The sequence below is a fragment of the Cellulomonas dongxiuzhuiae genome (assembly GCF_018623035.1).
GTDB classification, from domain to species: domain Bacteria; phylum Actinomycetota; class Actinomycetes; order Actinomycetales; family Cellulomonadaceae; genus Cellulomonas; species Cellulomonas dongxiuzhuiae.
Genome location: NZ_CP076023.1, coordinates 622580 through 680250 on the forward strand (window position 1 = coordinate 622580; position 57671 = coordinate 680250).

The 57671-nt window shown below is 75.8% G+C and carries 49 protein-coding genes and 1 tRNA gene (2 of these 50 running past the window's edge); 36 read left to right on the forward strand and 14 right to left on the reverse strand.

Translation table 11 applies throughout. From position 1 onward, the window contains the following. The 8 genes from topA to KKR89_RS02970 form a co-directional block, all read left to right on the forward strand. A protein-coding gene (topA, locus tag KKR89_RS02935) for a type I DNA topoisomerase (protein WP_208197194.1) crosses the window boundary here: on the forward strand, positions 1–2601 show its 3' portion. The gene continues 129 nt to the left of window position 1, outside the view; the window shows 2601 of its 2730 coding nt (coding positions 130–2730); its start codon lies beyond the left edge, outside the window; the stop codon is at positions 2599–2601. A 191-nt stretch (positions 2602–2792) separates the two neighbouring features. After that, complete coding sequence (locus tag KKR89_RS02940; protein WP_208197195.1) at positions 2793–3809, forward strand: Gfo/Idh/MocA family protein; 1017 nt, start codon at positions 2793–2795, stop codon at positions 3807–3809. Positions 3810–3882: 73 nt separating this feature from the next. Beyond that, positions 3883–4578 carry a dTMP kinase gene (gene tmk, locus KKR89_RS02945; protein WP_243883208.1) on the forward strand — a complete coding sequence of 232 codons (696 nt, stop codon included), beginning with the start codon at positions 3883–3885 and terminating at the stop codon, positions 4576–4578. Next, the gene (locus KKR89_RS02950) at positions 4575–5711 is read left to right on the forward strand and encodes a DNA polymerase III subunit delta' (protein ID WP_208197196.1); all 1137 of its coding nucleotides are present in this window, start codon (positions 4575–4577) and stop codon (positions 5709–5711) included. Before tmk ends, KKR89_RS02950 begins: the two co-directional genes overlap by 4 nt. A 114-nt stretch (positions 5712–5825) precedes the next feature. Then, positions 5826–7349, forward strand: a complete 1524-nt coding sequence (locus KKR89_RS02955) for an alpha/beta hydrolase (RefSeq protein WP_208197197.1) — start codon at positions 5826–5828, stop codon at positions 7347–7349. Between the two features lie 78 nt (positions 7350–7427). Next, a tRNA-Thr gene (locus KKR89_RS02960) sits at positions 7428–7500 on the forward strand. A 171-nt stretch (positions 7501–7671) separates the two neighbouring features. Further along, complete coding sequence (locus tag KKR89_RS02965) at positions 7672–7866, forward strand: hypothetical protein (RefSeq protein WP_208197198.1); 195 nt, start codon at positions 7672–7674, stop codon at positions 7864–7866. A gap of 53 nt (positions 7867–7919) precedes the next feature. Next, complete coding sequence (locus tag KKR89_RS02970) at positions 7920–8639, forward strand: LiaI-LiaF-like domain-containing protein (RefSeq protein ID WP_208197199.1); 720 nt, start codon at positions 7920–7922, stop codon at positions 8637–8639. A gap of 17 nt (positions 8640–8656) precedes the next feature. On the opposite strand, the gene KKR89_RS02975 is transcribed toward KKR89_RS02970, so the two are convergent. Together KKR89_RS02975 and KKR89_RS02980 are read right to left on the reverse strand one after the other, a co-directional pair. Further along, positions 8657–9001 (reverse strand): hypothetical protein, encoded by a 345-nt coding sequence (locus KKR89_RS02975; RefSeq protein ID WP_208197200.1) that lies wholly within the window; start codon positions 8999–9001, stop codon positions 8657–8659. A 47-nt stretch (positions 9002–9048) separates the two neighbouring features. Continuing rightward, positions 9049–10632: a hypothetical protein gene (locus KKR89_RS02980; RefSeq protein ID WP_208197201.1), complete on the reverse strand. Its 1584-nt coding sequence runs from the start codon at positions 10630–10632 to the stop codon at positions 9049–9051. Between the two features lie 151 nt (positions 10633–10783). Between KKR89_RS02980 and KKR89_RS02985 the strand changes: the two genes are divergently transcribed. After that, positions 10784–11773, forward strand: a complete 990-nt coding sequence (locus KKR89_RS02985) for a M15 family metallopeptidase (protein ID WP_251140994.1) — start codon at positions 10784–10786, stop codon at positions 11771–11773. Between the two features lie 28 nt (positions 11774–11801). On the opposite strand, the gene ligD is transcribed toward KKR89_RS02985, so the two are convergent. Beyond that, positions 11802–12866, reverse strand: a complete 1065-nt coding sequence (ligD, locus tag KKR89_RS02990; protein ID WP_208197203.1) for a non-homologous end-joining DNA ligase — start codon at positions 12864–12866, stop codon at positions 11802–11804. Positions 12867–13004: 138 nt separating this feature from the next. Here ligD and KKR89_RS02995 point away from each other — a divergent pair, with 138 nt between their 5' ends. The 6 genes from KKR89_RS02995 to KKR89_RS03020 all read left to right on the forward strand — a co-directional run bounded on the left by KKR89_RS02995 (position 13005) and on the right by KKR89_RS03020 (position 19182). Further along, positions 13005–13238, forward strand: a complete 234-nt coding sequence (locus KKR89_RS02995; RefSeq protein WP_208197204.1) for a PspC domain-containing protein — start codon at positions 13005–13007, stop codon at positions 13236–13238. 72 nt (positions 13239–13310) lie between these two features. Then, positions 13311–13745 carry an ATP-binding protein gene (locus tag KKR89_RS03000; protein WP_208197205.1) on the forward strand — a complete coding sequence of 145 codons (435 nt, stop codon included), beginning with the start codon at positions 13311–13313 and terminating at the stop codon, positions 13743–13745. A gap of 221 nt (positions 13746–13966) precedes the next feature. Beyond that, the gene (locus KKR89_RS03005) at positions 13967–15526 is read left to right on the forward strand and encodes a chromosome partitioning protein (protein WP_208197206.1); all 1560 of its coding nucleotides are present in this window, start codon (positions 13967–13969) and stop codon (positions 15524–15526) included. 173 nt (positions 15527–15699) lie between these two features. After that, on the forward strand, positions 15700–16329 hold the full coding sequence (locus KKR89_RS03010; RefSeq protein WP_307802229.1) for an RNA polymerase sigma factor: 630 nt from the start codon (positions 15700–15702) through the stop codon (positions 16327–16329). A 113-nt stretch (positions 16330–16442) separates the two neighbouring features. Further along, positions 16443–18059, forward strand: coding sequence for a hypothetical protein (locus KKR89_RS03015; RefSeq protein WP_243882990.1), 1617 nt, complete (start codon positions 16443–16445; stop codon positions 18057–18059). Between the two features lie 142 nt (positions 18060–18201). Further along, positions 18202–19182: a 5'-3' exonuclease gene (locus KKR89_RS03020; RefSeq protein ID WP_208197207.1), complete on the forward strand. Its 981-nt coding sequence runs from the start codon at positions 18202–18204 to the stop codon at positions 19180–19182. A 28-nt stretch (positions 19183–19210) separates the two neighbouring features. Here KKR89_RS03020 and KKR89_RS03025 read toward each other — a convergent pair whose 3' ends face one another. From KKR89_RS03025 to KKR89_RS03040, 4 genes are all read right to left on the reverse strand, one after another. Continuing rightward, positions 19211–19750 (reverse strand): hypothetical protein, encoded by a 540-nt coding sequence (locus KKR89_RS03025; protein WP_208197208.1) that lies wholly within the window; start codon positions 19748–19750, stop codon positions 19211–19213. A gap of 136 nt (positions 19751–19886) precedes the next feature. Continuing rightward, positions 19887–20630, reverse strand: a complete 744-nt coding sequence (locus KKR89_RS03030) for a DUF3806 domain-containing protein (protein ID WP_208197209.1) — start codon at positions 20628–20630, stop codon at positions 19887–19889. A 139-nt stretch (positions 20631–20769) separates the two neighbouring features. Further along, positions 20770–24903 carry a S8 family serine peptidase gene (locus tag KKR89_RS18545; RefSeq protein WP_208197210.1) on the reverse strand — a complete coding sequence of 1378 codons (4134 nt, stop codon included), beginning with the start codon at positions 24901–24903 and terminating at the stop codon, positions 20770–20772. Between the two features lie 215 nt (positions 24904–25118). Further along, positions 25119–25559, reverse strand: coding sequence for a hypothetical protein (locus KKR89_RS03040; RefSeq protein WP_208197211.1), 441 nt, complete (start codon positions 25557–25559; stop codon positions 25119–25121). 231 nt (positions 25560–25790) lie between these two features. On the opposite strand from KKR89_RS03040, the gene KKR89_RS03045 reads away from it, so the two are divergent. The 4 genes from KKR89_RS03045 (at position 25791) to KKR89_RS03060 (ending at position 31669) form a co-directional block, all read left to right on the forward strand. Further along, positions 25791–26921 (forward strand): M15 family metallopeptidase, encoded by a 1131-nt coding sequence (locus tag KKR89_RS03045; protein WP_208197212.1) that lies wholly within the window; start codon positions 25791–25793, stop codon positions 26919–26921. A 17-nt stretch (positions 26922–26938) separates the two neighbouring features. Next, the gene (locus tag KKR89_RS03050) at positions 26939–28096 is read left to right on the forward strand and encodes an AAA family ATPase (protein WP_208197213.1); all 1158 of its coding nucleotides are present in this window, start codon (positions 26939–26941) and stop codon (positions 28094–28096) included. Positions 28097–28163: 67 nt separating this feature from the next. Beyond that, positions 28164–28604: an OsmC family peroxiredoxin gene (locus KKR89_RS03055; protein WP_208197214.1), complete on the forward strand. Its 441-nt coding sequence runs from the start codon at positions 28164–28166 to the stop codon at positions 28602–28604. Between the two features lie 59 nt (positions 28605–28663). Then, a complete protein-coding gene (locus KKR89_RS03060) occupies positions 28664–31669 on the forward strand; it encodes an FAD-binding and (Fe-S)-binding domain-containing protein (RefSeq protein ID WP_208197215.1) in 3006 nt (1001 codons plus the stop codon). Here KKR89_RS03060 and KKR89_RS03065 read toward each other — a convergent pair. Continuing rightward, entirely contained in the window at positions 31659–31952 is a 294-nt protein-coding gene (locus KKR89_RS03065) for an MTH1187 family thiamine-binding protein (protein ID WP_208197216.1), read from the reverse strand. The two genes, KKR89_RS03060 and KKR89_RS03065, sit on opposite strands and share 11 nt — an antisense overlap. 212 nt (positions 31953–32164) lie before the next feature. Between KKR89_RS03065 and KKR89_RS03070 the strand changes: the two genes are divergently transcribed. Then, positions 32165–33511 carry a restriction system modified-DNA reader domain-containing protein gene (locus tag KKR89_RS03070; protein ID WP_208197217.1) on the forward strand — a complete coding sequence of 449 codons (1347 nt, stop codon included), beginning with the start codon at positions 32165–32167 and terminating at the stop codon, positions 33509–33511. A 10-nt stretch (positions 33512–33521) separates the two neighbouring features. Here KKR89_RS03070 and KKR89_RS03075 read toward each other — a convergent pair whose 3' ends face one another. The 5 genes from KKR89_RS03075 to KKR89_RS03095 form a co-directional block, all read right to left on the reverse strand. Beyond that, positions 33522–34526 (reverse strand): alpha/beta hydrolase, encoded by a 1005-nt coding sequence (locus KKR89_RS03075; protein ID WP_208197218.1) that lies wholly within the window; start codon positions 34524–34526, stop codon positions 33522–33524. 6 nt (positions 34527–34532) lie between these two features. After that, positions 34533–35492 carry a zinc-binding dehydrogenase gene (locus KKR89_RS03080; protein ID WP_208197219.1) on the reverse strand — a complete coding sequence of 320 codons (960 nt, stop codon included), beginning with the start codon at positions 35490–35492 and terminating at the stop codon, positions 34533–34535. Between the two features lie 145 nt (positions 35493–35637). Next, the gene (locus KKR89_RS03085) at positions 35638–36360 is read right to left on the reverse strand and encodes a maleylpyruvate isomerase N-terminal domain-containing protein (protein WP_208197220.1); all 723 of its coding nucleotides are present in this window, start codon (positions 36358–36360) and stop codon (positions 35638–35640) included. 79 nt (positions 36361–36439) lie between these two features. Beyond that, positions 36440–37747 carry a homoserine O-acetyltransferase MetX gene (gene metX, locus KKR89_RS03090; protein ID WP_208197221.1) on the reverse strand — a complete coding sequence of 436 codons (1308 nt, stop codon included), beginning with the start codon at positions 37745–37747 and terminating at the stop codon, positions 36440–36442. Between the two features lie 39 nt (positions 37748–37786). Further along, positions 37787–39106 (reverse strand): bifunctional o-acetylhomoserine/o-acetylserine sulfhydrylase, encoded by a 1320-nt coding sequence (locus KKR89_RS03095; RefSeq protein ID WP_208197222.1) that lies wholly within the window; start codon positions 39104–39106, stop codon positions 37787–37789. A gap of 582 nt (positions 39107–39688) precedes the next feature. Between KKR89_RS03095 and KKR89_RS03100 the strand changes: the two genes are divergently transcribed. Next, a complete protein-coding gene (locus tag KKR89_RS03100) occupies positions 39689–41146 on the forward strand; it encodes a C40 family peptidase (RefSeq protein WP_251140995.1) in 1458 nt (485 codons plus the stop codon). 65 nt (positions 41147–41211) lie between these two features. Here the strand turns inward: KKR89_RS03100 and KKR89_RS03105 are convergent, their stop codons facing one another. Then, positions 41212–41709, reverse strand: coding sequence for an inorganic diphosphatase (locus KKR89_RS03105; protein ID WP_191780394.1), 498 nt, complete (start codon positions 41707–41709; stop codon positions 41212–41214). 177 nt (positions 41710–41886) lie between these two features. Here KKR89_RS03105 and dacB point away from each other — a divergent pair, with 177 nt between their 5' ends. The 15 genes from dacB to KKR89_RS03180 form a co-directional block, all read left to right on the forward strand. Further along, positions 41887–43269, forward strand: a complete 1383-nt coding sequence (dacB, locus tag KKR89_RS03110) for a D-alanyl-D-alanine carboxypeptidase/D-alanyl-D-alanine endopeptidase (RefSeq protein WP_307802230.1) — start codon at positions 41887–41889, stop codon at positions 43267–43269. Positions 43270–43322: 53 nt separating this feature from the next. Then, positions 43323–44411, forward strand: coding sequence for a zinc-dependent metalloprotease (locus KKR89_RS03115; protein ID WP_208197223.1), 1089 nt, complete (start codon positions 43323–43325; stop codon positions 44409–44411). Between the two features lie 24 nt (positions 44412–44435). Beyond that, positions 44436–45578: a tRNA lysidine(34) synthetase TilS gene (gene tilS / locus KKR89_RS03120; protein ID WP_208197224.1), complete on the forward strand. Its 1143-nt coding sequence runs from the start codon at positions 44436–44438 to the stop codon at positions 45576–45578. 3 nt (positions 45579–45581) lie between these two features. After that, on the forward strand, positions 45582–46136 hold the full coding sequence (hpt, locus tag KKR89_RS03125) for a hypoxanthine phosphoribosyltransferase (protein ID WP_208197225.1): 555 nt from the start codon (positions 45582–45584) through the stop codon (positions 46134–46136). A gap of 131 nt (positions 46137–46267) precedes the next feature. Beyond that, entirely contained in the window at positions 46268–48316 is a 2049-nt protein-coding gene (gene ftsH / locus KKR89_RS03130) for an ATP-dependent zinc metalloprotease FtsH (RefSeq protein WP_208197226.1), read from the forward strand. A gap of 46 nt (positions 48317–48362) precedes the next feature. Further along, positions 48363–48965 carry a GTP cyclohydrolase I FolE gene (gene folE / locus KKR89_RS03135; RefSeq protein WP_208197318.1) on the forward strand — a complete coding sequence of 201 codons (603 nt, stop codon included), beginning with the start codon at positions 48363–48365 and terminating at the stop codon, positions 48963–48965. Between the two features lie 106 nt (positions 48966–49071). Beyond that, on the forward strand, positions 49072–49962 hold the full coding sequence (gene folP, locus KKR89_RS03140; RefSeq protein ID WP_208197319.1) for a dihydropteroate synthase: 891 nt from the start codon (positions 49072–49074) through the stop codon (positions 49960–49962). Next, positions 49959–51395 carry a 2-amino-4-hydroxy-6-hydroxymethyldihydropteridine diphosphokinase gene (gene folK, locus KKR89_RS03145; protein ID WP_208197227.1) on the forward strand — a complete coding sequence of 479 codons (1437 nt, stop codon included), beginning with the start codon at positions 49959–49961 and terminating at the stop codon, positions 51393–51395. Before folP ends, folK begins: the two co-directional genes overlap by 4 nt. Then, positions 51392–51886, forward strand: coding sequence for a DUF3180 domain-containing protein (locus KKR89_RS03150; RefSeq protein WP_208197228.1), 495 nt, complete (start codon positions 51392–51394; stop codon positions 51884–51886). The genes folK and KKR89_RS03150 overlap by 4 nt, the downstream gene beginning before the upstream one ends. Positions 51887–51965: 79 nt before the next feature. Further along, on the forward strand, positions 51966–52487 hold the full coding sequence (locus KKR89_RS03155) for a PH domain-containing protein (protein ID WP_208197229.1): 522 nt from the start codon (positions 51966–51968) through the stop codon (positions 52485–52487). Beyond that, the gene (locus KKR89_RS03160) at positions 52484–54118 is read left to right on the forward strand and encodes a PH domain-containing protein (protein ID WP_208197230.1); all 1635 of its coding nucleotides are present in this window, start codon (positions 52484–52486) and stop codon (positions 54116–54118) included. Before KKR89_RS03155 ends, KKR89_RS03160 begins: the two co-directional genes overlap by 4 nt. Then, positions 54115–55161 (forward strand): Rossmann-like and DUF2520 domain-containing protein, encoded by a 1047-nt coding sequence (locus tag KKR89_RS03165; RefSeq protein WP_208197231.1) that lies wholly within the window; start codon positions 54115–54117, stop codon positions 55159–55161. Before KKR89_RS03160 ends, KKR89_RS03165 begins: the two co-directional genes overlap by 4 nt. Then, complete coding sequence (gene panC, locus KKR89_RS03170) at positions 55158–56150, forward strand: pantoate--beta-alanine ligase (protein WP_208197232.1); 993 nt, start codon at positions 55158–55160, stop codon at positions 56148–56150. Before KKR89_RS03165 ends, panC begins: the two co-directional genes overlap by 4 nt. Beyond that, positions 56147–56614: an aspartate 1-decarboxylase gene (gene panD, locus KKR89_RS03175; RefSeq protein WP_251140996.1), complete on the forward strand. Its 468-nt coding sequence runs from the start codon at positions 56147–56149 to the stop codon at positions 56612–56614. Before panC ends, panD begins: the two co-directional genes overlap by 4 nt. Positions 56615–56726: 112 nt before the next feature. Then, positions 56727–57671, forward strand: the 5' portion of a protein-coding gene (locus KKR89_RS03180; protein ID WP_208197233.1) for an L-aspartate oxidase. Its footprint extends 774 nt past the window's final position; only the first 945 of its 1719 coding nucleotides appear in the window; it begins with the start codon at positions 56727–56729; its stop codon lies off the right edge, out of view.

Here is a 57671-nt window from a genome sequence, read left to right on the forward strand (position 1 = left end):
GAGCTGCCCGCGGACATGAAGAAGGGCCCGTACGGCAAGTTCGCCGTCGACGTCGACAACGGGTTCGTCCCGTACTACGTCGTGGACGCGGACAAGAAGAAGAAGGTCGCCGAGCTCAAGAAGCTCCTCAAGGAGTCCGACGAGCTCTACCTCGCCACCGATGAGGACCGCGAGGGCGAGGCCATCGCGTGGCACCTCCTGGCGGAGCTCAAGCCGAAGATCCCCGTCAAGCGCATGGTGTTCCACGAGATCACGCGCGAGGCGATCGCGCGTGCGCTGGAGAACACGCGCGAGCTGGACGAGCGGCTCGTGGACGCGCAGGAGACCCGCCGCATCCTCGACCGGCTCTACGGCTACGAGGTCAGCCCCGTGCTGTGGCGCAAGGTCCGCCAGGGCCTGTCGGCCGGGCGCGTGCAGTCCGTGGCGACGCGGCTCGTCGTCGAGCGCGAGCGCGAGCGCATGGCGTTCGTCGCCGCGGACTACTGGGACGTCACGGGCACCTTCGCCGTCGCCGACGACGGCGAGCCGACGTTCTCGGCGCGCCTGACGGGCGTCGGGGGAGCCCGCGTCGCCAGCGGCCGGGACTTCGACGACCGCGGGACGCTGAAGACGCGCGACACGGTGACGCTCGACGAGGACCGGGCCAACGCCCTGGTCGCCGGGCTCGACGGTGCCGCGTTCGTGGTGCAGTCGCTCGAGACCAAGCCGTACACGCGGCGCCCCGCCGCGCCGTTCACCACCTCGACGCTCCAGCAGGAGGCGTCCCGCAAGCTGCGCATGAGCTCGCGGCAGGCGATGCGCACGGCGCAGTCGCTGTACGAGAACGGCTACATCACCTACATGCGGACCGACTCGCCCGCGCTGTCGACGCAGGCGATCGACGCCGCGCGCCGGCAGGTCGCCGAGCTCTACGGCTCCGAGTACGTGCCCGACAAGCCGCGGCTCTACACGTCGAAGGCGAAGGGTGCGCAGGAGGCCCACGAGGCCATCCGCCCCGCCGGCGACCACTTCCGGACGCCCGCGCAGGTCGCGCGCGAGCTGTCCGGCGACCAGTTCAAGCTGTACGAGCTGGTCTGGAAGCGCACGGTCGCCTCCCAGATGGCCGACGCGCGCGGCCAGACCGCGTCCGTGCGCCTCGCGGCGACGGCGACGACCCCGGACGGCCCGGTCGAGACCGTGTTCTCGGCGTCCGGCACGGTCATCACGTTCCGCGGGTTCCTCGCCGCGTACGAGGAGGGCCGCGACCGCGGGCGCTACGACGAGGCCGAGGCGGCCGCCGCGGCGGGCTCCGACGACGCCCGGCTGCCGCAGATGGCCCAGGGCGACCCGGTGACGGGCGCCGACCTGACGGCCGACGGCCACCGCACGTCCCCGCCGCCGCGCTTCACCGAGGCGTCGCTGGTCAAGGCGCTCGAGGAGCGCGGCATCGGCCGTCCCTCGACGTACGCCGCGACGATCGGCGTGATCCAGGACCGCGGGTACGTCACCAACCGCGGGCAGGCGCTGGTGCCGACGTGGCTCGCGTTCGCGGTGACGCGCCTGCTCGAGGAGAACTTCGACCGGCTCGTCGACTACGGCTTCACCGCCGGCATGGAGGAGGGCCTCGACGCCATCGCCGCAGGTCAGCGCGGTCGCGTCGACTGGTTGACGGAGTTCTACTTCGGCGACGGGTCGCAGTCCCTGGAGACCGGTGGCCTGCGCGGGCTCGTCGACAACCTCGGCGAGATCGACGCGCGCGAGGTCAACTCGATCGACATCGGCGACGGCATCACGCTGCGCGTCGGGCGCTACGGCCCCTACCTCGAGGCGCCGGGCGAGGGCCCGGACGACGACCCGCGCCGCTCGTCGGTGCCCGAGGACATGGCTCCGGACGAGCTGACGGTGGAGAAGGCGCGCGAGCTCCTCGAGACCATGCCCGACGGCGACAAGGTGCTCGGGACGGACCCCGCGACGGGCACGCAGATCGTCGCGCGCAACGGCCGGTACGGGCCGTACGTCACCGAGGTGCTGCCGGAGCCCGAGCTCGAGCCGGGCCTGTCGGCCGCCGCGCGCAAGAAGGCGCTGGCCGCGGCCCCCAAGCCGCGGACGGGGTCGCTCTTCAAGTCGATGACGCTGGCCACGGTCACCCTGGACGACGCGCTGCGCCTGCTCTCGCTGCCGCGGGTGGTCGGCGTCGACCCGGAGTCCGGTGCCGAGATCACCGCGCAGAACGGCCGCTACGGGCCGTACCTGAAGAAGGGCACCGACTCGCGGACGCTCGCGTCCGAGGAGCAGCTGCTCGACATCACGCTCGAGGAGGCGCTGGCGATCTACGCGCAGCCCAAGCGCGGCCGCGGCCAGACCGCGACGCCGCCGCTGCGCGAGCTCGGCGACGACCCGACGAGCGGCAAGCCGATCGTCGTCAAGGAGGGCCGCTTCGGGGCCTACGTGACCGACGGCGAGACGAACCGCACGCTGCCGCGCGACGTGACCCCGGAGTCGATCACCCCCGAGCAGGCCGTCGAGCTGCTGGCGGAGAAGCGCGCCGCCGGGCCGGCCAAGAAGCGCCCGGCCGCCCGCAAGCCGGCGACGACCCGCAAGAAGGCCCCCGCGAAGCGGTGACGGGTCGGCACCGACCCGCCGACGGGTCGGCACCGACCCGCCGACGGGACGGTGCCGCACCGCCGACGGGACCGTCTCGACGGCCCGCGCCGGCGTCGACGGCGTCGGCGACCGGCCGTCGACGCGCCGGCGGGATCGTCCGTGCACCTCACGCTCTGCGCGGTGTCCCCGACGGACGCTAGGTTGGCGCCATGGCTCGCACCGAGGACCCCCGCACCGCCCCGCCGATCCGCTGGGGCATCATCGGCGCCGGCGGGATCGCCAGCCAGTTCGCGAACTCCGTGCGGGAGTTCACGCGCGCCCAGCTCGTGGCCGTGGGGTCGCGCAACCGGGACCGCGCCGAGCGGTTCGCGACGGCGCACGGCATCCCGACGACGCACGTCGGCTACCGCGACCTCGTCGAGGACGCGCAGGTCGACGCGGTGTACGTCGCGACCCCGCACTCGGAGCACCGCGAGCACGCGCTGCTCGCGATCGCGGCGGGCAAGCACGTCCTCGTCGAGAAGGCGTTCACGCGCAACACCGCCGAGGCCCGCGAGGTCTTCGACGCCGCGCGCGCCGCGGGCGTGTTCGTCATGGAGGCGATGTGGACGCGGTTCCTGCCGCACGTCGCCGCCCTGCACCAGGTGATCGACTCGGGTGAGATCGGCGACATCGTCAACATCCGCGCCGACCACGGCCACCACTTCGCGTTCGACCCGACGAGCCGGCTGTACGACCCCGAGCTCGCAGGCGGTGCGCTGCTGGACCTGGGCGTCTACCCGGTGTCGTGGGCCCACGACTTCCTCGGCGTCCCGCAGGGCGTGCACGCGTTCGGGCAGCTCACCGAGACGGGCGTCGACGGGCAGGTCTCGATGATCCTCGACTACGGCAACGGCACGCAGGCGACGCTGAACACGACCCTGTGGTCGAAGACGCCGACGACGTCGTCCATCTCCGGCACCGAGGGGTACATCCGCGTCGCGGGCCCGTTCTACGCGCCGACCTCGTTCCGCCTCGCGCGGCGCGACGGGCGGCAGTGGACGTTCGAGCTGCCCGCCGCGCGCGGGCTGCAGTACGAGGCCGCGGAGGTCGCGCGCCGCGTCGCCGCCGGGGAGACCGAGAGCCCGCTGATGACGTGGCAGGGCACGCTCGACGTCATGACGACCCTGGACGAGATCCGGCGCCAGGTCGGCGTCGTGTACCCGGGCGAGCCGCAGCCGTCCTGACCTGCGACGGTGCGGACGTGTCGGCGGTGGCGGCTAGCCTGACGCCGTGAGCACCGACCCCGCCACCGACGACCTGCCCGTCGCCGAGGTCCCCGGACGGGACGTGCCGAGCGGCGTGTTCGTCTCCTTCGAGGGCGGCGACGGCGTCGGCAAGTCGACGCAGGTCTCCCTGCTCGGGCACCACCTCGCGTCCCTCGGGCACGAGGTCGTCGTGACGCGCGAGCCCGGCGGCACGCCGCTGGGGCTCGAGCTGCGGCGCGCGATCCTGCACGGCGAGGACCTCGACCCGCGCACCGAGGCGCTGCTGTACGCGGCCGACCGCGCGCACCACGTCGCGTCGCTCGTGCGGCCGGCCCTGGCACGGGGGGCCGTGGTGCTCACGGACCGCTACCTCGACTCCTCCGTCGCCTACCAGGGCACGGGTCGCGGCCTGGGTGCCGCCGAGGTCGAGCGTCTCTCGCTGTGGGCCGTGCAGGGGCTCCTGCCGCACGTCACGGTGCTGCTGGACCTCGACCCCGCGGTCGGTCTGGCGCGGCTCACGGGGGACCCCGACCGGCTCGAGTCGGCGGGCGACGAGTTCCACCGGCGTACGCGCCAGGCGTTCCTCGAGCGCGCTGCGGCCGACCCGGGCCGGTGGCTGGTGGTCGACGCGTCCCAGCCGGCGGAGGTCGTCGCGGCCCAGGTGCGGGAGCGTCTCGCCCCGCTGCTCCGGCCTCGCGCCGACGCGTCCGCGGGGGCGTCCGCCGTGGCCGCGGGCGGCGCGTCATGAGCGTCTGGGACGACCTCGTCGGGCAGGAGCCGGCCGTCGCGGTGCTGCGCCGGGCCGTCGAGGACCCGTCGGCGATGACCCATGCGTGGCTGCTCACCGGGCCGCCCGGGTCGGGCCGATCCAACGCGGCGCGCGCGTTCGCGGCCGCGCTGCAGTGCGAGGCGGGTGGCTGCGGGACCTGCCACGCGTGCACGACCGTGCTGTCGGGTGCGCACCCGGACGTCACGCTGGTCGCGACCGAGGGCGTCTTCATCCGCGTCGACACGACGCGTCCCCTCGTCGAGCTCGCGCAGCGCTCGCCCTCGCAGGGCCGGTGGCGCGTCATCGTCGTCGAGGACGCCGACCGTTTCAACGACCAGAGCGCCAACGTGCTGCTCAAGGCGATCGAGGAGCCGCCGCCGCGCACCGTGTGGCTGCTCTGCGCCCCCAGCCCCGAGGACGTCCTGGTGACGATCCGGTCGCGCAGCAGGTCGGTCGCGCTGCGCGTGCCGCCGGTCGACGCGGTCGTCGAGCTGCTGGTGCGGCGCGACGGCGTGGACGCGCGGACCGCGCACGTCGCGGCGCGGGCGGCGCAGAGCCACATCGGCATCGCGCGGCGCCTCGCGCGCGACCCGCAGGCGCGCGAGCGCCGGTCGGCGGTCCTGTCGCTGGCGTCCCGCGTGCGGGGCGTCGGGGACGCGGTGCTGGCGGCGGGTGAGCTGGTCGAGACCGCACAGGCCGACGCGAAGGCGGCCACCGAGGAGCGGGACGCCGCCGAGCGGAACGAGCTCCTGCGCGGCATGGGTGCCGAGGGCGCCCACACCCTGCCGCCGTCGCTGCGTGCGCAGGTGCGCCAGCTCGAGGAGGAGCAGAAGCGCCGTGCGACGCGCGCGCAGCGCGACGTGCTGGACCGGGCCATGGTCGACCTGCTGTCGCTGTACCGCGACGTGCTCGTCGTGCAGCTCGGTGCGGGCGTCGACCTGGTCAACGTCGAGCAGGAGGACGAGGTCCGCACGCTCGCCGCCGGCAGCACGCCGGAGCAGACGCTGCGCCGGATGGACGCCGTCGGCCAGGCGCGCACGCGGCTGGCCGGCAACGTCGCGCCGCTGCTGGCCGTCGAGGCCATGGCGATCGCGCTGCGGCCGCAGGGCTGACGCGGCCTCCTGTCCCCGGCCCGAGGGCTCCCGCGGGCCGTCGTGCCACGATCGGTGCGCCCCCGCGGCCCCGGACTGCCCGAACCCGGCGCTCGGGACGGATACCGTAGACGCATGCCGACGCGTCCTGCCCTGCGCCGGTGCGCCCTCGTCGCCCTCGTCGCGCTCGGTCTGACCGGATGCGTCGCGCCGAAGCACCAGGCCTCGTCCCCGACCGCGGGCGCGTCGTCGTCCGCGACGTCCGACCCCGCGCTCGCCCGCTACTACGACCAGGTCCTGGAGTGGACGACCTGCGGTGACGAGCAGTGCGCCGACGCCACGGTGCCGCTCGACTGGGAGGACCCCGGCGGCGACACGATCACGATCGCGCTGCGCCGCGCCCCCGCGTCGGGCGGGTCGCCGGTCGGCTCCCTGCTGGTCAACCCCGGTGGCCCGGGGCGTTCCGCGATCGACACGATCGGCTTCTTCCGCCAGATCGTCTCGCGCGACGTGCTCGCGACCTACGACCTGGTCGCGTTCGACCCGCGCGGCGTGCAGCACTCGTCACCCGTCACGTGCGTGGACCCCGCCGGGCTCGACGAGCTCACGGCGTGGGTGCCGGACTGGTCGACCGACGAGGGCATCGCCGAGGCGGTCGACCGCAACGGCGAGTTCGGCCGCGCGTGCCTGGACCGCACGGGTCCGCTGCTGGGCCACGTCGACACGGCCAGCGCGGCACGCGACATGGACGTGCTGCGCGCAGCGCTCGGGGACGAGGCGCTGACGTTCCTCGGCTTCTCGTACGGCACCGAGCTGGGTGCGACGTACGCGGCGCTGTTCCCCGAGCGCGTCGGCCGGTTCGTCCTGGACGGTGCGCTCGACCCCACCCTCGACTCGGGCCAGGTGGCCGCGGGGCAGGCCGCCGGTTTCGAGAGCGCCCTGCGCGCCTACGTGACGGACTGCCAGGCGGCCGCGTCGTGCCCGCTGGACGGTGACGTCGACGCCGGTCTCACGCAGATCGCGCGCATGTTCGACCGCGTCCGGGCCAACCCGCTGCCGACGGGGACGGAACGCGAGCTGACGTCGTCCCTCGCGTTCAGCGGGGTCGCTGCGGCCCTGTACGCGCAGTCGAGCTGGCCGCTGCTGACCCAGGCGCTGACCAAGGCGATCGACGCCGGTGACGGCTCGGTCCTGCTGCAGCTTGCGGACAGCTACTACGGGCGCGGGCCCGACGGCACGTACGCGACGAACCAGAACGAGGCGTTCTCCGCGATCCTGTGCCTCGACGACCGGCCGTCGGCCGACCCGGCGGACATGCGGGCCGACGCCGCCGAGGTGGCGGCCGTCGCGCCGACGGTCGGTCAGTTCTTCTCCTACGGCGGCGTCTCGTGCGCACAGTGGCCGGTGCCGGCCGTGGGGTCGCTGGAGTCCTACGAGGCGCAGGGCGCCGCGCCGATCCTCGTCGTGGGCACCACCAACGACCCGGCGACGCCGTACGCGTGGGCGCAGTCGCTGTCGAAGCTGCTGTCGTCCGCCGTGCTGCTCACGTTCGAGGGTGAGGGGCACACCGCGTACGGGCGGTCGAACGCGTGCGTGAAGGACGCGGTGGACACCTACCTCCTGACGGGCGAGGCCCCGGCCGACGGGACGACCTGCTGACTTTGGAGTCGGGGCGTGCGCCGGGTACAGTGGGCGCGCTCGCCGATCCACCGCGGTCCTCCGCGCCTCGACGGCGATGCCGCCTTAGCTCAGTCGGCAGAGCGTCTCACTCGTAATGAGAAGGTCTGGGGTTCGATTCCCCAAGGCGGCTCAGCATGTGACCTGCGGCTTCACCCCTCGGGGTGGGGCCGCAGAGTCGTCTCCGGGCCCGGTGGCGCGTGCCGACCCCCGGACCGAGGTCCCTGGTCCCTGCTCGGCGTCCTCCATAGCCTGCGGAGACGGCCCCGACGGCGGGGCATGGCGTCTCGGCAAGGAGGCCGACATGCGAGTTCGTCCGTACCACTCCGCGCGCAGCACGGCGGTGCACGTCTACCACGAGGACGACGACTGCCCGGCAGGTCGGGCGGTCCCGTGGTTCGACAAGGTCGAGGGTCGGCGGGACTGCGAGCCCTGCCCGCAGTGCGTGGGGGCGGTGACGTCCTGCCTCGACCGCTCGGCGGCTGCGGAGGTGTCCTGACGGGGCACCGTCGACCGGCGACGGCGCGACGGTGCGCCCGCTAGGTTGACCGTATGGAGGCTCGCCGCTCGCTCGGTCAGGTGCTCGTCGGGGTGCTCGTGGTCCTCGCCGGGGTCGTGCTGCTGCTCGAGCGCAGCGGTGTCGTCGAGGTGGACCTCGGGACCCTCGCAGGCACGCTGTGGCCGCTGCTCGTGGTGCTCGTAGGCGTGACGTCGCTGCTGCTGGTGCCGCGGGCGTGGTTCGGGCCCGTGGTCATCACGGCCGCGGGCGTGGTGCTGCTGCTCGACCGGCTCGACGTGCTGGACGTGAGCGTCTGGGACTACCTGTGGCCGGTCTCGATCATCCTCATCGGGCTGGGCATCACGTTCGGCGCGGCCGGGCGCGGCGGCCAGGAGGACCGCATCACGGCGATCGCCTTCTGGTGGGGCTCGGAGCGACGCAGCCGCTCGCGCCGGTTCCGCTCCGCGAGCCTCACCGCGATCATGGGCGGCATCGACCTCGACCTGCGGGACGCGGACATCGAGGGGAGCGCCCGCATCGACGTCTTCACGTTCTGGGGCGGTGTCGACATCAAGGTGCCGCGCACGTGGGAGGTCCGGACCACCGGGCTGCCGCTGCTCGGCGGCTGGGAGAACAAGACCGAGCCGCCCGTGGGCGGCGGGCCGGTGCTCGACGTGCGGATCGTCAGCATCATGGCGGGTGCGGAGGTCAGGTACGGCAAGCAGAAGGCCGACGCGACCGCCGACGTGAGGGTCGAGGACGCGCCCGTCTGAACCCCGTCCGCGGCGCGTCAGCGGCCGACGTACGCAAGGGACTCCGCGAGCCGGTCGTGCCAGACCCGGGTGTCGTCCGACACGATCGCGACCCACTCGCGCATCGGCGGGCGGTCCGACGGGAACGCGAGGCCGTCACCCGACGCGAGGAGCGCTGCGACGCGCGCGGCCGGCAGCTTGACGACCAGACGGTCCTCCGGCGTGAAGGCCGCGATCCGACCGTGCACGCGCAGCGTCGCGGTACCGAAGTGCCGCGGACCGGCGGCCGGCATCACGACCCCGGGCAGGTCCGCGAACGCTGCGGACACCGCGTGCAGGCGCGCCTCGGCGGCCGCGTGCGCGGGTGTGCTCCGCTCGGTCATGCGCCGAGCGTAGGACCGGCCGGCCGACACCGCCCGGCCGACGCCGGCTACAGGACGGGCGCCGACTGCCCGACGACCTGCGGCCCACCGACCTCGTGACCACCGAGCTCGTCGTGCACGAACGAGTGCGCGACGCGGATGCCCGGGCGTCCGGCGGAGGACGCGTCGACGACGACCCGGGGGTACGGGCGCGACCCGTCGGCGGGGCTCGTCCAGGCGATGGCCGCGGCCGTGTAACCGCCGCTGCGTGCGGCGTCGCGCGCCTGCGTGGCGCCCGCGTCGGTGTGGACGAAGTCGATGACCTCGACGTCATTGCCCTCCCGCACCAGCACGAACGGCGCGCAGCCGGCGGCGTCGCGGACGGCACGGTCGAGGGCCAGCTCCAGGGCGCGCAGCGCCAGGTCCTGCACCCGCTCCGACGGGCGGTGCGGCAGGTCCTCCGGGGTGAGCGCCTGCTGCGACGTCACGGGCATGCCGCGACCCGGCGTGGGGTAGGCGCTGGTCGCGGGCGTGGGCTCCCACGGTTCCGGCGCCGCCGTCTCGGTCTCGGGCTCCGGAGCGGCGTCCTCGACGAACGTGGGGGTCCAGGCCTCGGTCTCGGGCTCCGGTGCGGTGTCCTCGACGAACGTCGGGGTCCAGGCCTCGGTCTCGGCCTCCGACGTGGTGTTCTCGACGAGCGTGGGGGTCCACGCGGCCGTCTCGGTGTCGGGCTCCGGCGTGGTGTCTTCGACGAACGTCGGGGTCCAGGCCTCGGTCTCGGGCTCCGGCGTGGTGTTCTCGACGAGCGTGGGGGTCCACGCGGCCGTCTCGGTGTCGGGCTCCGGCGTGGTGTCTTCGACGAACGTCGGGGTCCAGGCCTCGGTCCCGGCCTCCGGCGTGGTGTTCTCGACGAGCGTCGGGGTCCACGCGGCCGTCTCGGCCTCGGGCTCCGGAGCGGCGTCCTCGACGAACGTCGGGGTCCACGCGGCGGTCTCGGGCTCGGTCCGGACCTCCGCCTCGCGGGTGGGCGGCTCGTCGTCGACAGCCGGGTCAGTGCTCTGGGTGTCCGCGACGAATGTCGGGGCCCACACCGCCCCTGACGTCGGTGTGACGCCGGGCTCGGGCTGCGCGGTGGCGTCCGCCACGGCAGCCTCGGGCGCGTCGGGCGCGTCGGGGGACGCGTGCGGCGTCGGGACCTGCGGGCGCCCGGCCTGGAGGTGGGCCGCCGCGCGCTGGACGTAGTCGACGGTCCACCCGGACGAGCGCACCCGCCAGCGGGCGTGCGCGTCGAGCACCGGCAGGACGGGCATGTGCGGGCGGTCGAGCAGCAGGACGCCGGGGGTCGCGCCGTCCGGGCCCGGGCACATCCGCCAGACGGCGTCGGCGACCGACGCCACGAGCAGGTCGCCCACGGCGATGCCGATCGCGGCGACCACGCCCGCCGGGGTCGGGACCTGCGGCGGGTGGGTCTGGAGCAGGCGCTCCCACCGGGCGTCGAGGGCTGCGGCGTCGCTCGCGTCGGTGCCGTCGCCGCGCAGCCAGTCACGCAACCGGTCGAGGTGGGCGGACTCGCCGTCCGTCAGCGGTCGGGCGAGCGCGGAGGCGGCGGGTACGGCGGACCTCGCCGCGAGCGCGGGCGAGAGTCTGTCCATGCCGGGATCATCGGCGTGCACGGCCGTCCGCTTGAGCCCCCGGACGTGTGACGTCACCAGGTGCGGGTTAGCGTGGTCGTCCATCCCCGGGGAGGTCGTCATCCGTCGCGTCGCCGTCGCCGCCGTCGTCGCCGTCTCGATCGCCGTCGGCGTGGGAGGCGGGGCCACCGCGTGGACCGCCGCCGAGCGCCGGGAGGCCGTGGGGCTGCGGGAGGCCGCGCAGGCGCGGGTCGAGCGCGCGCTCGGCGCGGTGCACGACGACTCCACGGCCCGGGTCGCGTGGACGACGACCTCGGACGTGGCCGGTGCGCAGGCGCTGCAGACCGGCGCTCGCGCCGCCCTGGCCGCAGCGGTCGCGCAGGGGCGGCTCACCGTCGAGGAGTCCGTGGGTGGGGTCGGTGAGGACGACACTCCCCGGGCGGCGCTCGTCGCCCGGCTGGACGCCGCGGAGGTGGCGGCGCCCACCGCCTCGCCGACGCTCGCGCGCCGGCTCACGGCCGAGGTCGTCGAGGCCGAGCAGGCGGTGCACGCGGCCGTGGCCGCCGAGGCGGAACGCGTCGCCGCGGCCGAGCAGGCGGCTGCACGCCAGGCGGCGCGTGCTGCGGCGCCCGCGGTGCGGCCACGGGCGGCGGCGGCCACGGGCGGCTCGTCGACGGGCACCGACAGGTGCGCGACGACGTACGGCGGCCCCGCGTTCTACACGTCCGCACCGACCGAGGGCGGCGACGGGTCGAACGGCCGTCTCCCGGCGTCCGCGCTGTCCGCGGTCTCGTGGGCGCGGGACTCGCGCGGCACACCGTTCTACCTGCGCTCGGACGCCACCGCGGCGCTCGAGCGGCTCAACGTGGCGTTCCGCGCGGCCCTGGGCCACCACCTCGCGCTCGACCTCACGTACCGCGACCACGACACCCAGGTCGCGATGCGCGCGGCCCTCGGCTCGGTCGCGGCCGTCCCCGGCACGTCGTCGCACGGGACCGGGCTGGCGCTCGACGTGCCGGAGCTGCCGTGCACCTACGGCTGGGACTCGCCCGCGCGGGCGTGGCTCGTGGCGAACGGCCCCGCCTACGGCTGGGTGTCGCCCACGTGGGCGCGGCAGAACGGCTCGAACCCCGAGTACTGGCACTACGAGTACCGCGGCTGACGGGCACGAGGCGCCCCACGCGCCGGTGTCAGCGCGGGCGGTCGCGGTCCTTGCTGGGCTGCACGCGCTTGGGCTCGCCGGGCATCTTGGGGTACTCGGGCGGGTACGGCAGGTCGCCGTGGCCCTCGTCGCGCTCCTGCCGGTCGGCCAGCTCGAGCAGCGAGTCGAGGCGGTAGCGGGGCGCGGTGTGCGCGACGAGCCGGGAGTGCAGGTCCCCGACGGCGGCGAACCGCTCGGGCATCGTCAGGACGTCGAAGTCGTCAGGGTGCACGTCCGGCACCTCGTCCCAGGTCAGCGGTGCGGACACCGTGGCCCGCGGGTTCGATCGGATGGAGTACGCCGAGGCGATCGTGCGGTCGCGCGCCATCTGGTTGTAGTCGACGAAGATCTTGGCGCCGCGCTCCTCCTTCCACCACTTCATCGTGACCTCGTCCGGCAGGCGCCGCTCGAGCTCGCGGCCGAACGCGATGGTCGCCCGGCGCGCGTCGGTGAACGACCACGCGGGCTCGATGGGCACGAAGACGTGCAGGCCCCGGCCCCCGGACGTCTTGGGGAACCCCTCGAGGCCGTGCTCGGCGAGCAGCTCGCGCACGTGGGGGGCGACGCGAGCCGCGTCGGCGAAGTCGGTGCCGGGCTGCGGGTCGAGGTCGATGCGGACCTGGTCGGGGTTCTCCACGTCGTCGCGGACGACCGGCCACGGGTGGAACGTCAGCGTGCCGAGGTTGGCCGCCCACGCGACGACCGCGAGCTCGGTCGGGGCGACCTCGTCGGCGGTCCGGCCCGACGGGAAGGCGATGCGCGACGTCTCCACGTACTCCGGCGCGCCCTGCGGCACGCGCTTCTGGTAGAACGCGTCGCCCGAGGAGTCCTGCCGCGTGGCCATCCGCGCACCCTCGAACACGCCCTTGGGCCAGCGCTCGAGCGTCGTCGGCCGGTGCAGCAGGGCCCCGAGGACGCCGTCGCCGACGTCGAGGAAGTACTGCACGACGTCGAGCTTGGTCAGGCCGCGCTCCGGGAACACGACGCGGTCCGGGCTGCTGACGCGAACCGTCCGGCCGCGCACGTCCAGCTCCAACGCGGGGGTCTGTGCCATGGCTCACACCGTAGGGCCGAGCGCCGACACCCGCTGCCCGGGGTCAGGGGCAGGTTCAGGGGCGGATGGGGGACCACCCCGGAGGCGCGCCGTCACCGCGGGCGCCAGACTCGACCCACCGACGCAGGAGGAGGACGCATGGACGGCGTACGAGAGGCATTCGCACGAGCAGGGTTGTCGCGGCCGTACACGGGGCGCTGGCTGGCCGGCGTGTGCGCAGGGGTGGCGGCCCGTCTGGGGATCGACGCCTGGATCGTGCGGATCGCGCTGCTCGTGCTGCTCGTGCTCCCGGGCAGCCCCTTCCTCATCTACGCGATCCTGTGGATCTGCATGCCGCCCCAGGGCTGGGTCGCCCCGGTCCGCACGCCCTGAGCCACCCGGTCAGGTGTCCACGTCGTGGGTCCCGAGCGGCGCGACTGCCTCCCGTCGGGCACCCTGGTGACCGTGGGAGAAGTCCGGGACCTTCGCAGCCGCCGTGGCACGCCCCCGCCGCTGCTCGACGACGAGGTCGTCCTCACCGCCGAGCGCAGCGCCCCCCGCCAGGCCCGGCACTGGGTCATGCGCGCGGTGGCCGGTGCGGGGGTCGGGGGTGCGTCCAACCAGGTCATCGAGCTGCTCGCGGGTGAGCTGGTGTCGAACGCGGTCGTGCACGGGCCCACCGGTGAGCCGGTGCGGGTCGCCGTGCGCGTCGACGGGTACGTCGTCCGCGTCGCCGTGACGGACCGCGGAGGCGGTCTCCCGCAGGTCCGCCACCCCGAGCCGACCGAGCCGAGCGGGCGCGGCATGGCGCTCGTCGAGGCGCTGTCGACCGCGTGGGGGTCGGCGCGGACGCCCGACGGCGGGACGACCGTGTGGTTCGAGGTGGACACCGACGCGTGAGGGGCCCTCGGGCGGTCGGCCCGACCCCTGCGTCCCGGCGCCTGCGTGCCCCCGCGCGGAGGGGCTCGAGCAGGTGGGAGAACGCGTGCTGCACGGCCCTCGGGCTGCTCGTTGTGCGTACTTCGAGGTGTGGCGATACGTTCGTCCAGGATGTGGCGTGCTCGCGCCTGCGGGGTGCCGGTGACGGTCGTCGCGCGCCGGGCAGGACGTAGGGAGCAGACATGACGCGCAAGGGCGGCAACGTGGCCATGGAACCGAGCACCGCGACGGGGGCGGTCGAGGTGACGCCGGATGCGGCGGCAGCAGCGTCGACGGGTCCCGTCGCCGCGGTGGCGCAGGGCGCGGACGCGCCCGGGCACCTGCCGCAGATCTCCGCGGAGGTGCGCGAGGACGGCACCGGCGAGATCAGCGTCGACGGTGTGCGGGAGACGATCGCGATGGCCGACCTCGCGGAGGCGGGTGCCGCCATCACGGGGCGCATCGCCGCCATCGCCGCGGAGGCCGGACGGGCGCTGCCCGTCGAGGTGCGCGACCCGGACGGGCTGTGGGCGCTGCTCATCCACCCCGACGGCCGTGTCGACGAGGCCGACGAGACGGACCTCGCCGCGCTGAGCGCACCCGTGCCGGTCGTGGAGGCGGCGTGGTCGCCGTCCGACCCGCTGTCCACGCCGACGCCCGTCGTGACGCCCGGCGTCCCGTCCGGCGCGACGGCCGTCGTCCCCGCGGTCGCGCCGGACGGCGCCGAGCCGTCGGGCGAGGTCCCCGTCGTCGCCGAGCCCGTGGCCGGGGCGCCCGCTGCAGCGGGTGGTGAGACCCGTGCCGAGCGCAGGACGTCGGAGCCTGCGGTGCTCCCGACCCTCGACGACCTGCTGGCAGCCCGGCACCCGGCCCACGAGGGCCCGGCGGAGCGGGGCTGGCAGCGCACCGTGCGACGCCTGACGTTCGGGGCGGTCGCGCCGCGGCCGGGCGCCGCCGAGCGCGCGCGCCGCTCGCAGATCGAGTCGATCCGCCGCACGTTCGACGGTCCCCGCACGGTCGTGGTCGTCAACCCCAAGGGCGGCGCGCACAAGACGACCGCGACGATGCTGCTGGCGTCGACGTTCGGGCTGGTCCGCGGCGGGTACACCCTCGCGTGGGACAACAACGAGACGCGCGGCACGCTGGGCTGGCGGTCGTCGCACGCGGACCACCAGCGCACCGCGGTGGACCTGCTGCACGCGCTGCCCGACCTCACGCAGCGCGGCACGCTGCGCATCGGCGACCTGGACGCCTTCGTCCGCACGCAGCAGGACGAGCAGTTCGACGTGCTCGCGTCCGACGAGAACGCGGCCTCGATCGAGAGCGTGGACGCGGCGTCCTACCGGGCGCTGCACGACGTGCTCACGCAGTTCTACCGCGTGCTGGTCGTCGACACGGGCAACAACATGCGGGCCTCGAACTGGCAGGCCGCCGTGCAGTCGGCCGACCAGCTCGTCATCGTCTCGACGCTGCGCGAGGACACCGCGCAGTCCGCCGCGTGGGCGCTCGACGCGCTGCGTGCGACGGGCCAGGAGGAGCTGGTGCGCCAGGCCGTGACGATCCTGTCGTTCCCGGAGCCGAAGGTCGACAAGGACCTGCGTCAGCGGCTGCGCTCGCACTTCGGTGCGCTGACGCGGGCCGTCGTCGAGGTCCCGCACGACAAGGCGCTGGTGTCGGGCGGACCCATCGACCACGCGCACCTGCGGCCCGCCACGCGTGACGCGTGGCTGCGCGCGACGGCGATCGTCGCCGACGGTCTCTGACGCACGCGCTCGGTCGGCCGGCGGCGCAGCGCGCCGCCGGCCGCGGCGTGCCCTCGGCGAGGGGCGACACCCGGGCGCGGCGGCGTGCAAGATCCGGGTGGTCCACGACACCGTGGGGTGAGGGGCGTGACCGCTCCTGCCCGCACGCCCGTCCGCCCGACCCGGGAGCCGCAGTGCCCGCGCAGCCTGAGCACGACACCGATGACCGAGCCGCCGCCCACCAGCGCGTGGACGTCCGCACGGTCGGGGACGACCGTGCCGTCGGGGACGACCGTGCGGTGCGCGGCGACGGACGTGGCGAGGACGACGCCGCACCGGACGGGCCCCGCGACGCGGCGTGGTTCGAGCGGCTCGTCCACGCCCACGCGACCGCGGTGCACCGGTACGTCGTCCGGCGCGTGGGCGCGTCGGACGTCGAGGACCTCACCGCCGACGTCCTGACGGTCGCGTGGCGCCGCCGCGAGGACGTCCCCGCCGGCGCCGAGCTGCCGTGGCTGTACCGCACCGCGTCGTACGTCGTCGCGAACCACCGCCGCAAGAGCCGACCCGTGCTCGTCGCCGAGGTGCCCGACGAGCCCGATGCCGACGACCCCGCGCTGCGGGCCGTGCGCGACGAGACCGTGCGGACCGTGCTCGCCGCGCTGTCCGCGCGCGACCGCGAGGTGCTGCTGCTGCACGCGTGGGAGGGCCTGACGGGTGAAGGCCTCGCGGCGGCGCTCGGCATCGGGCGCGGCGGGGCCGACGCCGCCCTGTCGCGCGCGCGCTCACGCCTGCGGGCGGCGTTCGCGGACGCCACGCCCTGACCTCCTGACGCACGCGCCCCCGCGTCGGGCACTGCCCGCGTGCAAGACGGGGACCCTCCCGCACACAGACGGGACAGAGACCGATCGGGCTCCGACCGCCCCAGGAGGACGACATGGACGACACCCGCGACCCGCGCGACGGCACGTCGGACGAACCGGCGCGCCACAGCCCGTCCGACGGCCCGACCGACGCGACGCCCGACGGCCCGACCGACGCGACGCCCGACGGCCCGACCGACGCGACGCCCGACGGCGTCACCGACGGCGAGACCGTGCCGGCCACCGACCAGCCGGACGCCGCCCGGACGGACGCCGTCGTGGCGCGCGTCCGCGCCGCGGACCCGGCCGCCGCGACCACCCCCGACACCGACCGCCTGCACGCGCGGCTCGCCGACGCCACGGGCGTCACGCTCGGTGCGGGCGAAGGCCCGGCCGACGACCTCGCGGCGGCCCGTGCGCGCCGCCGCCCGGCCGCCCGGTGGCTGCAGGTGGCCGCCGTCGCGGCGGGCGTCGCCCTCGTCGGCGGCGGGGGCTACGCGGTGGGCGCCGCGGGCGCCGACGAGCCGTCGGCGCCGCCGATCGCGCTACAGGGTGCGGGCGGGGCCCCCGAGACGGCAGGTGCCTCGGACATGTCCGGTGCGGACGTCCGGAGCAAGATGGTGGGCCCCGGCTGGTTCGGGGGGCGCACCGTGTTCAGCGGCAGTGGGCTCACGGGTGCCGCGGGGTCCGCCCGGGCCTGGGCGTTCGACGCGACGTCCGCGGCGACCGCGGCCACCGCCGCGCACGTCGCCGACGTCCTCGGCGTCGCCGGTGAGCCGCGCCAGGAGTGGGGCCAGTGGGTCGTCGGGGCGAACGACGGCCTGTCCGCGACCGTGCAGGTGGGCGTCGACGGACAGGCGAGCATGTGGTTCTACGACCGCGCCTGGGACCCGTCGGTGTGCACGAGCGGCGTCCCGGAGACGCTCGACGGCGCGACGTCGTCGGGGGCCGCCGAGGGGAGCGCCGTCGAGCCCGACGTCGCCCCGCGGGACGCCGCCGAGCCGGGTGTCGCGGTCGAGCCGCTGCCCGCGCCCGACGTGCCCCCGGAGCCTGCCCCCGCCGACCCGAGCGTGTGCGACCCGGCCAGCACCCCGACGGGCGACGCCGCGGCCGCCCGGGCGCGCGACCTCATGACCCGGCTCGGCGTGGACCCGGGCGGGTACGAGGTCACGGTCTCCGACGAGACCGGTGTGCCGGGCCTCGTGAGCGTCACGGGCGCGCAGGTCGTCGACGGCACGCAGACGGGCCTGGGCTGGTCCGTGCAGCTGGTCGGCACGGGCGTGCAGTCGGTGTCGGGCCCGCTCGCGACGCTCGTCGAGCTCGGCACGTACGACCACGTCAGTGCCGACGACGCCGTCGAGCGGCTCAACGACCCGCGGTTCGGCGCCTCCTTCGGCGGCATGGTGCCGCTGGCGGCACGCGCCGAGGGTGCGGTCGCCGACGACAGCGTGTCGATGCAGGCCGAGCCCGCCGACGAGCCGACGGTGCCGGCCGTGCCCGCGCCGGGCGACCCGGTCGCGTGGCCGGTCCAGCAGGTCACGATCACGGGCGCACGCCTCGGCGTCACGCTGCTGACCACGCCGACCGGCGCGACGCTGCTGGTGCCCGCGTGGGAGCTGACGGACGCCGACGGCAGCACGTGGAGCGTCGTCGCGGTCGTCGAGGACCAGCTCGACCTGAGCGCCGCCTGACAGGCGCGCGAGGGGGGAGCGCGGCGAGCCGGAGGGGCTCGCGCGGGCGGGGCCGGGTGCTGCCGGAGGGGCGGCTCCCGGCCCCGCTGCCGTGCCCGGGCGTCGACGCCCCGCTGTGGGCGCCTGTCGGTAGCGTGCCCCCATGACCGCCACCGCCGGCCCTGCCGGGCGCCTGCTGCTGCTCGACTCCGCGTCGCTGTACTTCCGCGCGTTCTTCGGCGTGCCCGACTCGGTGCGCGCACCGGACGGCACGCCCGTCAACGCGGTGCGCGGGCTCGTCGAGATGATCGCCCGGCTCGTCGCCGACCGGCACCCCACGCGCCTCGTGGCCTGCTGGGACGAGGACTGGCGCCCCGCGTTCCGGGTCGAGGCCGTGCCGTCCTACAAGGCGCACCGCGTGGCGCGCGAGGTCCCGGGCACGACGGGCGAGGAGGAGGTGCCCGCCGCCCTGACCGCGCAGGTCCCCGTCATCGTCGAGGTGCTGGCGGCCCTCGGCATCCCGCGCCTCGGCGCACCGGGGTACGAGGCCGACGACGTCATCGGCACGCTCGTCGCGCGCGAGGCGGCGCGCCCTGCCGGTGAGCGCGCCGCGGTGGACGTCGTGACGGGCGACCGGGACCTGTTCCAGCTGGTCGACGACGACGTGCCCGTGCGCGTCCTGTACCCCGTCAAGGGCGTCAAGGAGATGCTGGAGGTCGACCAGGGCGTCCTGCGGGAGCGGTACGGCGTGCCGACCGGTCGGGCGTACGCCGAGATGGCGGTGCTGCGCGGGGACCCGAGCGACGGCCTGCCGGGCGTGCCCGGCATCGGGGAGAAGACCGCCGCGGCGATGCTGAGCCGCTACGGGACGCTCGAGGGCGTGCTGACCGCGCGCGACGCGGGCGACAAGGGTCTGACGGCCACGCAGCGTGCGCGGCTCATCGCGGCCGCGGACTACCTGGCGGTCGCCCCGCGCGTGGTCACCGTCGCGCCCGACGCGCCCGTCGCGCAGGTCGACGACCACCTGCCGAGGGTCCCCGCGGACCCCGACGCGCTCGTGGCCCTGGCGGAGCGCTGGGGTCTGACGTCGAGCGTGCGACGGATCGTCGACGTGCTGACGGACGCCGGCGACGCACGCGGCTGACGAGCCGCGGGACCTGCAGGAGCGGGCCTCAGCCGGCGGCGGGACCGGCCGCGTCGAGCACCCAGACGTTGGGCCCGGCGGCACGCCAGCCCTCGGCGGTGTCCGGCGGCGGTGCGTCGTCGGTGCCCAGGCGCACGCGCGACCCGTCCTCGCCGGAGATCGTGACGGTCGCGCGCGGCGACGGTGCGACGCACACCACACGGGCCGCGTCACCGACGGGCACGGCCACGAGGCACAGGTCGCCCGCCCAGCGCAGGGCCGCGTAGTGCTGGCCGGCCGTCGTGCGGACGGCGAAGCGCGCGGTCGCGGGGTCGATGCCCGTCTCGTCGACGACCGGCGCGGCCACCTCGTCCGTGGGCTCCGCAGGCCGGTCGAGGAGCGAGACCGTCATCTGCCCGGCCCCTGCGTCGTCCGGGCCGCGGGCCGCGAGCAGCCACACCACGCCGGCCACGACGAGGGCCGCCGCGACCCCGAGCACGACGACCACGCGGGCCCGCCGCGGGGGCTCGGGCTCGCCTCGGGTGTCCTCGACCAGCTCGAACATGCCGGTGTCGTCGAAGGTCGTCACGGCACCAGTATCGGCACGTCCGGGCCGTGGTGTGAGCCGACGCGCGGCGCAGCCGCCCCGCCGGTGCCGACGGACGCGGGCCCCGGCGGCCTCCGGGGGACGGTGAGGCGGCCGGGACCCGCGGGTCGTGGGGGCGTCAGCCGCCCGTCGGAGCACGGTCCTGCAGGACACCCTGGACGACCGTCGCCAGGTGCCGCAGGAACCAGCCCGGGCTCGCCTCGTCCCACTGCTGGGCGACGGCCGCGACCGGGTAGACGAGGATCTCGGGGTCCTCACGTGCCAGCACGATCTCGGTGCCGTGGCGGTCGCTGCACGTGGCCCAGCCCAGGTCCTCGGCCTGCGCGCACACGAGGTCACCGAGTGCGATCCCGAACACGTCGGCGAGCGGTCGCGGGTCGGGGCGGTCGTCGGCCTGCTGCCACTGCTCGCGCACGCGGTCGAACAGGGCGCCGACGAGCGCGGCGTCGGACGGGTCCGCGCACAGCCCCGCCACCAGCGCGCGCTGCTGCGCCAGGAAGAGCCGTTCGGGCGCGTTGAGCTCGTCGATGCGGTGGCGCGTGTCCGACAGCGCCGCCGCGACCGGGCCGATCTCGTACGCGGCAGTGGGTGCCGGGTTGTCCGCCGGGTTGTCCGCCGGGTCGTCCGCCGTGTCGTCCACCGGGTCGCCCGCCGGGTCGTCCGCCGTGTCGTCCGCCGGGTCCTGCGTCGCCTCGTCGCTCTCCGGCTCGCCGTCCGCCGCGGCACCGTCCGGGACGTCCGCGAGGTGCTCGACGACGCGCAGCAGCGCAACCTCGTCCGGCGCGCGGCCCTTGTCCACGGTGGCGTCCCCCGCACCCGCGGGCAGGGGTACGTCGGTCGGTCCGTGGGGTGTGGGCAGCACGGATCCGCTCCCTTGCGGCGTCCGTCGGTCCAGTCCCATGCCGGGACCATCGGCTCCGCCGCACCACGCCTTGACACGGACGAGCGGGTGTCGCCCGGACGGATGCCCGGACGACACCCGCTCGACGCGGGCGGCGAGGTCAGCCGACGCGGATGGTGTGCGCCGTCGCCGTGGGCAGATACCCGGTGTCACCGAGGTAGAGCGCGGTGACCACGCTCGACGTCCGCACCGCGGGCAGGGTCACGGTCGCGGCCCCGTCGACCAGGCGGAAGGTGCCGACGGGCCGCAGCCCGAGCAGCACCGTGACGCGGCCGGTCGCGGCCGGTGCCCCGTCCCCGCCGCCCACGCGCACCGTGACGGTGGGCGTGCTGCCCGCGGGCACGGTCCACGTCGCGGTCTCGAGCGTCGCCGTCGAGGACCCCGGGACGACCCGGACCTGCGTGGCTCCCTGGGAGCGCGCCACGTCGGTGGTGCCCTCGTACACCGCGACGAGCGCGTGCGTGCCCGTCGTCAGGGTGCGCGGCAGCGGGACCGTCGCCGTGCCCGTGAGCCCGTCCACCGTGACGTCCGCGGTCGCGAGCACCTTGCCGCGCTCGCTGATCGTCACCGTGCCGGACGGTGCCCAGCTCTGGCCGGTCACCGTGACGGTGGCCGTGGCCTGCTGGCCGTACCGGACGACGGCCGGGGCGACGCGCAGCGTGGTCGTCGAGGCCGACGGTGCGAGCACCGCCTCCACCACGTTCGACGTCGACGGTGCGTAGACCGGCGTGTCCGGCCGGTACTCCGCCCGCAGCTGGTGCGTCCCGGCGCCCAGGGACGCGGTGCCCCACACGCCCGCCCCGTCGACGACCTCGGTGGTGCCGAGCTCGGTGTCGCCGTCGTACAGCGTGAACGTGCCGGTGGCCTCGCGCGGGGTGACCGTCATCTGGAACAGGGTCTCCTCGCCGGCGGTCCACGCGGACTCGACGTCGAGCGTCGTGGTCGTCTCGACGACGTCGGGCACCGTCACGTCGACGACCTGCGCGCGATCGCCCGTGCCGTTGAGGTGGTGCAGCACCAGGATGTCGGCCTCGGCGGCACCCGGGCCGCCGTGGACGTCGACGGTGGCACCGTCGAACGCCTGCGACACGAAGTCGGCACGCAGGTTCGACCCGAACCACAGCGGCGGGTCGTACGGGTCGACCGTGAACTGCGCGACCTCGTCGACGATCCCGTCGGCGGGGAACGCGTAGCCGCTGCGCATCTGCACGGTCACGCCCACGCGGTCGCCCGGCTCGACACCGAGAGATGCGAGCGGCACGGGCACGACGACCGTGCTGTTGTCGAACGCTCCCATCTCGAAGTTCCCGGCGAACGGGTACAGCAGGTCGGAGGTGCCCACCTGCTTGCCGGTGCTGTCGAACGTCTCGACGACGGTGTAGTCGAAGAAGTCCTGGGTCGCGTTGACGTACTTCCTGACCCTCGTCCGGAAGTCCGTGTCGCCGTCGCCGTCGGTGTCGAACAGGACCCACGGCCGCAGGGAGTTGCCGAGGACGGCCCAGTCGGCGTCGGTCGCGATGCCGATGCCGAGGAACCCGTCTGCCGGGTCGCTGCCCGCAGCCGCGACCGCGGGTGCGGTCGACGCCCACCCGACGTGCCGGATGTCACCGGCCGCGACCGTCGAGCGCGACGTCTCCGCGCCCGCCGGCAGCTGCTCCAGGCGCGGGGAGTCGGCCGCGTGCACCAGCGGCGTGGCCAGCCCTTCCCAGCCCTCGGCCTCGACGTCGCGCCCGCTGAAGGCGAGCTCGGCCGTCTCCGCAGCCGGGTCCGGGAACGTGACGTCCGCCGCCTCGAGGTCGGTCGTGGGCCGCGGCGTGGCCTGCACGGGCAGGCGCCACTGCGTGGCGCCGGACGTCAGGACGAGCCGGCCGGAGACCTGCGAGACGTACTCGCGCGGCCAGTCGGCCATCTGCTCGACCTCCTGCGTCGGGTCGATGTCACGCGCGACGGTGGCCGGGTCGGCCGTGAACGTCAGGGTGACGATGCCGGTACCGCCCGCCGGGACCCGCAGGCTCGCGGGCGCCGCCGTGATGGTGGCCCCGCCCGAGGTCGTGCTCGACGTGACCTCGGTGCTGTAGGTGCGGGCCGTCGAGCCCAGGTTCTGCACGGTGACCGCCTTGCGGATCGTCACCGTCTCGTCCGCCAGGGGCACCACGCCGAAGCTCACGGACGTCTGCTGCGGCCGCTCGGCGTTGTACACCAGGGTGTCCTGCGTGACCGCGGCGAGCGCGTCGACGCGTCCGGAGCCGACGCGCGCCGGCCCGTAGAACAGGTCGCCGCCGGGCTCGGTGGCGATGTCGTGCGTCGCGGTGTTGACCACCGCCGCCTTCACCTGGGCGGCGGACCACCCGGGGTGCGCCTCCCGGACGAGCGCGACGATGCCGGCCACGTGCGGCGCCGCCATGGACGTGCCGCTCTTCGTCGTCCCGCCGTTGCCGGAGCCGACGCCCGCGGACACGATCGACTGGCCGGGGGCCGCGACGTCGGGCTTGCCCCAGCCGAGCGAGCCGTGCACGCCGCGTGAGGAGAACGAGCTGAGGGTGTCGGGCGCGACGTCCTCCCGGGCGCTGAGGGCGAGGGAGGGGCCGATCCGCACGACGAGCGTGCCGGCCTCGATCTCCGGCAGGAGCCGGTCGGTGGTCGCGGCGGTCATCTGGAAACCGGGGATGGCCGCGTTGCCGCCGATCAGGGCGGCGAACACCGGCAGCTCGGTCGGCAGGAGCACGCCGACCGCGCCGGCGGCCGCCGCGTTGTCGAAGCGCGGGCCCGACCCGCACCTGCGGGTGCCGTCGTCCCACCACAGGTACACGATCTTGCCGGCGACGGCCGCGGCCTGCTCGGCCGTGAAGGCGTCGCACCCGTCGAACTGCGCGCCGACGTACGCGACCGGGGCGGTGACGTCGTCGTCCCCGGCGTAGTTCACCGAGTTCTGGCCGGCGTGGCGGCCGAGGAGGGCGTCGTCGGACGCCTCGGTGACCTCGAGCGCGTCGAAGGGGAGGTCCTTGCCGACGGACGACGCGACGGTCAGGCCGGCGAAGCCGTTGCCGGGCGAGCCGCCGACGTCCTCGACGTCGCCCTCGTTGCCGGCGGACAGCACGACGGTCGTGCCGAGGGCCGTCAGCTCGGCGATCTGGGCGGACTCGGGGTCGTCCGCCGGGGCCGCCGCGCCGCCGAGGGAGAGGTTGAGCACGTCGATGCGGTCGTCGTACGCGCCGTCGCCGTCGGGGTCGGCGGCCCAGTCGAGCGCGAGCGCCGTGAGGGCGGTCGTCCCGGTGATGTCGCCGAAGACCTTGAGGGCGTAGATCCCGGCCCTCGGTGCCGTCCCGGGCCCGAGCGGCCAGTCCCGCACGGACGTCAGGGCGTCGTACTCGCCGTCGAACGTCTCGCCGTCCGGGGTGACGCCGTAGCCGGCCGCCGTGCCGGCGACGTGGGTGCCGTGGCCGTTCACGTCGATGGGGTTCTCGTCGGGTGCGGGGACGAGCTGGTCGCCCTCACCGTCGGCGTCGTAGTCGTAGCCGGCGAAGTCGTAGCCGCCGAGGAACTTGGCGGGGTCGTAGGAGCCGGCCGGTACGGGGCCCGTGCCGTCCTCGCCGTACGCGGCCTCGTACGCCTCGACCGTGCCCTCGCCACCGAAGTCGGCGTGCGTGTAGTCCAGGCCGGTGTCGATGACGCCGATGGTGACGTCCGTGCCCAGGACGCCCGTGCTCTGCCACGTGGCCAGGGCGCGGGTGAACTCGACCTGCGCGGCGTTGTCGAGCGTGCGCGTGGCGACCAGGCGGACCGAGTCGACGGCCGGGTCGTCGGCGAGCGCGCGCAGCTGCTCGGCGTCGCCGAGCACCAGGGCGCCGGACACGAGGTTGGTCAGGGTCGCGAGCCGCTGCGGCTGCGCGGCGGCGGTGCGCGCACGTGCCTGCGACGCCTCGGCCGGGACGACGTCCTCGGCGGCGGCCTGCGTGGCCTGCGCAGCGGCCCGCACCTGCGCGGGGGTGCCGCCGTCGGCGGCGACCTCGACGCCCGACGGCGTGCTGAGCTCGACGAAGGCCGTGACGGTGCCGGTCGCGTCGGCGAGCGCCTCACCCACGCCGTCGGGCTGCCCGGCGGGCAGGCCGCCCGCGACGAGGAGGCCGGACAGGTCGCCGGGCGGGGGTGCGGCCGCGGCGGCGGGGGCGCCCAGGAGGGCCCCCGCGAGGACGACGGAGACGGCGGTCAGGCCGGCGATCGGGCGACGTGGCATGTGTCTCATCCCGGGGTGTCGGACGAAGCGGAACGGGCAGACGTCACGACGGGAGAGCCCCGGGACGTCACACCTGGGTGTGGCTGCTGTCACAGCGCCCCGGGCACGAGTGCACGCTACTGACCGGTAGGCGTTTCGTCACCCCATCTTCACGAATTCCCCCTCGGTCGGCTTTGTCGGCTTCGCCGGGTCCGCCGGGGGTGCCTCGCGGGGGGTCAGTGTGCCGCGAACGACTCCACGCCGTGCGGGGGAGTGGGCGCGCCGACGGGGGACGGCGCCGAGGGCGCCGGGGTCTGCGCGCGGTCCGCGAGCACCCGGGCGGTCACGATCGGGATCGAGCCGGTGCGCGGCACGTCGGCGGCGGCGGGGGCCGCGGTGAAGCGGGGCTTGCGGCCGGGGCGCCGGCGGAAACGGCGGTCCTCGATGCCCTCCAGGGTCGTCGCGCGCCACACGGCGCCGCCGTTGAGGCGGCCGTCGGGCTGCGGCAGCCACGGCACCTTGCGGGACAGCCAGACGCGGATCGTGGCGTGCTCGACGTCGAGACGGCGCGCGAGGCGCGCGATGTCGTAGAGGTCGTCGAGGTTGTCGCGCGGAGCGGGCTCCGGGGTCGAGGGGACGGTGCCGGCCGTTGCGGGTCGCACGTCGTCTGCAGGCACGTGCGCCAGGGTATCGGGAGCCGAGGTCCCAACGTGTGACGGCTTGGTAACAGGATGTGCACAAGATCTTCGCCTGCTCCGAGCCTCAAGTGGGCTGGACGGTCGTCCGAGACACTTAACGTGTTTCGCGTGAGTGACAGAAAGTGGATCCGGCGTCGGTCGTCGGGTGGCAGGCACGCCGCCCCGGGCCCCGCGTCGACAGCCCTCCCCCGCGCCCTGAACCCGGGCCGCGTGCCCGTCCGCATCGCCCAGACCGGGGTGGCGCTCGGGCTGGTCCTGAGCATGGGCGCGGTCGTCGTAACGGCCGAGGCCGAGGAGCCGAGCCCCGCGTCCGTCGCCGGCGAGGCGGCGCTCGCGCTGGCCACCGAAGCGGGCACCTCGTCGCCGCAGCTGCGCGCGCAGGCGGTCGACGCGGCGATCGCCGCCGTCGACCAGGTCGGGCGCGTGCGGGCCGACGCCGCACAGGTCGCCGTCCCCGAGGACGTGCTCGCCGAGCTCGACGCCGCCACCGCCGACCTGCAGGCCGCGATCGCGCAGGTCGACGCGCAGCCCGTCGTCCGGCGCGACAAGAGCGCCTCGCGCAGCGCCGAGCGTGGCGAGGCGGACCCCACCAGCCCCACCACGACGCCCGACTCGGCCACGATGGGCCCGACCGCCGAGCCCACGACGGACGCGGCCCCCGCGACCGACGACGCGGCCCCCGCCGCATCGCCCGCCGAGACCGACGCCCTCGTCGACACGACGCTCCCCGACACGACCGACCCCCTGACCGCACCGCTGCGCGAGGCGCTCGACCGCGTCCGCCAGGCGGCGCAGGTCGTCCTGAGCACGACCGAGCAGAAGCGGGCCGAGGCCGAGGCCGCGCAGCTCGCCCAGCAGGTCGCCGCCCAGCAGGCCGCGCAGGAGGCCGAGCGCGCCGCCGCCGAGCAGGCGGCCCGGCGGGCCGCGTGGAAGGCGTCGCTGGGCGGCTACGCGAACGGCAAGGTGCCCGCGTCCGCGCTGTGCAGCCCCTCGTTCGCCCCCGCCGCGCAGCTGCGCTGCGACGCGGCCGAGGCCCTCGAGGGTCTCAACGCGGCGTACGTCGCACGGTTCGGCGCGCCCCTGACGATCTCCGACTCCTACCGCTCGTACGCCGGGCAGGTCGCCTGCCGGGCCGCCAAGGGCAGGATGTGCGCCGCGCCGGGCACGTCCAACCACGGCATGGGTGTGGCCGTCGACCTGGGCGGCGGCGTGCAGAGCTTCGGCACCGCGCAGCACCAGTGGATGCGCGACAACGCCCCCTCGTTCCAGTGGATCCTGCCCGACTGGGCCCGCGCCGGTGGCAGCAAGCCGGAGGCGTGGCACTGGGAGTACGTCGGCTGAGTCATACGATCGGCTGCATGACCGAGCCGACGTCGCCGACGCGCCCTCTCGTCGGGCGCGGGGCGGAGCTCGACGACATCGACGAGCTGCTGTCGTCCGTCGCCACGGGCGGGGGAGCGACCGTGCTGCTCGAGGGCGAGGCGGGGGTGGGTCGCACCCGTCTCGTCGAGGCGCTGCAGCGGGCCGCCGAGCTCCTCGGGATCCAGGTCTACCTCGGCCGCGCCGTCGGCCCGACGGCGCCGCCGTACGCGATGCTCACCGACGCCCTGCTGGGGCCCGCGCGCAGCCGCGACGACGCGGGACCCGTCGTGGCCGAGCTGACGGCGCTCCTGGAGGTGCTGCCGCGGGAGCGCTCCGACGCACCCGCCCGGTTCGCGCGCGCGGACGAGCTGTTCGCGGCCCTCGTGCGGCGCCGCGGCGAGGCCGGTCCTTGGGTCCTGGTGCTCGAGGACGTGCACCTGGCCGATCCCTGCACGCTGCACCTGCTCGCCGGGCTCGCCGGTGAGGGGGCGCTGCCGCGCGCGCTGACCGTGATGACGATGCGCGGCGTGCCGCACCGCGCCGACCTTGACGTCGTGGTCGCGGGCTGGACGCGCGCCGGTGCCCGCTACCTCGAGCTGCGGCCGCTGGGACCCGCGGCGACCGTCGAGCTCGCGCAGCACCTGCTGCACACGAGCAGCATCGGTCCGGCGCTGCGCGGCGTGCTCGGGACCACGGGCGGCAACCCCCGCCTCGTCGTCGACGTGGTGCGCACCGCCGAGGCCTGCGGCGTGCTCGAGCGCAGCGGCGGGGTCGTCGAGGCCGTCGGCACGGGATGGCTCGACGAGCTCGACGAGGTCGGGCTGGCCCACGTGCAGCACCTCGGCCCGCAGGTCCTGACGCTGCTCGGGCAGGCGTCGGTGCTCGGGGCGTCCTTCGTCGTCGGGGACCTGGCCGCACTCGCGGGCGAGCCGGTGACGGAGTGCTGGCGGACGCTGCGCGACGGGCTCGCGGCGGGTGTCGTCCACGCGCGCGGGGACCGCCTCGTGTTCCGCCACGACCTGGTCCGCACGTCGCTGTACGCCGCGCTCGACGAGGGGCAGCGCCGCGCGCTGCACGCCCGCGCGGCGTGGGCGCTGCGAGCCGCCGGTGCACCGGCGCACGTCGTCGCGGCCCACCTGGAGCGCGCACGCTGACACCGTGCGGCCTAGGGTCGGACGTGGGCGCGGGCCGCGCCCACCCACCGACGTACGAGGAGTGGACATGCCCACGCGCACCGCACGGACCGCCTGGAACGGCACGCTGCAGGACGGCAGCGGCCAGGTCGAGCTCAGCAGCTCGAAGGTCGGCACGTACGACGTCTCGTTCCCCAAGCGTGCGGCCGAGGACGCCGACGGCACGACGAGCCCCGAGGAGCTCATCGCCGCGGCGCACTCGTCCTGCTACGCGATGCAGCTGTCGGCGGACATCGCCGAGGCCGGCGGGACGCCCGTCGCCCTCGAGGTGACGGCCGACGTGAGCCTGGGCCCCGACCCGGCCGGCGGCTTCCGCATCACGGGCATCGCGCTGAAGGTCCGCGGCGAGGTCGAGGGCCTGGACGAGGCGGGCTTCCGCGCCGCCGCCGAGTCCGCCAAGAAGGGCTGCCCGGTCAGCAAGGCGCTGACGGGCACGGAGATCACGCTGGACGCCGCGCTGGAGTCCTGAGCGCCTGCCTTCCGGACGGCCGGTGCAGGTCCCGGTGGCGCGGTGGGAGACTGCCGATCGTGGCTGTGACGACCGATGCGACCGGGACCGCCGTCCGGGACCTCGTGCACGCCCTGCGTGCCGTCGTGCGCGGGAGCGTGGACGACTCCTCCCGCCGCCGGGCGGAGTACTCCACCGACGCCTCGAACTACCGCGTGGTGCCGCAGGTCGTCGTGTTCCCGCGGGACGTCGACGACGTGCTCGCGGCGCTGTCGGTCGCGCGCGAGACGGGCACGCCGCTGACGTCGCGCGGCGGCGGCACGTCGGTGGCGGGCAACGCGGTCGGGACCGGCATCGTCCTGGACTTCTCGCGGCACGTGAACCGGGTGCTGTCGATCGACCCCGAGGCCCGCACCGCGCGCGTCGAGCCGGGCGTCGTCATGTCGCACCTGCAGCGGGCCGCCGCGCCGCACGGCCTGCGGTTCGGACCCGACCCGTCGACGCAGGCGCGCGCGACCCTCGGCGGCATGATCGGCAACAACGCGTGCGGGCCGCGTGCCGTGGCGTTCGGGCGCACGGCGGACAACGTGGTCGAGCTCGACGTGGTCGACGGCACGGGACGCCGGTTCACCGCCGGTGCCGGAGCGGGCGCGCTGGACGTCGTGCCCGGCCTGGACGCGCTGGTGCGCAGCCACCTCGACGTGGTCCGCACCGAGCTGGGCCGGTTCCGCCGCCAGGTCTCGGGCTACTCCCTGGAGCACCTGGCGCCCGAGCACGGCACCGACCTCGCCAAGATGCTGGTCGGCACCGAGGGCACGCTCGTGACGCTCCTGGGCGCGACGGTGGACCTCGTGCCCGTGCCGTCGGCGCCCGTGCTCGTCGTGCTCGGCTACCCCGACATGGCGACGGCCGCCGACGACGTCCCCGCGCTCCTCGCGCACGCGCCGCTGGCGATCGAGGGCATGGACGCGCGGCTCGTCGACGTGGTGCGGCGCGTCAAGGGCGCCTCCGCGGTGCCGGACCTGCCGCCCGGCGGCGGGTGGATGATGTGCGAGGTCGGCGGTGCGACGCTCGACGAGGCGATGGCCACCGCGCGCGCTCTCGCGGGGTCCGCGGGCACCGACGCGGTCGGGATCTTCCCGCCCGGGCCCGACGCCGCGGCGATGTGGCGGATCCGCGAGGACGGCGCCGGCCTGGGTGGGCGCACGCCGTCGGGCGAGCAGGCGTGGCCGGGGTTCGAGGACTCCGCGGTCCCGCCCGAGCGCCTCGGCGCCTACCTGCGCGAGCTCGAGGCGCTCATGGCGGACCACGGCGTCGACGGCCTGGCGTACGGGCACTTCGGCGACGGGTGCGTGCACCTGCGCCTCGACATCCCGATGACCCGGTCGGGCGAGCCGCTGCGCGCGTTCATGCAGGACGCCGGCGCCCTCGTCGCGCGGCACGGCGGCTCGCTGTCCGGCGAGCACGGCGACGGGCGCGCGCGCTCCGAGCTGCTGCCGCTCATGTACTCGCCGCGCACGATCGACCTGTTCGGTGCCGTCAAGGACCTGTTCGACCCCCGCGACCTGCTCAACCCCGGTGTGCTCGTGCGGCCGCGCCCGCTCGACGCGGACCTGCGCCGTCCCGCGGCGCGCCCGCTGCTCGCGGGTTCCGGCGGGTTCGCGTTCGCGCACGACGGCGGCGACATGACGACCGCGGTGCACCGGTGCGTCGGCGTGGGCAAGTGCCGCGCCGACAACAGCGCCGCGGGCGGGTTCATGTGCCCGTCGTACCTGGCGACGAAGGACGAGAAGGACTCGACGCGGGGCCGTGCGCGCGTGCTGCAGGAGATGGCCAACGGCTCGCTGGTCTCCCGCGGGTGGTCCTCGCCCGAGGTGCACGAGGCCCTCGACCTGTGCCTGAGCTGCAAGGCGTGCTCGTCGGACTGCCCCGCGGGCGTCGACATGGCCCAGTACAAGTCCGAGGTGCTGCACCGCACGTACCGTCGCCGGCTGCGGCCCGTGAACCACTACGCGCTGGGCTGGTTGCCGCGGTGGGCGCGGCTCGTCACGGCCGTGCCGGGGCTCGCGTCGCTCGCGAACGCGGTGCTCGGCGTGCGGCCGGTCGCCAAGGCCGTCCTGGCGCTCGGCGGCATGGACACGCGCCGCCGCATGGTGAACTTCGCGCCCGTGCCGTTCCGCGCGTGGGCGCGCGGCACGGGCCGGCGGTCGGGCGACGTGCGCGTCGTGGGGCGTCGCGACGCCGCGACCGTGACGCTGCCGGTCGACACGGTCGACGAGGCCGGGAACCCCGACGCTGCCGGGAACCCCGCGCCGCGCCCGCCCGTGCTGCTGTGGACCGACTCGTTCAGCGACACCCTGGCCCCGTCCGTCGCGCACGCGGCCGTCGCGGTGCTGCGGGACGCGGGCTACGACGTGCTCGTCCCGGACCACGACGCGTGCTGCGGCCTGACGTGGATCAGCACCGGGCAGCTCGACGGTGCCCGCCACCAGCTCGAGCACCTGCTCGAGGTGCTCGGGCCGTTCGCCGTCAACGGCATCCCGATCGTCGGGCTCGAGCCCTCGTGCACCGCGGTGCTGCGCAGCGACCTCGTCGACCTGCTGCCCGACGACCCCCGGGCCGTCGCCGTGCAGCGCGAGACGCGCACGCTCGCGGAGCTGCTGACCGCGCCGGCACCCGTCGGCCCCGGCGACCGCTGGCAGGTCCCGGACCTGTCCGACGTCACGGCCGTCGTCCAGCCCCACTGCCACCACTACTCGGTCATGACGTGGACGGCCGACCGCCGGCTGCTCACCGACGCGGGCGCCACCTTCTCCGCGCTCGCGGGCTGCTGCGGCCTGGCCGGCAACTTCGGCATGGAGAAGGGCCACTACGACGTGTCGGTGGCCGTCGCCGAGAACGCGCTGCTGCCGGCCCTGCGCGCCGCCGCCCCGGGCGACGTGTACCTGGCGGATGGCTACTCGTGCCGCACGCAGGCCGAGCAGCTCGCGGACGTGCACGGCGTTCACCTGGCCGAGCTGCTGGCGTCCCGCCTGCCCGGGCAGCGCGCGCGGACCGAGGGTGCGGGCGACGCCGTCAGTCCGTGAGCAGGGCCTCCACGCGCTGCACCTTGCCGTCGAGCTCGCCGGTGTGACCGGGGCGGATGTCGGCCTTGAGCACCAGGCTGACGCGGTGCCCGTGCGCGCCGACGGCCTCGGTCGCGCGCCGCACCACGTCCATGACCTCGCCCCACTCGCCCTCGAGGGTCGTGAACATGGCGTCCGTCCGGTTCGGCAGACCGGACTCCCGGACGATGCGGACGGCGTCGGCGACGGCCTGGGACACGGACTCGCCGGCACCGAGCGGCGCGACGGAGAAGGCGATGAGCATGCCTCCACCCTGCCCCCGCGTCGCGCGCGCGTCCACCGGCAGGACGTTCACCTGAACGGTTGACCAGGACGTCGGACGGACCCTGTCCGCCCTCCGACGGGCTGACTGGTCCGCCCGAGATGTGGGACAGTGTCCGGGCGACGCCGCACGCCGCGCCCGCGACGTGTCGACGTCACGACCGCCCCGCTGTGCAAGGAAGGCCCGGACGCGACATGCCGATCTTCGAGCTCGACGACGGGCGCCCACGCCTCGTCCAGCCGATGCAGCCGCTCGCGGGGTCGTTTGCGCAGGAGGTCACCGCCCTGGTCACGCACCACCTCGCCGCGATCGCCGGCGAGCCCCTGTTCGTCGTGCGCGCGCGCGGCACGTCCGACCGCGCCGACCTGCCCGAGATGCTCGCGCTCGACGCGTCCGGGCGCCCCGTCGTGGTCGCCGTCGCCCAGGTGCTCGACGACGACGCGATCGTCGCGGCGCTGCGCCACGGGGGTGCGGCGGCCCGCATGACCACGGCCGACCTGGCGCGTGCCTACCACGTGGACCCCAGCCGGTTCGCGGTCGACTTCGCGGCGTTCCGCGAGCACGTGCCGTTCGGCGCCGCGGCGAGCCGCCGGCACGGCGGCGTGCGGCTGCTGCTGCTGTGCTCCGAGGTGGCGGCCGAGGCCACGGACACCCTGGGCTTCCTGCGCGGCGGCGAGCACCAGGTCGACGTCCTGCAGGTCGGTGTCGTCCGCGGCGACGAGCGTCGCCTCCTCGAGGTCTCCCCGCTGGCCCTGCACGAGGGGGTGCGCCGGACGGTCGAGCCCACGGCGCTGCGCCTCGTGCGCTCGAGCGAGGCGTTCGCGACGGCGATGGCCTACGAGGCCGACCGTGCGCCGGGCCTGCCGGCGGGGCGGCCGAAGTCGCTGCCGACGGGCGAGCTGCGCGCCGTCACGCCGCCCGAGCGCACCGAGCCGCCCGCGCCCACGCCCATCGGCCGCCGGGGGACCGTGACCGAGCCGACGCCCCTGCCCTTCCGCACCGCCGGTCCCACCGCGCAGCCGCCGGAGCCGCCCGCCGAGTCGCCGCGCCACGGGGGTCCCGGCCGGCCCGACGTCACCGAGTGGCCGGGTGACGCGTCCGTCCCGCCGACGGCGTCGATGCTCGAGGGTCCGCCGACGCTCACGCCCGTCGCCGGGCTGCGGGCGGCGGTCGTCGACGGCGCCGGGGCGCGGCCGGCCGACGCCGACGCCCCGACGCCGCCGCGCGGGCAGCCCGCCGCGGAGGTCGTCGACGACGTCCGGCGTCAGCAGCGCCCGGACTGGCCGTTCCCCGAGCTGGCGATGCTCGCCAAGCGGCGGCGCGCCGTCACGACGCTGGTGTGGGTGCGCGAGCGGCGCGGTCAGCGCTTCTCCGCGCTGCTGCGCTCCGACGGCATGATCGAGCTGCCCGACGGCCGCGTCGTGGCCGACCCCGACGTGGCCGCGGCGACGCTGTCCGGCGTCGAGGGCGTCGACGGCTGGCGGGCGTGGCGCCTGGGCGACGGCGGCCCGACGCTCTCGGAGGCCACGGGCACGCTGTGACGTCCGGCGCTCAGCCCCAGCCGTAGGCCACGAGCCACCGCGTGAGCTCGGCGTAGAACCGCTCGCGCGCGGGGTGGGCCGACAGCGTCAGGTCGTGCATGCCCCCGGCGACGCGCACGGTCGTCACCACGGGGCCGAGCTGCACGGCCCGCCGGGCGATCGCCTCGGTGTCGAGCACGATGTCGGCCGTGCGCATCTCCTCGCTCCAGCGGGGGCTGATGAGGGAGCGCGCGGACATCGCGGCGAACACCGGCACGTCGATCGACAGGCCGCGCGCGACGGTCGCGTGCCCCGCGAGCACCGCGCTCAGCCAGCCCGCACGCACCGGGAACGACGGCGTGGGGCGCCACCGCTCGTCGACGGTCCAGTCCCCGCCCGTGACCGCGGCGATCGTCCGCGCGTAGTAGCCGGGGTCGATGTTGGGCAGCGCCGCCTTGGGGTTGAAGCGCGCGACCCGGGCGATCGCGGGGCCCGACAGGTGGCGCACGAGCGAGGACCCCTGGAGCTCGAGCCACGGCGAGTTGAGCACCAGGCCCCGCACGACGCCCGGGTGCCGCGCGACCCACAGGCTGAGCACGAGCCCGCCCGTCGAGTGGCCCATGAGCAGGATGCGCACCACCGAGCCGAGCTCGGCGCGGACCACGTCGAGGGCGGCGCCGACCTCCTCGTCGTACGTGCGCAGGTCCTCGACGTAGCCCGGGGTCTGGTGCAGCCGCAGCGAGCGGCCGTACTTGCGCAGGTCGAGCGCGTAGAACGCGACCCCCTGCGCCTGCCAGTACCGCGCGAGCGGCCGCTGGAAGAAGTAGTCGGACCACCCGTGGACGTAGAGCACGGCCCGCGCCGGGCGCAGCGTCGGGTCGGGCAGGTGGCGCACGAGCGTCGCGGTGACCTCGCCCTCGTCGTCGTCGAGCAGGTCCAGGCGGCGCGCCTCGAAGCCCTCGCCGAGGGCGTCGGGCGACCAGTCGGCCGTCAGGGCGGCGCCGTCCCACAGGGCGGTGTCCGGCGGCGCGGCCACGTCGCCTCAGACCTCGAGGACGATCTTGCCGACGTGCGCGCCGGACGCGAGGCGCGCGAGGCCGTCCGCGGCGCGGGCCAGCGGGTACGTCGAGTCGACGAGCGGCCGGACGCCCGTGCGGGCGAGGAACGCCAGGACGTGGCCCAGCTCGTCCCGCGTCCCCATGGTGGCGCCCACGATGCTGATCTCCTGGAAGAACACCTTGGTCAGCGACGCGGGCTCCGGGTCGCCCGACGTCAGGCCGGCGACCACGATCCGCCCGCCGGGACGCACCGAGCGCACCGAGTGCTCCCACGTCGCGCGGCCGACGGTCTCCAGGACGACGTCGACGCGACCGATGCGGGTGCCCGGCTCGACCGCCTGCGCCGCGCCCAGCCCCAGGGCACGGAACCGCTTGGCGGGGTCCCGCCCGGTGACGACCATCTCGAGCCCCGCTGCGGACCCGAGCTGCACGGCCGCGACCGCGACGCCGCCGCCCGCGCCCTGCACGAGCACGCGCTGCCCGGGCTGGGCGGCGCCGGAGCGGAACAGCATCCGGTACGCCGTGAGGTAGGCGGTGGGGACGCACGCGGCCTCGACGAACGTCAGGTCCGCGGGCTTGTCGACGAGGTTCCAGGCGGGGACGGCGACGCGCTCGGCGAGCGTGCCGGGGTAGCGCTCGGACAGCAGCGTGCGTGGCTCGTCGGCCGGCACGCCGCGCCCGTCGGGCCCGCCCACCACGGCGTGGACGACGACCTCGCGCCCGTCCGCCGTGACGCCGGCGGCGTCGGTGCCCAGCACCATCGGCAGCTGCTGGTCGCGCAGACCGACGCCCCGCAGCGACCACAGGTCGTGGTGGTTGAGCGACGCGGCCCGCACGTCGACCGTCGTCCAGCCGGCCGGGGCCTCGGGCTCGGGCGCGTCCCCGACCTCCAGGCCCGTCAACGGGTCGTCGGGCGAGAAGGACACCACGCGGGCAGACAGCATGCCCCCACGCTAACCGCCCACCCCCCGACGCCCCCCCCCCGCGCCCCCCGCGCGCCCCCCCGTGCGAGAGAGCAATCCAGTCACCCAGGTGACGCCGCGGCCCCCAGGGTGACGGGATTGCTCTCTCGCGACAGGTGGGAGGGGGTTACAGGAGGGGGAGCATGCGGCCCAGGTCGGGGACGGCGTCGGAGGTGTAGCGGGCCTGGAGGGCGAGGGCGAGCTCGTCGACGTCGTACGGAACGCGGCCCGCCGCCAGGCGCACCCACCGGCGCGCGTCGACGACCTCGAGGTCCCACCCGCCGCGGGCCCGGACGATCGTGAGCAGCTCGTCGGCGACGAGGGCGAGGGCTGCCGGGTCGACGGGGTCCGGGACGGCGTCGGCGCTGCGCGCACGGCGCACCGAGCGGTACAGGTCGTCGCCGTGCACGACGAGCTCGAGGACGCGCGAGACCGTCATCGTCGACAGGCGCACCGGGCCGCGGCGGGCCTGCACCACCGGGTCGCCGGGGCCCAGCGTGTCCAGCGCCGCGAGCGCGGCGCGGGCTGACGCCGTCACGTACCCCACCGGGTCGGCTGCGTGCTCGGCGGCGAGGCGCCGCGTCGTCTCCGCGATGTCGTCCGCGCGGTCGGGGTACGACCCGAGGTACTCGCCCAGGGTGAGGGGCAGCGTCCCCTCGGGCGTGGGCGTGCAGACGGCCAGCGCGTCCATCGCGCGGCCCAGGTGCGCCCAGAGCTCGACGACGTTCCACCCCTCCAGCACCGAGGGCTCACGTCCCAGGCGGGGGTCCGCCATGAGGTCGACCCAGTCGTGCAGGCGGTCCCACTGGGCGCGCAGGGCGGTGGCGGCGGTCATGACGTCGACGGACATGCGCCCATGGTGCCGTGTCCCGCCCGTCCTGCGAGCCGGGAGCCGCGCGTGCCACGACGACCGAGGCGCCCCGGCGGCGTCAGCGCGGGCGGACCACCTCGCGCAGGAAGTCCGCGACGTGCTGCCCGACCTGGTCCTCCTCGATGAGGAAGCCGTCGTGCCCGAAGTCGGAGCGCACGTACCGGACGGGTCCCGCCCCGGGGACCGCGGCGGCGACGCGCTCGGACTGCGCGGGTGTGAAGAGCCGGTCGCTGTCCACCGCGATGACCAGGGCCCGCGCCGTGACCTGCGCCAGCGCCGCCTCGACGCCCCCGCGGTCGCGGCCCAGGTCGTGCGTGATCATCGTGCGCGTGAGCGTGACGTAGCTGTTCGCGTCGAACCGCCGGGCCAGCTTGTCGCCGTGGTGGTCGAGATACGACTGGACCGCGAACCGCCCGCCCTCCAGCGGGTCCTCCGCGCCCTGCGGGATGCGACCGAAGCGTGTGTCGAGCTCGACCGCCGAGCGGTACGTCTGGTGCGCGATCTGCCGGGCGATACCCAGGCCCACGTGCGGGCCCTCGCCGGCGGGGACGTCGTAGTAGTCACCGTCGCGGTACCGCGGGTCGGCGAGGATCGCGGCGAGCTGCGTGTGGAAGCCGGCGATCTGGTCGCCCGACGTCTGCGCGCACGTCGCGATGGCGGCGATGGCGTCGACGCGGTCGGGCGCCGAGGCCGCCCACTCCAGGACCCGGTGCCCGCCCATGGACGCGCCGATGACGAGCGCCCAGGAGTCGATGCCGAGCAGGTCGGCCAGCCGCACCTCGGCCGCCACCTGGTCGCGCACGGTCAGCAGCGGGAACCGGCTGCCCCACGGCTGCCCGTCGGGGGCCGTGGACGCGGGGCCGGTCGAGCCCTGGCACCCGCCGAGCACGTTGGGGGCGACGACGAACCAGCGGTCCGTGTCGATCGGCGCCCCGGGGCCCACCATCGACTGCCACCAGCCGGGCGTGGGGTGCCCCGGTCCCGCCTCACCCGTGACGTGCGAGTCGCCCGTCAGGGCGTGCAGGACCAGCACGGCGTTGCTGCCGTCCTCGTCGAGCTCGCCCCACGTCTCGTAGGCCAGCCGGACGGTGGGCAGGCGTCCGCCCGACTCGAGCTTGAGCGGCCCGAGGTCGGCGAACTGCCGCCCGCCGGGGTCGGCGCCGTCGCGCCAGGCGGCGGTGACGGGCACGGGCGGGCGCTCGGGCAGCGGGCGACGGCTGCCGAGCGTCGCGCCGCGTCGGGCACGACGTCCCACGAGCGGGTCCGGGACCCCGACCGCACCCGCCCCCGCACCGGGCTGGGCACCGGGCGTCGCACGCCGGGGCGTGCGGTCCGGGGCCTGCGTGCGGGGGTCGGGCTGCGTCATCGTGCGGGGGCCTTCCGTCGGTGCTCCGGGAGCAGGTTCTCAGGCGTCCTTGGCGGCACGGAAGCCGGCGTCCAGGTCGGCCAGGATGTCATCGATGTGCTCGATGCCGACAGACAGGCGCACGAGGCCCGGGGTGACGCCCGACTGCAGCTGCTGCTCGGGCGTGAGCTGGCTGTGCGTCGTCGACGCGGGGTGGATCACGAGCGAGCGCACGTCGCCGATGTTGGCGACGTTCGAGTGCAGCTCGAGCGCGGACACGAACGCCTGACCGGCGGCCGCGCCCCCGTCGAGCTCGAAGGCCAGGACCGCGCCGGCGCCGCGCGGCGCGTACTTGAGCTGGTTCGCGTGCCACGGGCTGGACTCCAGGCCCGCGTAGTGGACCTTGCGGACCTCGTCGCGTGCCTCGAGCCACCGCGCGACCTTCTGCGCGTTCTCGACGTGCCGCTCGACGCGCAGCGACAGGGTCTCGATGCCCTGCGCGATGAGGAACGCGTTGAACGGGCTGATCGCCGCGCCGAGGTCGCGCAGCAGCTGCACGCGCGCCTTGAGGATGTAGGACAGGTTCACGCCGAACGCGCCGCCGACGCCGAGGTCCCGCGCGAAGACCAGGCCGTTGTAGGACGGGTCGGGCGTGTTGTAGTTGCCGAACCGCTCGGGGTGCTGCGCGTAGTCGAACGTGCCGCCGTCGACGACGACGCCGCCGATCGCGGAGCCGTGCCCGCCGAGGTACTTGGTCGCCGAGTGCACGACGACGTCGGCGCCCCACTGCAGCGGGTTGATCAGGTACGGGGTCGCGACGGTGTTGTCGACGACGAGCGGCACGCCGTGCTCGTGGGCGACGCCTGCGACCAGCTCGATGTCGAGCACGTCGGCCTGGGGGTTGGGGATCGTCTCGGCGAAGAAGAGCTTGGTGTTCGGGCGGATCGCGTCGCGCCACGCCTGCGCGTCGTGCGGGTCGGTGACGAACGTCGTCTCGACGCCCAGCTTGGGCAGCGAGTGCCGGAGCAGGTTGTAGGTGCCGCCGTACAGGCTGGGGGAGGCGACGACGTGGTCACCGGCCTCGGCGACGTTGAGGATCGCGAAGGTCGAGGCCGCCTGGCCGGACGCGAGCAGCAGCGCGCCCACGCCGCCCTCGAGGCTCGCGATGCGGTTCTCCACGACCTCCTGGGTCGGGTTGCCGATGCGCGTGTAGATCGGCCCGAGGTCCTTGAGCGCGAAGCGGTCGGCGGCCTGCTCGGCGGAGTCGAAGACGAACGAGGTCGTCTGGTAGATCGGCAGGGCCCGCGCGCCGGTGGTGGCGTCGGCGGACTGGCCCGCGTGGATCTGGCGGGTCTCGAAGCTCCAGCTCTCGTTGCTCATGGTGTGCTCCTCGCCGGCGCTGGCCGGTGGTCGGTGGGTGAGGGACTGTCACCGAGGAGCGCGCCGTCGACGCCCGCCCCGCGGGGGGTCAGGGGATGCGCACGTGCCGGGCCCGGGCTGACCGCGGTACCGACACCTCGACGTGGGGGCGGGCCTGCTCGCGGGCAGGGCAGAACGTGCGCTGGTCAGCGACACATTCGACGGGGCATGCCACGACACTACGACGTCCGTCCCATTCCTCGACACGCCCGTCTTGTCATGCGAGACGGTGCACGCTCGGATGCCGGGCAGCGGTCGCTCGGAGGGCGAGCGGCGCCCGTGGTCCGTGCGCCCCGCGCCGCGAGGGGGAGCGGGCCCAGCGGCTCCCGCCGCACGGCGTCCCGGCGGCCCCCGACGACGCCCGCGCGGCGGTTCACCCGATCGGCGCAGCGGGTCTGTCCGGTTTGCTCCCGAACCACAACCATGTGACTTCTGGGACGTGTGTGACAGGTGTTCTCTTGTGGGAAACCCACAGGTAGCGTGCCCCACGTGCGTGACGCAGGCGTGACACCCGACCCCCGACCGACCCCTCCAGCAGGGGTCGTGACGGCGTGCGCGCACGCCGCCCGCCGACCGGTCGGGTGGCGGGTGCCGCGCGGGCTCGCGGTGCTCCCGGTCGGCCTGCTGACCCTCGGGCTCGTGGTGACGCCCGCCGCGGCCGCGCCGTCCGGTGACGACGTCCGCGACGCCCGGTCCGCGGTCGGTCGTGCGCAGCAGTCGGTCGCCCAGATGGAGGTCCGGCTCGCCCAGCTCGCCACGGCGGCCGAGTCGGCCGAGGTCGCGGTCCAGACCTCTGCCGAGTCCTACACGCAGGCCGTCGCGGACGCCGAGACCGCCCGCACGCGCGCCCAGGACGCCGCCGGCCGCTCGGCGCAGGCCGCCGAGCAGGCCGAGGTGGCCCGGCGCAAGCTCGTGACGTTCGCGCGCCAGCTCGCCCGCACCGGCGGGTCGAACGACCTGCTGCAGGCCGCGCTGTCCGCCGACGGCTTCCAGGACGTCGCCCGGCGCACCACGTCCCTCAACCAGGCCACGGGCAAGGCCGACGAGGCCGTGCAGGAGTACCAGGCGACGCTGCTGGTCGCCTCGACGATGGAACGGCGCTCCGCCGCCGCCGCACAGGCCGCCGGCGACGCCGCCGCGGCCGCGCAGAGCGCGCTCGACGAGGCGCGCCGCACGCAGACGCAGACCGAGGAGTCGTTCGCCGCGGGGCAGGCGGAGCGTGACGGGCTGATCTCGGCCCTCGCCGCGGCCCGGCAGACCAGCGCCGAGGTCGAGCGGGCCCGCCAGGACGCCGTCGACGCCGAGCGTCGTGCGCGCGCGGAGGCGGCGGCGCAGACGCAGCGCACGCAGGCGCCCGCGCCCGGCGCGTCGTCGGGCGCCGGCACGGGCTCCACGGGCGGCGGCACGGCCCCCGCACCGGGCAACGGGTCGGGGTCCGGATCGTCCGGGGGAGCGGCACCGGCCAACCCCGCGCCCGCCCCGAACCCGGCGCCCGCACCCAACCCCGCGCCCGCACCCAACCCCGCGCCCGCCCCGGCGCCCGCGCCCGCCCCGGCCCCGGCCCCGGCCCCGGCACCCGCGCCCGCCCCGTCCAGCCCCTACGGCCTGGGCACCGGCACGTCGCGCGGCTCGGCCGGCGCCGGCGCCGCGGCGGCCGCCTGGGCGCAGAGCAAGGTGGGCATCCCGTACGTGTACGGCGGCTCGGGCCCCGACGGCTACGACTGCTCCGGGCTGACCAGCCAGGCGTGGCGCGCCGCGGGCGTCAGCATCAACCGCACGTCGCGGGACCAGTACAAGCAGGTCCTCAAGATCGGCTACGACCAGCTGCGCCCGGGCGACCTGGTGTTCTGGGGCGACAACCCGAACGACCCGAACAGCATCTACCACGTGGCGATGTGGGTCGGGAACGGCCAGATCATGGAGGCGTCGAAGCCCGGCGTCCCGCTGCGCGTGACGTCGATGCGCTGGTCGAAGACGATGCCCTTCGCGGGACGTCCCTGACCGGTCACCTCACGCGGCGACGCCCTCCCACCCGTGAACGGGGGGAGGGCGTCGGCGTACGCGGGTCAGTGGTTGTAGTACCCCGAGTCGATCGCGCGCTGGCGCGACCTCTCGATCTCGGCCTCCGCCTCGGCACGGCCCGTCCAGTGGGCGCCCTCGACGGACTTGCCCGGCTCCAGGTCCTTGTAGACCTCGAAGAAGTGCTGGATCTCCAGGCGGTGGAAGTCGGAGACGTCGTCGATGTCCTGGCGCCACGCCGCGCGCTGGTCACCGGTCGGGACGCACAGCACCTTGTCGTCGCCGCCCGCCTCGTCGCGCATGCGGAACATCCCGAGCGCGCGGCAGCGGATCAGGCAGCCGGGGAAGGTCGGCTCCTCCAGCAGCACGAGCGCGTCCAGAGGGTCACCGTCCTCACCGAGGGTGCCCTCGATGAACCCGTAGTCGTCCGGGTAGCGCGTCGAGGTGAAGAGCATGCGGTCGAGACGGATACGCCCCGTGGCGTGGTCCACCTCGTACTTGTTGCGCTGCCCCTTGGGGATCTCGATCGTGACGTCGAACTCCACTGTGCTTTCCTCCACGCGTCCCCGCCCGTCGGCGGTGGGGGTCGATCGGCCTGTGGGCGCGTCGTCGTCCCCGGGCGCCGCTGTCTCGGACAGTAGTCTGACGCACCGATGCGGCGGTACCGGAACCGCGCTCCGACGAGACGGGTGACGATGACCACAGCGGCACGGGTAGCGGGGGTGGGCACTCTCGTGGTGGTCCTCGCGGCCGGTGGCTACGCGGCGGCCGACGCGTACGACGTCGTGCCCGGCATCGTCACCCTCGCGCCGCCCGTCCCGGACCCGCTGCCCTTCCCGACGGCGCCGGGCGCCGTCGAGCCCACGGCGGTGCCGCGCGCCGTGGGGGACCTGGACCCGCAGGTCCCGCTCCCCGCGCCGGACCAGGTCCAGGCGCTGGTCGACGCGCTCGTCGCGGACCCGCGGCTCGGCCCGAGCGTGGGCGTCACCGTCGTGGACCAGCTGACCGGCGAAGTCCTGGCGGGGAGCACGCCGCAGGTCGGACGCGTGCCGGCGTCCACCGCGAAGGTCCTCACGGGCGTCGCGGCGCTGACCGCCCTGGACCCGGACGCGACGCTGGCGACCCGTGTGGTGCGCGTCGACGACGGCACGATCGCGCTCGTCGGAGGCGGCGACATGATGCTCGCGGCCGGCGCGGGCGACCCCGCCGCGACCTACGGCCGGGCCGGGATGGCGGATTTGGCAGCGCGCACCGCCGCGTCCCTGGCGCTGCAGGGCGTGACCAGCGTGCGCCTGGTGGTCGACGACGCGCTGTTCACCGGCCCGGCGGTCAGCCCGACCTGGGACCCCGCCAACGTGGGCGAGGGGTTCGTCGCACCCGTCACCGCGCTCGCGGTCGACGTCGGCCGCCTGCGCGAGGGCGAGTACGCGCCGCGGTCCGCCGACCCGTCCCTGCAGGCCGCCAAGGTCTTCGCCGAGCGGCTGTCCGAGGTGGGCGTGACCGTCGAGGGCACCCCGGTGCGCGGCGCGGCCGGCGACGGCGCCGAGCTCGCGCGCGTGGAGTCCGCGCCGGTCGTGGACGTCGTGCACTACTTCCTCGAGACGTCCGACAACTCGATCACCGAGGTCGTCTCGCGGCTCGTCGCGCTCGACGCCGGCCTGCCGCCCAGCTTCGACGGCGGCACCCAGGCGGTGCTGAGGCAGGTCGCGACGCTCGGGGTGGACGTGTCGGGCGCACGGCTCGCCGACGCCTCGGGCCTCGGGGACGGCTCGTCGCTGTCGCCCGCGCTGCTGGCCGACGTCGTGCGCCTGACGACGGATCCCGCCCACCCCGCCCTGCGGGACGTGGCCGTCGGCATGCCGGTGGGCGGCCTGACGGGCACGCTGGCGGACCGCTTCACGTCGTCCGGGGCCAGGGGTCTCGTGCGCGCCAAGACGGGGTCGCTGCCGCACGTGACGTCGCTGGCCGGCACGGTCCTGGACTCCCAGCGCCGTCAGCTCGTGTTCGCCGTCATGGCGGACCAGACGCCCGACGGCGGGCAGTGGGCGCCGCGGCAGGCGATCGACGGGTTCGTCGCGTCGCTGGCGGGCTGCGGCTGCCGCTGACGGCCGCCCGCTGCGCCCCGGCGCCCCGGCGTCCCGCGGGTTACCGTGAGCCGGTGCAGCCCACCGCCCCCGGCCCCGTCGACTGGCGCGCGGCCGCGCGCCTGGCCGGTCGGGTCGCCGCCCCCGGCCCGGTCGCCGACCGGGCGACCCTCGTCGAGCTCGTGACGGACCTGCGGCTGGCGGCCGCGGTCGCGGCCCGGCACGTCGCCGGCGCGACCGGTCTGACGCCCGCCGACGGGCGCGACCCCGCCCACATCTCGCGCGTCCTCGTCGTGGACCGGCCCCGCTGGGCGGCCGCGAACGCCGAGATGTTCGCCGTCATGGCGGCGCCCCTGGCGACGCGCCGCGACGGCACCCCGGTCGAGGTGCCCGACGCGGCCCGGCTGGCCGCCGCCGCGCAGGTCGGCGGCGTCCTCGCCCTGCTGTCCGGGAAGGTCATCGGGCAGTACGACCCGTTCACGGCCGAGCCCGGGCAGCCGGGGCGTCTGCTGCTGGTCGCTCCCAACGTGCTGGCCACCGAGCGTCAGCTCGGCGTCGACGGGCACGACTTCCGCCTGTGGGTGGCGCTGCACGAGCAGACGCACGCCCTGCAGTTCGCGGCCGCGCCCTGGCTCGCCGCCCACCTGCGCGCACGCTCGGCGGAGCTGCTGTCCGACCTGGCGGACCTCGCGCCCGGCGCCGACCACGAGCGCCTCGGCCTGCCCCGGCTCGACGACGTCCTCGGCGCGCTCGTGCGGGCCGTCACGGACGGTGACGGCGGCGTCCTGGCGCTGCTCACGCCGCGGCAGCGCGAGGTGTTCGACGAGGTCGGCGCCGTCATGGCCCTGCTCGAGGGGCACGCCGACGTGATGATGGACGAGGTCGGCCCGCGCGTCGTGCCGACCGTGCGGGCCATCCGGCGCGCGTTCGAGCGGCGACGCGACGCCGCGGCGAGCGCCAAGGGCGTGGACCGCCTGCTGCGGCGCGTGCTGGGCATGGACCTCAAGCTCGCGCAGTACCGCGACGGTGCGGCGTTCGTCCGGGCCGTGCGGGGACGCGTGGGTCTCGACGGCTTCAACGCGGTGTGGAGCGGCCCGCAGGCGCTGCCCACCGCCGCCGAGATCAGCGACCCGGTGGCGTGGGTCCGCCGGGTGCACGGATGACCGCGCACGGATGACGGCGCACCCGTGACGGGCCCGGCGCCGGCCGTCGCGGCCGTGCGCGTGGCCGTGCGGCGCGCGCTCGCCGACGTCGCTCCGGGCCGGACGGTGCTCGTGGCGTGCTCGGGCGGCGCGGACTCCCTGGCCCTCGCGGCCGGGCTGGCGTGGGAGGCCCGCGCGGGCGACACGTGGCGCGCCGGGGCGGTCGTCGTCGACCACGGCCTGCAGCACGGCTCGCACGACGTCGCCCGGGACGCCGCCGCCACCTGTCGCGCGCTCGGGCTCGACCCCGTGCGGGTCGTCCGCGTCGACGTCGGGACGGCCGGTGGGCCCGAGGCCGCCGCCCGCACGGCCCGCTACCGCGCGCTCGAGGCCGTCGCCGACGAGCTCGACGCCGCCGCCGTGCTCCTGGGTCACACGCTCGACGACCAGGCCGAGACGGTCCTGCTGGCGCTCGCCCGCGGGTCGGGGGAGCGCGCGCTGGCGGGCATGCGGCCCGTGCGGGGGCGCCTGCGCCGGCCCCTGCTGGGGCTGCGGCGCGCGGACACCGAGGCGGCCTGCGCGGCCCAGGGGCTCGTGGCCTGGCACGACCCCACCAACGGCCGGCCCGCCCACGGCCCGCCCGCCGCCCTGCCCGCCGTGCCCGCCGCGGACCTGCCGCTGCGCAGCCGCGTCCGCACCGAGGTGCTGCCGGTGCTCGAGGCGGTCCTCGGGCCGGGCGTCGCGCAGGCGCTGGCGCGCACGGCCGACGCGCTCGCGGACGCGACCGACGCGGTCGACGCCGCGGCCGCCGCCCTCCTCGCGGAGGCCCTCGACGAGCGCGCGCCCGACGCTCGCCCCGGGGACGTCGTGCTCGACGTCGCGCCGCTCGCGGACGCCCCCGCCGCCGTCCGACGACGTGCGCTGCACGACGCCGCGGTGCGCGCCGGATGCCCGCCCGGTGCGCTCGTGCGCGTCCAGGTGCTGGCCGTCGAGGCGCTGGTGACCGCGTGGCGCGGGCAGGGCCCCGTCCACCTGCCCGGCGGCCGGGTCGCGTCACGTGCGTGTGGCAGGCTCTACCTCGTCCTGCCGAACGCGGGCGGCGACGAGGCGGGTGACGCCCGCCCACGCACGGGGACCGGCGGGCCGCGGCCCGCGGATCACGACGACCAGCACGACGACCGGGAGTGAGCGGTGGACGCGGCGGACATGGGTGACGACCTCGAGCGGGTGCTCCTCACGGAGGAGCAGCTGCACGCGCGCCTCGACGAGATGGCGGCGCAGATCGACGCGGACTACGCGGGTGAGCGGCTGCTGCTCGTCGGCGTGCTCAAGGGCGCCGTGATGGTGATGGCCGACCTCGCGCGCCGCCTGCACGGCGACGTGTCGATGGACTGGATGGCGGTGTCGTCCTACGGGTCGGGCACCAAGTCGTCGGGTGTCGTGCGCATCCTCAAGGACCTCGACTCCGACCTCACGGGCCGTCACGTGCTCATCGTCGAGGACATCATCGACTCGGGCCTGACGCTGTCGTGGCTGCTGTCCAACCTGCGTTCGCGCGGACCGGCGACGGTCGAGATCGCGACGATGCTCCGCAAGCCCGAGGCGGCGAAGGTCGAGGTGCCGGTGCGGTACGTCGGGTTCGACATCCCGACGGAGTTCGTCGTCGGGTACGGCCTGGACTACGACGAGCGGTACCGCAACCTGCCGTTCGTCGGGACGCTCGCGCCGCACGTCTACCAGTCCTGACGAGGCCCCGGCACGCGGGTCGCGTGGCCTGTGCCCTGGGCGAACACCGCCGGGGTGCCGCAGGTCCACCGTGTACTTTCAAGGGCAGTGTCCCGTCGAGCGGAGGATGAGGGGCCACGCCCCGATCGCCCATGAACTTCAAGCGTCTCTTCCGCGGCCCCTTCATCTGGGTCGCCCTGGCCGTCGCCCTGTCGCTGGCGGCCTTCGGCATGCTCCAGATGCCGTCCGTGCAGCAGGTCGACACGTCCGTCGGTCTCGAGCTGCTCCAGGACGGCAAGGTCGAGCAGGCCCTCGTCACCGAGGGGACGCAGCGCGTCGACCTCACGCTGAGCGAGGCCTACGACCCCGACCCGGACGAGCCGGGCGACCTCGGCACGCAGGTCTACTTCTTCTACGTGACGCCCCAGGGCCCGCAGGTGATCGACGCGATCACCGCGGCGGACCCCGCGGACGGCTTCACGTCCAAGGTCCCGCAGCCGACGTGGTGGGGCAGCCTGCTGAGCCTCGTGCTGCCGTTCGTCATCATCCTGGGCCTGTTCTGGTTCCTCATGTCGAACATGCAGGGCGGCGGCTCGAAGGTCATGAGCTTCGGCAAGTCCAAGGCGAAGCTGGTGAGCAAGGAGTCGCCCAAGGTCACGTTCGCCGACGTCGCGGGTGTCGACGAGGCGGTCGAGGAGCTGCAGGAGATCAAGGAGTTCCTCGCCGAGCCGGCCAAGTTCCAGGCCGTCGGGGCCAAGATCCCCAAGGGCGTCCTGCTGTACGGCCCCCCGGGGACGGGCAAGACCCTGCTGGCGCGCGCCGTGGCGGGCGAGGCGGGTGTGCCGTTCTACTCGATCTCCGGCTCGGACTTCGTCGAGATGTTCGTCGGCGTCGGGGCGAGCCGCGTGCGCGACCTGTTCCAGCAGGCCAAGGAGAACAGCCCCGCGATCATCTTCGTCGACGAGATCGACGCGGTCGGCCGCCACCGCGGCGCCGGCCTGGGCGGCGGGCACGACGAGCGCGAGCAGACGCTCAACCAGATGCTCGTCGAGATGGACGGCTTCGACGTCAAGACGAACGTCATCCTCATCGCCGCGACCAACCGCCCCGACATCCTCGACCCCGCGCTGCTGCGCCCCGGCCGCTTCGACCGGCAGGTCGCGGTCGACCCGCCGGACCTCAAGGGCCGCGAGCGCATCCTCGCGGTGCACGCGCAGGGCAAGCCGATGGCGCCGGGCGTCGACCTCGCGGTCGTCGCGCGCCGCACCCCGGGGTTCAGCGGTGCCGACCTGGCCAACGTGCTCAACGAGGCGGCGCTGCTCACGGCCCGCACCGGCGGGCAGGTCATCGACGACCACGCGCTCGACGAGGCGATCGACCGCGTCATCGCCGGCCCGCAGAAGCGCACGCGCGTCATGAACGTCAAGGAGCTGAAGATCACGGCGTACCACGAGGGTGGCCACGCCCTGGTGGCGGCCGCGCTGCGGTACACCGACCCCGTGACGAAGGTGACGATCCTGCCCCGCGGGCGGGCGCTCGGCTACACGATGGTCATGCCGATGGAGGACAAGTACTCCACGACGCGCAACGAGCTGCTCGACACGCTCGCGTACGCGATGGGCGGCCGGGTCGCCGAGGAGCTCGTGTTCCACGACCCGACGACGGGTGCGAGCAACGACATCGAGAAGGCCACGTCGACGGCCCGCAAGATGGTCACGCAGTACGGCATGAGCGCGCGGCTCGGCGCGATCAAGCTCGGCGGGGAGTCCTCCGAGATGTTCCTCGGCCGCGACGTGGGCCACCAGCGGGACTACTCCGAGGAGGTCGCGGGCGCGATCGACATCGAGGTACGGGCGCTCATCGAGCGCGCGCACGACGAGGCGCGCGACATCCTGGTCGAGTACCGCGACGTGCTGGACGCCCTCGTGCTCGAGCTGCTGGAGAAGGAGACCCTGAACCAGGAGCAGCTCGCGACGATCTTCGAGCCCATCACCAAGCGTCCCCCGCGCGAGGTCTGGGTCTCGGGCGACGAGCGCACCACCGACCGCGGTCCCGTCATGACCCCGGCGGAGCAGGCCGCGCTCAACGGCCACCCGGTCATCCCGCAGGACGAGGCGGCCGCGGCCCACACGGAGCGTCCCCCGACCGCCGTGGTGGAGCTGCCGCCGAGCGGCACGCCCGACGCTGACGGGCCGCGCTGACGTGACGGACGCGACGGTCCCCGCGGCCGACGGTGCGCGCTCGGTCATCTCCCCGACCCGTGTCGGCGGCGGCCGCGCCGTCGGGCCGTACGACGAGGAGCGCGCCGCGCGGGCCGTGCGCGAGCTGCTGCTCGCCGTCGGCGAGGACCCGGACCGTGAGGGTCTGCGCGAGACACCGGCGCGCGTCGCCCGGGCGTACCGCGAGATCTTCGCGGGGCTCACGATGGACGCGCGCGACGTCCTCACGACGACCTTCGACCTCGGGCACGAGGAGATGGTCCTGGTGCGTGACATCGAGGTGTACTCGACGTGCGAGCACCACCTGGTGCCGTTCCACGGCGTCGCGCACGTCGGCTACATCCCCGGCGCGAACGGTCGCATCACGGGCCTGTCGAAGCTCGCGCGGCTGGTCGACGTGTACGCGCGACGCCCGCAGGTGCAGGAGCGGCTGACCTCGCAGATCGCCGACGCGCTCGTCGACGTGCTCGACCCCCGGGGCGTCCTGGTCGTCGTCGAGTGCGAGCACCTGTGCATGTCGATGCGCGGCGTCCGCAAGCCGGGTTCGCGGACCGTGACCTCCGCCGTGCGTGGCCAGATGCGCGACGTCGCGACCCGGGCCGAGGCCATGAGCCTGGTCACGGGGCGCTGACGGGGCCGACGTGGAGACGCGGGTGAGCACGCAGGGTGCCGACCGGCCCGGGCCGCGGCTGACCGCGCTGCCGGCCGCGCTGCGGGCCCCGGCGCGGACGCTGGTGATGGGCGTCGTCAACGTCACGCCGGACTCCTTCTCCGACGGCGGGCGCTGGTTCGACGTCGCCGCGGCGGTCGAGCGTGGGGCGGCGCTTCTCGACGAGGGCGCCGACCTGCTCGACGTGGGCGGCGAGTCCACGCGGCCGGGCGCGGCGCGCGTCCCCGTCGAGGAGGAGCTGGCCCGCGTGCTGCCGGTGGTCGAGCAGCTCGTCGCGCGCGGTGCGGTCGTCAGCGTCGACACCACGCGCGCGGTCGTCGCGGCGCAGGCCGTCGACCGCGGCGCCGTCCTCGTCAACGACGTCTCGGGCGGCATGGCGGACCCCGACATGGCGTCGGTCGTGGCCGGCACGGGGGCCGCGTACGTGGCCATGCACTGGCGCGGGCACGCCGACGTCATGGACGCGCACGACACGTACGACGACGTGGTGGCCGACGTGCGGCGCGAGCTGGCGGAGCGCGTCGCGACGCTGCGGGCCGCGGGGGTGCGCGACGAGCAGGTCGTGCTGGACCCGGGCCTGGGGTTCGCCAAGACCGGGGAGAGCAACTGGCCGTTGCTGGCGCACCTGCCCGAGCTGGTCGCCGACGGGTACCCGGTGCTCGTGGGGGCGAGCCGCAAGCGGTTCCTCGGCCACCTCATGGCCGGGCCCGACGGGACGCCCGCCCCCCCGGCCGCACGCGACGACGCCACGGCGGCCGTGACGGCACTGGCGGCCGCGGCCGGCGCCTGGGCGGTGCGGGTGCACGAGGTGGCCGCGTCGGCCGCGGCGGTCCGGGTCGCCGCCCGCTGGCGCGACGCGCAGGTCGGCACGGCCGGTGGTGCGGCCGGGCACGTCAGGACAGAGCACGCCACGACGCGGCACGCGACGACGGGTGCGGCACAGGAGGGAGCACGGTGAACGTGCAGGACGACGTGCACGACGAGGGCGGACGCCGGCTGGACCAGATCCGGCTCACGGGCGTCACCGCCACGGGGTACCACGGGGTGTTCGAGCACGAGCGGCGCGACGGGCAGACCTTCGTCGCCGACGTCGTGGTGCACGTGGACACGCGCCGTGCCGCCGCGGGGGACGACCTGGTGCACACGGTCGACTACGGCCAGGCGGCGCAGCTGGTGGCCGCCGTGCTGTCGGGCGAGCCGGTGGACCTGATCGAGACCGTCGCGGAGCGGATCGCGGCGACCGTGCTCGCGCTGCCGGGCGTGCAGGCGGTCGACGTCGCGGTGCACAAGCCGCAGGCTCCCATCCCCGTGCCGTTCGGCGACGTCGTCGTGTCGATCCGCCGCGACCGCACCAAGCTGCCCGCCGCGGAGCCGTACCGCCCCGCGACGGGTCAGGTCCGGCGGTCCGCCGACACGGGGCTGCGCCCGCGCACCGCTGCGCTCCCGCTCGCCGCGGGGCCGTCGTCCCCGCCCGCGCCGGAGCTGCCGCCGCCGTCCGCCCCGGCCGTGCCCGTGCCGCCGGCGCCGCTGCCGGTGCCCGGGCCCCCGTCGCCGCCGCTCGGTGCCCCCGCCGCCCCCGCGCCCGCCGCCGCCTCCACCCCCGCACCGGACGCGTCGCGCCTCGGCCACGACGCCGGGCCCGACGGGGTCGGTGCCGTCGTCGTCGGACCGGCGCCCAGCGGTGCCGTCCCCACCGGCGTGATGCCCGCGGTGGCCGCCGGGCCGGACGCCGCGCCGGACGGCGCCCGCACCGAGCTCATGGCGCCGGTGCCCGACGTCGTCGACGGCGAGCTCGTGCTGGACGCCCTCGACGAGCCGCCCGCGCAGCCCGTCCGGTGCGTCCTCGCCCTCGGGTCGAATGTGGGGCCCGCGCAGGAGACGCTGCGCCAGGCGGTCGCCGAGCTCGCCGCGACCCCGGGCGTCGAGGTCGTGGCGGTCTCGCCGCTCGCCCGCACGGCCGCCGTGGGCCCCGAGCAGCCGGACTTCCTCAACGCCGTCGTGCTCGCGCGCACCACGCTCGCGGCGCGGGACCTGCTGCGGGCCGTGCACGCCGTCGAGCAGCGCCACGGGCGCGAACGCGTCCAGCGCTGGGGGCCGCGCACGCTCGACGTCGACATCATCGTGTACGGCGACACCGTGGCGGTCACGGACGACCTCGAGCTGCCGCACCCGCGTGCGCACGAGCGCGCCTTCGTCCTGCAGCCGTGGGCGCAGGTCGACCCCGAGGCGCAGCTGCCGGGCCTGGGCGGCGGTCCGGTCGCGCAGCTCGCGGCGACCGCGCCCGACCGCGACGGCGTGCGCTGGATGGCCCTGGACTGGCTCACCGCTCCCGTGCCGGCGGCCAACCCCGAGCCGGAGGGCGCGAGCGCGGGCGAGGCGCACCTGCCGTGAGCGCGACCCGCGTCCGCACGCTCGTCCTGCTGGCCGTCGGCGTCGCCGCCGTGACGTGGTGGGCGATGCGCATGATGGTGGGCCGGGGGGCCGCCACGCCGCCCGACGTCCCGTGGCTCGTCGTGGTGGTCGAGCTGGTCATCGCGGGCGTCGTGCTGTCGATGGGCTGGGCCGTGCGGCAGTACCAGCGCGGCAAGCGGCCGCTGCTCGACCCGGTGCGGGCCGCACGCACCGCCGTCCTGGCGAAGGCGTCCTGCTACACGGGCGCGCTGCTCACCGGGTGGTACGGCGGGCAGGCGCTGTCGCTGCTGACCGACGCCGACGTGCCGGGCAGCACGACGCGCGCGGCGGCCGCGGGGCTCGCCGTGCTGGGGGCGGTCGCGCTGACGGTCGTGGGCCTCGTCGTCGAGCACTGGTGCCGCATCCCGCCGCCGGACGCCGAGGAGCCCGCGGTGCCGCGCGGGGCCGACCTCGACCCGTCGGTCGGCTGACCCGGCCGGAACCACCCGCGTCGCCCGCTCGTCCGCGCGACCGCACCGCAGGGCTCCCGCCGTGCGGGAGGATGAGCACATGACCACCACCCCCGGGACGCAGGGCGTCGCGTCCGGAGCCGACCCGTTCGACCTGCACGACGTCGCGTGGACCGCGGTGTCACCGCGGCTGGCCACGGCCCGGCTCGTGGTGCTCGGGGTGTGGGCCGTCGTGCTCCTCGCCCCGACCGTCGCGCTCGCGGCCGCGCTCGACGTGGCGTGGCTGTGGGCCGTGCCCGCGGTGCTCGCCGCGGCGCTGCTGTGGGGTGCGCTGCTGGTCCACCGGCAGGTCCGCACGCTGCGCTACGCCGAGCGCGCCGACGACCTCCTGATCCGCAAGGGCATCATGTTCCGCTCGCTCGTCGTGGTCCCGTACGGCCGCATGCAGTTCGTCGACGTCAGCTCCGGGCCCCTCGCCCGCCGCCTGGGCATCGCGACCGTGCAGCTGCACACCGCGGCGCCGGGCACCGACGCGACGATCCCGGGTCTGCCGCCGGCCGAGGCGGCGCGCCTGCGCGACCGGCTCGCGTCGCGCGGTGAGGCCCGCTTGGCGGGGCTGTGAGCACCGCGCTGCATCCCGTGCCGGAGTCCGCGGGCGAGGAGGGCTACGACTGGCGCCGCCTGCACCCCGTGACGCCCGCGCTGCGGGGCTGGAAGGCGCTGGTCGCGTTCGTCGCGATCATCGGGTTCCAGATGTCCGACATGCTGCGCGACATCGCGGACGCGCTCGGCCCGGGCCGTGCGTGGCTCGTCATCCTGGGCGTCGTGCTGCTGGTCGGCGTCGTCGGCTTCGTGTACTCCGCCCTGGCGTGGCGGGTCATGCGGTTCGCCGTCACCGACAGCGCGGTCCACCTGCGCACGGGTCTGCTGTTCCGGCAGCAGCGGCAGGCACGCCTCGACCGGCTGCAGGCCGTGGACGTGGTGCAGCCGCTGCTCGCGCGGCTCCTGGGGCTCGCGCAGCTCAACCTCGAGGTCGCCGGTGGCGCAGGGTCCGCCGTGCAGCTGGCGTTCCTGCGGGAGTCCGAGGCGACGGCGCTGCGTGCGCAGATCCTCGCGCTCGCCGCGGGGGTCGGTCCGCAGGCGGCGGTGGCAGCACCGTCCGGTCCCGTGACCGACGGCGACGCCGCGTCGCCCGCTCCGGCCCAGGGCGACACCGGCACGGTGGCCGCCGCACCGGTCTACGCGCCCGCGCCCGAGCGGCAGGTGTACGAGCTGCCCATGCCGCGGCTCATCCGGTCCATCCTGTGGTCCGTCCCGCCGTGGTTCGTGCTGGTCGCCGTGGTCGTCGCGGTCGTCGTCAGCGTCGTCGCCGGTGACATCGGCGGCATGTTCGTGCTGATCCCGGCAGTCCTCGGCGCCGGCGGCTACGTCTGGGGTCGCATCAACACCGGCGCGACCTTCCGCGCGGCGGCGTCACCGGACGGCATCCGGCTGCGGCACGGCCTGACCGAGACCCGCACGCAGACCGTCCCGCCCGGGCGCGTCCAGGCGGTGCGCATCAGCCAGGGCCCGCTGTGGCGCCGCTCCGACTGGTGGAAGGTCGAGATCAACGTCGCGGGCTACGGCGCGGACGCCGAGGCGCAGAAGGGTTCGGTGCTGCACCCGGTGGCGACCCGGGTCGAGGTCGGGGTCGCCCTGTGGCTCGTCCTGCCCGACCTGGGCGTCGACGACCCGGCGCGCATGCTCGACGCCGCGCTCACGGGGCTCGACGCGGACGGTGGCTTCACGCCCGCGCCCCGCAGCGCCCGGTGGGTCGACCCGCTGAGCCGCCGCCGGCACGGCGTGCTGGTCACCCGCACCGCGCTGGTCATGCGGTCGGGGCGGTGGTGGCGCAGCGTCGTGGTCGTGCCGCACGAGCGCACGCAGAGCATCGCGCTCGAGCAGGGACCGCTGCAGCGGCGCCTGCGCCTCGCGTCCTTCGTGACCCACTCGACGCCCGGGCCCGTCTCGCCGCGCGTCGACCACCTCGACGAGCACGTCGCGGCGGAGCTGCTCGAGCTGCAGTCCCACCGCGCCCGGCAGGCGCGCGCCGTCGCCGGCCCCGAGCTGTGGATGCGTGCCGCGGCGGCCCCGATCGGTGATGCGGGCGAGGTTGCGGGCGCCCAGCCGCCGCAGGCCGTGGCCGCCCTCGCCCCGCGGGTGCCCGACGCCGCTCCGCAGGCGCCGCCCGTGCTCGGCGAGCCCCGGACGTGAGCGCGGACCCCGCGTCCCGGCCCGGGCGTCTGGGTGTCGGCGTCATCGGCGCCGGACGCGTCGGCGCCGTCCTGGGCAGCGCCCTGCGTGGCGCCGGCCACCCGGTCGTGGGCGTGTCCGCGGTGTCCCAGGAGTCGCGCGAGCGCGCGGCGATGCTGCTGCCCGGTGTCCCCGTGCTCGAGGTCCCCGAGGTCGTGCGGCGTGCCGAGCTCGTCCTCCTCGCCGTCCCCGACGACGCGCTGGCACCCCTGGTGCGCGGCCTCGCGGAGACCGGTGCGTGGCAGGCCGGGCAGATCGTCGCGCACACGTCGGGCCGGTTCGGCACCGCGGTCCTCGCGCCCGCGCGCGCGGCGGGCGTCATCCCGCTCGCGCTGCACCCCGCGATGACGTTCACGGGGACGTCGCTCGACCTGGCGCGGCTCGTCGGCTGCGCGTTCGCCGTCACCGCGCCGGGCCCGGTGCTGCCGATCGGCCAGGCGCTCGTCGTGGAGATCGGGGGCGAGCCCGTCGTCGTCGGCGAGGAGCAGCGCCCGCTGTACCACGCGGGCCTCGCGCACGGCGCGAACCACCTCGTCGTGCTCGTCGCGCAGGCCGCGCAGGCGTTGCGCGCCGCCGGCGTCGACGAGCCGGGGCACGTGCTGCGGCCCCTCCTGGAGGCCGCCCTCGACGGCGCGCTGCGCGCCGAGGACGCGGCCGGCGACGGCGGCCCGGGCGCCATCTCCGCACTGACGGGGCCCGTGCGGCGCGGGGACGCGGGGACGGTCGCCGACCACGTCGCGGTGCTGACGGCGCTGGGCGCGACCACCGGTGCGGTCGACGTGCCGGCGGGTTACGGTGCCCTGTCGCGCGCGGCGACGGCACGCGCGCTCGGTGCCGGGCTGGTGCGGCCGGAGGCTGCGCGGGACGTGCTCGACGCGCTCGCGGGCATCAAGTCGGCCCCCACGGCGTTGCACGGTGAGGACCACGGATCGCCGCCCCCCGGGGACCCCGGGCGGGACGGCCCGGGACAGGACGGCGGAACCCCGCCGCAGGAGGACGCATGACCACCACCCACCCCGCGCTCGTGCGCGACCGCGACGCGCTGGCCGCCGCGCTGGCCGCGCAGGACGCCGCGTCGCTGCCGCGCGCCGAGGCGGACACGGACCGGCGGCCGTACCGGCGCGCCGTGGTGATGACGATGGGCGCGCTGCACGCCGGTCACCTCGCGCTCGTCGAGCACGCGCGCTCGCTGGCCGACCTCGTGGTGGTGACGATCTTCGTCAACCCGCTCCAGTTCGGCCCCACCGAGGACCTCGCGCGCTACCCGCGCGACCTCGAGGGCGACCTCGCGCTGCTGTCGGGCCCGGGCCTGCTGCGGCCCCAGGACGTGGTGTTCGCGCCGACGGTCGACGTCGTGTACCCCGACGGCGACCCCGTGGTGCGCGTCACGGCGGGGCGGCTCGGCGAGGTGCTGGAGGGGGAGTCGCGCCCCGGCCACCTCGACGGTGTGCTCACGGTCGTGCTCAAGCTCCTGCACCTGACACGTCCCGACGTGGCGGTCTTCGGCCAGAAGGACGCCCAGCAGGTCGCCGCGGTGCGTCGCCTGGTGCGCGACCTCGACGTGCCGGTCGACGTCGAGGTCCACGCGACCGTGCGCGAGGACGACGGGCTCGCGCGCTCGAGCCGCAACGCCTACCTGACGCCCGAGCAGCGCGAGCGCGCGCTGGCACTGTCGGTCGCGCTGGACGCCGGTCGCCGCGTCGCCGACGCGGGACACGGCCCCGACGCGGTGGTCGCCGCCGCGCGGGCGGTGCTCGGCGAGCGGCTGTCCGACCAGGACGCCGTGGACTACGTCGCACTGGTCGACGCGGCGACGTTCGCGTCCGCCGGTGCCGGGACGTCGCAGGCCGTGCTGCTGCTCGCGGCGCGGGTCGGCGCGACGCGGCTCATCGACAACGCACCGCTGACGCTGCACGGCACGCCGGCGGGCCGGGGCGGCGCACCCGAGCGCGGCGGGCGCGCGGCCGGCCCGACGGGCGGAGGTGCCGCGTGACCACGCTGCAGCGCACGATGATGACCGGCAAGGTGCACCGTGCGACGGTCACGGCGGCCGACCTGCACTACGTCGGCTCGATCACGATCGACGCCGACCTCCTCGCGGCGGCCGACATCCTGCCCGGGCAGCAGGTCGACGTCGTCGACGTCACCAACGGTGCGCGCCTGACGACGTACGCGATCGCCGGTGAGCCGGGCGAGGGCCAGGTCTGCGTCAACGGGGCGGCGGCGCACCTGGTGCACCCGGGGGACGTCGTCATCGTCATCGCCTACGGCACGATGTCCGACGCGGAGGCGCGCACGTACACGCCGCACGTCGTGCTCGTCGACGCCGACAACCGCGTCGTCGAGACGGGCGACGACCCGGGGCAGGTCCCCGACGGGTGGACCGAGCGGACGGGCCTGGTCGCCTCGGGCATCCCGATGTCGAGCGCCCGCGCGGCGCTCGACCGCACGTCCTGACGCCACCGCGGGACCGGAGCCACGGGGCGGCGGCCACCGCGCGCGACCGGCTGCGCGTCCGCGTCCCGGCGCGACGGCGGTGGGCGCGGGCCGGGGCGCTAGGGTCCCCCTCGTGCTCGTGACGCCCGACCTGCCGTCCGTCCGCCTCGCCACCCGCCTCGCGGCGCCCGAGCCGGGCTGGACGGTCCACGCCGACGCGGTCGTCGTCGGCTCGGGGATCGCGGGCCTGACCGCGGCGCTCGAGCTGCGCACGCGCGTGCGGCGCGTCCTGCTCGTCACCAAGGGCGTGCTGTCCTCCGGGTCGACGGTCTGGGCGCAGGGCGGCATCGCGGCGGCGCTCGACCCGACGGACTCACCCGCGGCGCACCTGCACGACACGCTCGTCGCCGGCGGCGGCCTGTGCGACCCCCGGGCGGTGGAGACGCTGGTCACCGAGGGCCCGCACCGCGTGCGCCAGCTCGTCGCGCGCGGGGCCGTGTTCGACACCACCGCGGACGGCGAGATCAGCCTGACGCGCGAGGGCGGGCACCTGACGGACCGCATCGCGCACGCGGGCGGCGACGCGACGGGCGCCGAGATCTCCCGCGCGCTCGTCGCGCAGATCGAGGCGGTGCGCGACGACCCGGGCATCGAGGTCATCGAGCACGCGCTCGTGCTCGACGTCCTCACGGGCGCACCGGGTCCGGACGGCGCGCCGGGCGCCGTGGCGGGCGTGACCCTGCACGTCATCGGGGAGGGGTCGCGCGACGGCGTCGGCGCCGCGCTCGCGCCCGTCGTGCTGCTGGCGACCGGGGGCATCGGCCAGGTGTACCGGTCGTCGACCAACCCGGCGCAGGCCACGGGGGACGGCATCGCCGCGGCGCTGCGCGCGGGTGCGCTGCTGGGCGACCTGGAGTTCGTGCAGTTCCACCCCACGGTGCTGTGGCTGGGCACGGGCGTGAAGGGCCAGCTGACGCTCGTGAGCGAGGCGGTGCGCGGCGAGGGCGCGCTGCTGCTCGACACCGACGGCGTGCGGTTCATGCCCGACGAGCACCCGCTCGCGGAGCTCGCACCGCGG

Excerpts from the sequence above, each read along its gene's own strand:
- KKR89_RS02955 (WP_208197197.1), top strand. The coding sequence starts at position 5,826 with ATGCCGACGCGTCCTGCCCTGCGCCGGTGCGCCCTCGTCGCCCTCGTC.
- ligD (WP_208197203.1), bottom strand. The coding sequence starts at position 12,866 with ATGGCACAGACCCCCGCGTTGGAGCTGGACGTGCGCGGCCGGACGGTT.
- KKR89_RS03005 (WP_208197206.1), top strand. The coding sequence starts at position 13,967 with ATGACGCGCAAGGGCGGCAACGTGGCCATGGAACCGAGCACCGCGACG.
- KKR89_RS03065 (WP_208197216.1), bottom strand. The coding sequence starts at position 31,952 with ATGCTCATCGCCTTCTCCGTCGCGCCGCTCGGTGCCGGCGAGTCCGTG.
- KKR89_RS02975 (WP_208197200.1), bottom strand. The coding sequence starts at position 9,001 with ATGACCGAGCGGAGCACACCCGCGCACGCGGCCGCCGAGGCGCGCCTG.
- KKR89_RS03055 (WP_208197214.1), top strand. The coding sequence starts at position 28,164 with ATGCCCACGCGCACCGCACGGACCGCCTGGAACGGCACGCTGCAGGAC.
- KKR89_RS02980 (WP_208197201.1), bottom strand. The coding sequence starts at position 10,632 with ATGGACAGACTCTCGCCCGCGCTCGCGGCGAGGTCCGCCGTACCCGCC.
- KKR89_RS03085 (WP_208197220.1), bottom strand. The coding sequence starts at position 36,360 with ATGTCCGTCGACGTCATGACCGCCGCCACCGCCCTGCGCGCCCAGTGG.
- folP (WP_208197319.1), top strand. The coding sequence starts at position 49,072 with ATGGGCGTCGTCAACGTCACGCCGGACTCCTTCTCCGACGGCGGGCGC.
- KKR89_RS02995 (WP_208197204.1), top strand. The coding sequence starts at position 13,005 with ATGGACGGCGTACGAGAGGCATTCGCACGAGCAGGGTTGTCGCGGCCG.
- KKR89_RS03080 (WP_208197219.1), bottom strand. The coding sequence starts at position 35,492 with ATGCTGTCTGCCCGCGTGGTGTCCTTCTCGCCCGACGACCCGTTGACG.
- KKR89_RS18545 (WP_208197210.1), bottom strand. The coding sequence starts at position 24,903 with ATGCCACGTCGCCCGATCGCCGGCCTGACCGCCGTCTCCGTCGTCCTC.
- KKR89_RS03020 (WP_208197207.1), top strand. The coding sequence starts at position 18,202 with ATGACCGCCACCGCCGGCCCTGCCGGGCGCCTGCTGCTGCTCGACTCC.
- KKR89_RS03070 (WP_208197217.1), top strand. The coding sequence starts at position 32,165 with ATGCCGATCTTCGAGCTCGACGACGGGCGCCCACGCCTCGTCCAGCCG.
- KKR89_RS03015 (WP_243882990.1), top strand. The coding sequence starts at position 16,443 with ATGGACGACACCCGCGACCCGCGCGACGGCACGTCGGACGAACCGGCG.
- ftsH (WP_208197226.1), top strand. The coding sequence starts at position 46,268 with ATGAACTTCAAGCGTCTCTTCCGCGGCCCCTTCATCTGGGTCGCCCTG.
- KKR89_RS02965 (WP_208197198.1), top strand. The coding sequence starts at position 7,672 with ATGCGAGTTCGTCCGTACCACTCCGCGCGCAGCACGGCGGTGCACGTC.
- KKR89_RS03095 (WP_208197222.1), bottom strand. The coding sequence starts at position 39,106 with ATGAGCAACGAGAGCTGGAGCTTCGAGACCCGCCAGATCCACGCGGGC.
- KKR89_RS02970 (WP_208197199.1), top strand. The coding sequence starts at position 7,920 with ATGGAGGCTCGCCGCTCGCTCGGTCAGGTGCTCGTCGGGGTGCTCGTG.
- metX (WP_208197221.1), bottom strand. The coding sequence starts at position 37,747 with ATGACGCAGCCCGACCCCCGCACGCAGGCCCCGGACCGCACGCCCCGG.
- KKR89_RS03050 (WP_208197213.1), top strand. The coding sequence starts at position 26,939 with ATGACCGAGCCGACGTCGCCGACGCGCCCTCTCGTCGGGCGCGGGGCG.
- panC (WP_208197232.1), top strand. The coding sequence starts at position 55,158 with ATGACCACCACCCACCCCGCGCTCGTGCGCGACCGCGACGCGCTGGCC.
- KKR89_RS02940 (WP_208197195.1), top strand. The coding sequence starts at position 2,793 with ATGGCTCGCACCGAGGACCCCCGCACCGCCCCGCCGATCCGCTGGGGC.
- KKR89_RS03155 (WP_208197229.1), top strand. The coding sequence starts at position 51,966 with ATGACCACCACCCCCGGGACGCAGGGCGTCGCGTCCGGAGCCGACCCG.
- KKR89_RS02950 (WP_208197196.1), top strand. The coding sequence starts at position 4,575 with ATGAGCGTCTGGGACGACCTCGTCGGGCAGGAGCCGGCCGTCGCGGTG.